The organism is Xylanibacter sp., assembly GCF_057607445.1.
This window is the reverse complement of the sequence record NZ_DBLZAX010000002.1, coordinates 1-57,671: the sequence shown is the minus strand read 5'-3', so window position 1 is coordinate 57,671 and position 57,671 is coordinate 1. Positions and strand designations below refer to the sequence as shown.

Here is a 57,671-nt window from a genome sequence, read left to right as displayed (position 1 = left end):
CCCCGCCCCTTTTCGTCAACGGTGTACTGCCGTTTTTGTCCGGCATAATGCCGTAAGCCTTTCAGCACGCCGTTATGACATGTACGGGTTTTCCGCCCTTACTTGTCTAACTGCAAAGATAATATTTTTTTATTCTTCATCAAAAACATCCGTACTTATTTTCTGACGGCAATAAAACAAAACTGCCACAAATGTTCTCATCCATATAAGCCTGCATAAAAAGCCTCATAGAATTTAAAGGCAAAAAAACTGAAAGGGAAACACATATTCTTCATTAAGAAACAATCAGAGAAAGAATCTCAATAAAGAAAACTGTAAGCAAAACAACGAGTATATGTTTCAAATCATTAACCTATCGTTTACGGTCTAAAAACAGGCCACTTTTGATGCAGAAACGGCACAGTTTTTACCGGCAAACAGGCCGGTATTTATGGCTGTCAACTACAGTCAACATTCTTGCCTGTACATTTATGCCGCTGACACGTTTTTCTTATGCCGAGTTCAGGTTTACATTAAAACAAAATCGTTATAAAAATTCGGTCTGCATTTTTGTTTTATATCGAGCGGTTCTTCGTCAATTTTTTTTGCAGACACTTTTATAATTTGCTAACGCCGAACTGCGTTTCATAATTAGCTGCGCTGAAAACGAAGTTCGACGTTAGTCAAGTCAATGTTTTACTACAAGAAATAGGAAGTAATCGGATTAAAAAATTAGCTGCGCTGACCTTCGGTTCTGATACTCAATTCCGGCAGATTGCAAATCAGCCGGCACAATACCAAACGTAGTGCTTGCGAATAAAAACCACATGACGCTTTGGACTTTACATTAAGCAGATTTTCATCCGACTCTTCTTGATATAGCGGGATATGTCAAGAAAAAGCAAACAATAAGATGGGACTGAAAACATTAATGCACAAAATTGATAAAACTATGTGCGGCATAATTACCGATTTCAGTTTAACACCTTGAATTGCTCATTTTCCTTTTTCGCCACATCCGAAAAGAAGGTTATGACATGCGGATAGAAGCACTCAAAGTTGCCATATTTATGCTGTTTCTTCTCATATTTTCTCAGCATACTCACCAGCTCGGGCATCCATCTGAAGTTGCGCTGAATCTGCTCCGACAACTTCTGTTTCACTTCTTCCGGTTTATAATCATTGTCCAACATATAACAGATTACGGCTGCGCGCACCAGCGATTCGTTTATCATTGTCTTCCAGTTGCCGTATGCCTGCTTCGCCATTGCCCATTTAGACAGCTCAAATATGCCTGTTGCCGCCTGTTCCATATCTTTCACATGACCGGGATATCGTTTCTCGTCAAGCAGATAATTTACAAAGGAGTGATTAAACTCATGCACAAGCGTAGGCAGATAGTCCTTGCTGTACATAGGCCTGTCGTCCTTGTCAACATAATAGCCCACAACGGCAAACACTTCTTTCTTGTTGCCTCTTACGTGTCTGTTAACTCCATAGTTTCCACCGCCGTTACAAAAGCCAATAATCACAGAAAATACTTCCTGCGGCTCTTTACCATAAAAGGCAGAATACCAACTTGTGTCAAGATACTTTATCACATTCTCACGATAAGCCTCAAGTCCTTTTTCATACAAGGCTTTATGTGCATTGAAAAAGTCGTTGAACCTTGAGTCTTTATAAAAGTTGCCGAGCTGTGTCAAAAACTCCGTCTTGTCCACCTTACCCCATCTCTTTTCCAGCGTCGGCACTTCTTCGTCTATCAGCGAGAACGTGCCGCTCAGGTTATTAAGATGTATCGCCATAGACATCACGGCATCAAAAGATATGCCGTACTTGTTTCTGAGTTCTTTCATATACTGCACAGCCGGATGCTTCGTCTGACTCTTAAAATGTTCATCCATGTCTTTTATATATTGCCCTGCCATATCCATCTTATATTCAGGATATCCGGCCATGCGCGCCAATATGCTCATCAGTTCAACATTCTCATTCACCTCTGGTTCTATTTTCTGCGCTTTTGCGACAAGCGCATAAGCACAGAAAAGCAAAATACATAATATTGTTGTTCTCATAATTTTAGATAATTATTTATGCCGTTATCGTACCATTCATCATACATACCCCCTTTCAGGTGTTTTCAATAAATTTTTCAAGCCATTTTTTGAACAGCTCCAGATGACATTTCCACGTACAGTTATTTGTATTTACAGGCAAAAATAATTTAATATAACCATAACGGCAAGAAAATAGACTTTTATTGTAATTAATTTATTATTTTGTCAATAACATTCTCTGTAACTACAGATAAAGTATTCACACTTAAAAGATACCGGAAATAAAGAACGAATTAAGAAGCATGCCAACTTTAACAAGGTGATAAAAAATAAAATCAAACATAAAAACTATACCTTATGTGAACTAAAGTTATTCATTTTTTCAGAAACAAATCATAGTATTTAACACAAGAACTAGAATCATGATTAAATACTTTCATTTTGTCTTACAATTCATAATGCATCATTTTTTAATACGATCTTATTTAATTTCTAATTTGGCTACAAAATCATATATTTTATGTACATTTGCAGTCATCATAAAAAACATATTTTTATATGAATCTTATACGTCTCAGACAAATAAATTAAAATAACATGAAAAGATTTTACGTTAAATATATTTTTCTGATTGTATTACTTATATTACCTCTTTATGCTAAAGGACAAAAGTATAATTTTATGCCTATTGATAAAGAATTTGACTCCATTGCAAGTAAATTATGTCGCATGGATTTTGAAAACAATCGTGTTAAAATAGAAATAAAAGACCTTGACAAACTATATAAAATTGCTGAGGAAAAAGGGAACAAACAATTAAAAGCCCGAGCTTTATTTTGGAAAGCCAGGACTATACAGATGAATGCATCGGCCCAACAATGCATACCTTTATTAGAGCAAGCAAAAAAGCTTTGTTCAATCAACTATGACTACGACATGGCATGCATTAATTACCAATTGGCAGGAAACTATGAACGCTACGGAAGATATCTAGAAGCATATAACCTGCTAAAATCAACCATACCTGTTTTTCAAAAATACGAAGATCATTACTTTCTCGGTAATGTATATTTACTTTTTGTACAATTATATTTAGATATTAACGATCCTGAAAACGCCAAAAGCCCACTTATGCTTGCAGGCAAAGAATATGAAAAAGTAAAATTTCCTCTTAACAGAATATATTTTTTTCAAGCTTACTTTGCTGAAGGAGAAAAAAAGTTACAACTATATAAAAAATCTGTTGAAAGTGGCAAAAAAGACTGGGGTATGACATTTCAAGCATTAACGAATATAAGCATGCTTTTCCTCGAAAAGAACCAAATTGACAGCGCAGCTATATATGATAACCATGCATTAAGCATTTTGGAAAAGAATGCTTACGGAAATCTTATTTTTACCACGCTATATAATATTAACCACATAAAGGTTCTATATGCGCAAAAGAAATACTCAGAGGCCTTGACATTGCTTCATGAGCAAGAAAAAATTACAGAAATGTTAAAGGGAGAACAGTTTCTAACCGAAATATATGAAATGCTATGGAAGGTATCAGACAAACTTGGTAAAAAAGATGAAGCATACAAGTACCTTGAGAAATACATGAACGAATATAAAGCAAGAGAAACAGAGATACGAAATCAGGACCTGCCCAAGGCTAAGGCAAGAGAGGCAATCGCGCGAAGCAACGACAGAATAAACCTACTAGAAAAAGATGCCGAGCTAAACCGTACATTAATGTACGTTATGATTCTATCTATAATTATTTTAATACTTGTCGCCGTATCTGTATTTGTATATTTATACCAACGCTATAAAATAAGGAAGATAGAAAACCGAGAATTACGAAACAGCTTACAGCAAGAATCACTTATTTACAGTATAAACCGACAAAATTTTGAAAGAGACATAAAACAAAAAGACTGCGAAATAAGTTCATCAACATTACTTTTAGCAAACAAGAACGAAGTGTTACAACAGATAAGTGACATAACAAAACGATATTCAGAGCAAAACCTGATACCAACGGAGTATGTCAAGCAAATTAATAGTGTCATTGGCGACAGTCTTAAAAATGATGACGAATGGTCTCGTTTTAAGCTTCATTTTGACTCTGTTCATCCTGGATTCTTTGTAAAGTTGAAAGAGATAAGTGCAGAACTTACAGAAAACGATTTAAGATTATGTGCGTATGTCAGAATTGGCATAAGAGCAAAACAGATAGCCGGTATGTTGTCTGTAAGTCCAGACAGTGTTAACAGCAATCGCTACAGATTAAGAAAAAAGCTCGGCTTACAGCACGGAGAAAGTCTTGATGATTTCATACGCAAGATATAACATCTTACTTACAATCCGGCACTATAATAAAAAAGGCACTATAAAATATTTTGCATAAATGGACAAATATTCTATAGTGCCTTACAACAAATACGTCTCAGTTATTCAAATATAACAATGGCATTATTATTTTAAGATTTTCTTACCCTTGTGAATATATATACCTTTACCTGGATAATTCACACGCATGCCATTAACATTATAATACGCATCATCTTCATTTGCGACATTATCATACCTTACTGTATAAATACCGGTTGTAAGTCCATCAATGGCTACCTTATCGGCGTTATCAATTATTCCATTCTTATTTATCAACAACACTATAAGCTCTGTGTTTTTCTTTTCAAGCACATTCTTTGGTATCTCAAAAGAGCATGAATATGAAAAATGGTCTCCTTCTTTTATTGTTTCCGGTATAACTCCAGATACACCATTATAATCAGGATATATTGTTCTTGCCACATCATTATACCACATCTGATCTGCAGGAATCGTTGACGGAAGGTTTTCAAATCCGCCCATCTCTCCCATTGCGTTATCTGCATAATAATTATTCTGCTCATATCCTGTCGGTTTTCCTTCCGGAACACCAATGTCTTCATTGGTACGATGTACGTTGTTTTCAACGAGAACGTATGCCAAACGATAATCAGCCTTATCTATGTCTGCAGCAAAATAAATGTCCGTATTTGCAATAATCTCATTTGTAGCCTCATCATACGAAGCATTAAGCTGTATACCGCAGTTATTTGTCGAATTATCCATAATCTGCTTATAATATGTTTCCATATCTCCCGGATCAATCGAATACATTGTATTTCGGTTATACACACAACGAGGATACCCAGAAAGATTACATCTTGAGAAAAGCAAGTCATGATAGTCTTCAACACCAAATGACATCGCATCTGTCCATGCTGCACTACTGCAGTGAATAGCGATGCCGATGAATGAGTCCGGATATTTTTCGTTCATCTCTTTCATTGCCACAATACCTCTTACACAATAACCACACCATGTTCCGGTAACCTCTTCTGACACAAGTTTTCTAGGATATGCAGACACACGCCCTTTTACGCCAGTGCTGTCTGTGCCGCTCTTTATCCATACTTCATATTCAGAAGTCTGATTACGCGAGATATTAAATTTCTTGTCTAGGACGAAATCTGTCTTTTTGCCGGGCTCCAGTGTTCCGTCAAACTCCTGTTCATAAGTTTCACCGTTAATTCTATATCCTACTTTATAGGACGTTATGCTTTTTTCCCCTGTGGCAAAAACTTGTCCTGATACAGCCACATCACCATATTGCTGTATCACACGTCCAAGATTTGTCGTCAATCCGACATTAGACTCCACACCAACAAAGATATCATCGACATAAAGACAATTTTTATCCTGACTGTCGTTAACAAAAGCTATATATACAGTTTTTCCTGCATATGCCGAGAGATCTACAACATGTTCAGTCCAGCTGTAGCTTTCTTTTGAAACTTCAAACAAAGGCGCAGACTTGTCAAAGTCTTCAACTGCAGTTCCTTTTTCTGATATATATATTTTATATCCGTCACGATAATCCTTGTCACTAGCTCTCGAGCGCCATGAAAGCACTGTCTTTTCAGATTCTATTGCTATGGCTCCTGTCACCATCCAGTCGTCCGATTTACCTGCATTTTTATACCAAGACGTACTGCATGCCACCATATTGCCGTCATTATCCTCCTCGTATACAACCCATGGAACACCAACAGCAAATCCGAGGTTTTGCATATCCGTTGATGGTGTACGTCCGTCAACATCATGCAAAGTAAAAGCTGACGGCATGCCTTCATCAAACCCTGTACTAAAATAAGTAATCTGTGCCTTCGCACTGCCTGCAAGCAGTAAGGCCGTACATGCAATAATAACATTCTTCTTCATGTTCATAATATTTAGGGTTAATATGTCGCTACTTTTCTAACAGAATTTCCTTTCTTAATAATATAAATACCGGGAACGTTCATATTTTCAACCTTTCTTCCGTCGATGGTGAAAATACTTACAGGTGCATTGTCTAAACCATATTTATCATTATCGGGCATCGTTATAGCCGATGACTCGTCTGTATAAACAACCACTTCTTCAGAGAATGCCGATTCTGCATCACTGCTTACAGCTTTTACGGCAAATGCATAATATGATTTTTGCTCCAAATTCTTGAACGTATAATAAAGTTCTTTCACGCCATCAACTGTAACAGTGTCAGTATGCAGGAAGTCTGTATCTTCAACTTCACCCTCAATTACTTCAGGTTCGCCGCTTACCTCAACCACTTTGGCGTCATCAAACAATCCATCGTCTTCACCTCTTACTATTGTTATAGAATCTATTATGGCACGTCCTAAATTAGTGGCAAAAGTAACAGGTGTTTTTGAAATACCGTTGTTGAAACGGAACAAGTATGTACGGCATACGCTGTTTATTCTTGTCTTGCCGCTCATTCCATTTGCGCTGACGCTGAAAACAGGCGTTTCACCAGAAGCAGCTTTTACCGTTACTGCCACCGCGAAATTACCGTCATATCGTTTAAGATTCAACACAGGTGTGATGAGCATACCGCCTTCTGAAACATTTCCAATCTGACACCAGCCGCCTGCCTGATAAACCTTACTTCCTGTCCAACCTTTTTCAGTTACATAATCATCAATACTTTCACTTATATCTGTAGAATTTGCTGATTCAGAAGTTCCTGATGTCATCATGGAAAAACCTTCCTGCAAAGCGACCTTCTGTTCAGACTTATATCCCAACTTATAAAGGTTGACCACATAGCTGCTTGCATGTTCAACCATATCCCAAGATGCCGTAAAACTATCATTGCCATTTACATCTGCCTTGATATTTTTTGGCGTTTTAAGATGATTTGACATAAAATTGAATACAATAGTCCCATTATCGTCACTTATGTCTGTAATCCATTTATCTAAAGTTTCCCCCGTATATGGCTGTGCTGCCGGAGTTGAAATGTCCGTAAAACTGTTATTAGACGAAATAGGATACAAATCCTTTTCTTCTGTATTACCACCTGCAATCGCATTATACGCAAGATGATTATCTGCAGGAACTAAATAGAATCTCGGGTGTGATGTGTCGTCGTTAACGCTATTGTTATTCCATACATTTTCATTATAGTCAACATGTGTTATCATGAGTCCTCCTGACGGGATACATCTGTCCCAGCCTTGCTGCTGACGGTTCTCCATGAGATAGAATTCATTTTCATTGCTTGTTGTAAGTATATATGCAGAGTTTGTCTCTGCCAGATGCCCCATCGTAACATTGTCTGTAGGTTCAGTCAGCTCTACTGGAGTCAGCCAGCCCAAAGTCATACGTTCAAATGCATTATATGACGGAGGCGTCTTGCCGTCATTATTATAAGGGCCATACTCCATTATATCATATGAACCAAGTTTATAATCTGTGGCATCTAATGTGTTATAATGATCCGCAAGTCCCAGCACATGGCTGAATTCATGACAAACTGTGCCTATACCTGATGATTGCACACCACTGTTGCCGAAAAGTTCAGACGAGCAGGCATACGTATCAACCGTCTTGCCATCGAGATTCAAATTTATGTTATATGCAGACAAAAGATATTTATGTGGCCAGATTGTATTAGAGCCGCCGCCGGCATGCTGCCCATAACCTGCATAAATAACATATACCATGTCCACCTTTCCGTCACCATCACCATCATATTGCGAAAAGTCTATTTCATATTCTGAGTCTGCCAACTGACATGCCTCTTTTATCATAAGGCCTGCATTTTGATCAGTTGTCATAAAACTGTCACTACCATAATATGCCGTATTATGCGATAGTTTTATAGGACCTACGATATCAAAATGTGGTACGAATACCCCACTTGACTGCGCAATGTAATAGTCTCTCGCAGAGCCTGTAGCTCCATTGTCGCTAAATCCGCTTTCATTGAGCATACGGTCATGAAAGTCCTTGTCAAGAGAAAAATCCTTATCTGCAAATTCTACCAAAAGTACAAGACAACGTCCCTCTCCTATAGTAGGATAATTTCCCACTTTAAAACGAGAGTTGCTGCTATTCTGCTTCATTGCCTTATTCATTCTGTCAGGCCTTGATATATTATTTATCAATTCTGTTGCTTTTTTCAGCTTGCCTACATATCTTATTTCTGTAAGAGAGCGCATATCTGGATTATGCGCTAAAGGCGAATCCTGAATTGTCAGCATATTTTTATCTGTCAAGCTTGCATACCTGTATCCTCCGTCCTCGTCCTGCTTGAGCAGATATCCGTCAGTGCTTATGCATTGATGCCAATGCTCATCACCATTTATATAAAAAGTGATGGTTGTTCCGTCTGGCTGCAAAGCATTTATCGCACCACGATATGCCGGCACTGCTTCCACTGTCATGACATAGATGAAAGCAAAGAATAAAAATTGCAATAATCTTTTCATAGTTCTATTTTTTTAACGTTTAACTGTTTGCAAAGTTACTAATTTAAGATGACTTCATGATAGCAAAATATCACAATTTTTCAGCTACAACGCCCAAAAGTATATAGATAAAAACTGACAGCGGCCATTTTTTATACATTTTGTTACAACAAACAATGTTTTTTATTTATCTTTGTATTGAAAAAATCAGTTAACTGATATAGTATTAATTTAAATTTTAAACACATGAAAAGCAAATTACATTATTATCTTGTGACATCGCTTTGCGTGTTATCTGGAGTCTTATGTCAAGCTTTTGCTTCAGATGTCAAGACGGTTTATGCACTATCAGACAACGAAGAGTTTGGCAAAGGTATCTATACATTTGAATTGAGTGATACCCTCAAAAACGTAAGTCTGTTTCAAACAATGACCTACAATATGGTCTGTGGCGGACAGATTGTTGACAACACCTATTATTATTTTGAATACGAACAAGTTTATAATGGTATCAAAGTCCACGGTCTTTGGGCTTTTGACATGGAAAGTAAAACGCAGAGACAGATTGCTGATTACGGTGGCGTAAATAACGGACAAGCAGTAAGCAACTTTTCGTATGACTATCAGAGCGGAACGATGTATGGCCTTAACAGTTTCAACGGTGGCGACGGTCTTGTTAAGCTTGACCTCGAAACCGGTACTATAACAAATGTAGGAACCTTAACTTATGACGTCATCAATTCTGCTGCACAAGCATCAGACATAGAAGAACACATGCACGTGATGACATCTACCTATGACGGAGAAATGTATGGCATAAGCTACTGGGGCTCTTTATACAAAATTAATCAGCACACATGCGAATGCCAATATATAGGAACACTTGACTATAACCCAGGTGATGCCTTCATGTATAGTGGTGACTGCCTGTTCTATGACAACGACAGCGGACAACTTTATCTAAGATTCACCACTTATAATTGGTCTACATCATCATGGATTTACGATGCAGTCATGATTGACACGAAAACAGCACATGTAACTCCATTTGCGAAGTTTAAGGACAACAAGGAATCTTCTCTAATGGGTATATCCGTACCATTTACAGTTGCTGAAGCCAGCGCTCCGGCAAAGGTACAAAATCTGAGCATCACAAGAGGCCAAAATGGTGCGCTCACAGCAACACTTGAGTGGGACAACCCGTCAAAGACATATGGCAGAGGAGGCACACTCGAGGAACTTAGCTATGTGCTTGTGCTGAGAGACGGCGTGAAAGTAGACTCTATAGTCAACCCGACAATAGGCGGCCATCAGACATGGACCGACAACAACATCACAGAACGCGGATACTACACATACAGAATTGTCCCCGGAAACAGCATTGGCCGTGGAGACAGAGCCAGCGTTGGCTCATATGTAGGAAAAGGAGATCCTCTGGGAGTTACCGACATCAAGCTTATTGCTGACGGCAACAATGGACAGCTGTCATGGACAGCGCCTACAGAGGGCAAGCTGAGCTCATATATCGACGTAAATACTCTGAATTATGATGTTATCAGATTTAAGAACAGCAGTCTTGAAGGCGAAAAGGTTGCTACAGCAATAAAAGAGACATCATTCACAGACGAGACTCTGACAGAAATGGGAAGATATACCTATGCCATAGTTCCGCATACAGACAACGCCACCGGCGACAGCGTAAGGTCAGAGACTGTTATCCTCGGACCAGCATACACAAGCCCTGTTACCTTTGAATTTAACAATGTCGACGAGTTCAAGCTATGGACAACTATAGACGCTAACGGCAATTATGACACATGGAAATGGTCTGACGGCATGTACGGTTCTATAAAAGGAGCTATCTGCTCATATAATTATGACGAAATTGCAGCTGCCGACTGGCTGATATCACCGCGCGTAAAGCTTGAAGCAGGCAAGAGATATAAGGTTACATTCGATGCATTGCCCGGAAGCAATAAAGTAACGGAGACACTGGCCGTATCATTCGGACAGGGAACAGACATAGCTTCACAGGACAGCATCAACCAGTTTGAAATCGTATCAGATCATGTTGTAAGCCTGCGCGCAAATCTTCCTGAGATTAAAGCTACAGGAGAATACAACATCGGTTTCTTATACCGCACATATTACGCAAACTATAAGCTGAGTGTCGGCAATATACAGGTAAGTGAGGACCACGAAGGGTATGTTGAGGGTATAATAACCTGTGACGGCAAACCCGTAGCAGGAGCAACAGTCATCACTAATGGCGGAGAATTTAAATCTGTTACAGACAATGAAGGCAAATACCGTCTGGAATATCTCCCCGAAGGAAACTACAATATAGACGTACAGGCCTTAGGATATGAAAATGCATCAGCATCAGCATCAGTAACCGAACACAATGTTACTCAATGCGACATCGAAATGACCGCACGGCCTACATACAAGATCAGCGGTACTGTTGTAGATGTTGCTGGCGAACCGGTAGCAGGTGCAAAGGTGGTTCTGAGCGGATACGACAACAAAGAGACAGAAACAGCCGTTGACGGAACATTCAGCTTTGCTGACGTATTCAAAGACGGTAACTACGCTGTAAGTATAACAAAGAATAAGCTTCTCGAGGGAACTAAGAACTTTGGAGTTGAAAGCGACACAGACCTTGGTACAATAACACTTCTTGACAACCAGAAGCCGGCCGGCAAGGTTACTGTCATTGAAGACGGAACCTCTGCTAATGTAACATGGAACGCTCCTGCCAACGACGCAGTATTGCAGCGCATTGACGACGGAACCCTGACCACATCAGTTGGAATTGGAACTGCAACAGAAAATTCGATGTTCGGTGTTGTAAAACGCGAACCTTCAAGCATACACGGAGTAGAATTCTTTGTCAACTCAGCTTCTAGTATGTACAGCGTACGTCTGAACATCTTCGATCTTGACGAAAACGGAGAGCCAACCGACAAGTTGCTCTACCAGAACACCTATGTACAGGCTACAGACGGACAGTGGAACTCATACACACTGCCAGCTCCAGTAGACGCCCCCAACGGCTATTATCTGGCTATATCTAACTCTAATTACGTTGGCATGACTGTCGGCATTGACGGTGCCGGAGACAAAGAGAAGTATCCTTTCGTGGAAGGCGTAAACTGCTTCACTGCTGATTATACTACGGGAGAGTATCTTTATCTTGAAGGACAGGCTGACGAAAGATTCCACAACAACTTCCTCATTCGTCCTATAGCCGCTCCGTTCACAGTGCCTGAAGACTCTACAGAATTCAAGTCTGCTGCAAACAATACTAAACGTTTCGTATACAGAAACAGCGCTGACAACAACGCTACTTACGTTGAGCTTGAGTCAAGAGACTGTGATGTTCAGCCTAATCTTGATGAATCTCTAATGATGAAGACTCCGCAGAGCCGCATACGCTATAATGTCTACAGAATGAAGTCATCAGACATTGCCAACGAGGCAAACTGGAAGTTGCTTTCTGAAAATCAGCAGGCACGCAGTTATGAAGACACAAACTGGCAAAGCATGGAACAAGGCGTTTACGCTTATGCGGTAAAAGCCGTATACACAGGTGGCTATCTTGCAACAGCGTCTGTTTCAGACACTATCGGAAATAAAATGAACACAGATCTTACATTCCGTATAACTACAGATACTCCTGAAAATGAGGCTTACGGCGCACATGTCGTTATTTCAGACGGAATTCACCAGTACACAGGCACTGCCGATGATGCAGGAGTCGTTGTGTTGGAGAATGTATGGAAGAGCGTCTATGACATGAGCATCGTCCTCGACGGCTTCAACACGCATACTGATAAGATAAATGTAAGCACTGACAACTCTTACGAATTTGCATATAACATCACTGAAAATAGAGTTAAGCCTTACAACCTGATAATTGAGGAGGGTGCCAACGGCAATGAGCGCGTATTTATGTGGAATTATCCTAACGTGTTCTTTGATGACTTTGAAAGCCATGAAGACTTCGCAATAAACTCTCCGGGCGCTATCGGATGGCAGTATATCGACGGCGATGGTTGCGAGACTGGCGGACTCATGGGATATGAATGGCCGGGTATATTTGAGCCTATGGCATACATGGTTTTCAACCAGAGCGCTACTACGCCTTCATCTACAGATATATCTTATCTTGCACCATACAACGGAAGCAAATGCCAGACAGCATGGGCTTCTTATGGAGACTCTAATGACGACTGGATGATCACTCCTAAGCTCTACTTCAAGGAAGACTTCAAGTTCACATTCTATGCTGCAAGCGCAGACTATTCTTATCTTGAAAACTTTGAGGTTCTGTATTCAACAACCGACATGCAGCCGGAAAGCTTTGTAAAGGTACAGGAGGCAACTGAGGCACAGAGCTATTGGATGCAATATTCATATGACATACCAAAAGAAGCCAAATATGTGGCAATACGCTGCATATCAGACCAAAAACGCGTATTCCGCATTGACGATGTACGCTACGGACTCGCAGATGCATTGGCTGCACCAGCTTACATAAGCAGAAATACAGGTTATAAATCTCCGTCTCTGCGTTCTCCTTCTTTAGACGGTTTATATGAGGTTTACCTTGACGGCAATAAGGTTGCTCAACAAGATGCTACTACATACACGTTCACAAACCTTAGTGCAGGCAATCACACTGCAGGCGTGATAGCATCTTACACTTCAGGAAAGACAGAAATGAGCACTATCGACTTCTCTGTTGACGCTAGTGGCATTGTTTCTGTTGAGAATGGCGGCTTTAACATCTCTGCTGACGGACGCTCTATTACTGTTAACGGAGAATACGACTACATCGAAGTATTCTCAACAGGCGGAATGGCAGTCGCTGCCACCGAGGTTGCTCCAGGCAGTTACAGCCTCGGCAATGTTCCGGCAGGTGTTTACATCGTTAAAGTTTACATCGACGGTAACGTAAATATAATGAAGTTTGTCGTTAAATAACAATTTCACAAATAGTTTTCATAGGGGTTGTGCGCAAAATAGGCACAGCCCCTATTTTTCATACAAATCTTATTATAATCCGGTCTGTATTTTGGGCTTTACATTAAGCTGATTTTCATCAGATTCTTCTTGATATAGCAGGCTATGTCAAGAAAAAGCAAACAATAAGATGGCCTGAAAACGTTAATGCACAAAATTGAAAAAGAGATGTGTGGCTTAATGATCAATTTACATTACATCTCTGTTACTGCTGTACAAAAGTTTCGTTTTCTGTTTTATTTCTTAAATTTATTACGCTATCTTTGCAGCATCATGAGATGCCGGTGCCGTCAGCATCACTGAAACAATGGCTCTTTTGCAACAGAGCCGCGAACGAAATAAGTCAGACAAAAGAATATACACTGAAACATGGGAAACATAAATAAGACATTTCTCCACAAGACATTACGCATAGCAGCATTATTTATTGGCGGAATAGCCATAGGATTCGGAGTTGGTTTCGTCATAGGCAAAATCATCAAGCCTGCGCTTCATGCCGACATATCAGCCGCCGACGTGTTTCTCACGATACTCCTGGCAGCGATATTCTTCATTCTATCTTTCATCATACACATCGTCATCCACGAAGCAGGCCACATGCTTGCTGCCATGGCGCGCGGCTGGAAGTTTCTGTCGTTTATGATTATGGGTGTTGTTCTGAGCCGTCGCGACGGCCGTTTCCGCCTGTCGCGCTTCAGCATGGCCGGAGCCGCAGGCCAGTGTCTTATGCTGCCGCCCGAAAACGGCGACACGCCCTTCGGCATAGCCCTATATAATGCTGGCGGCGTGTTGGCCAACATTCTGCTCACGGTGATTGCATCTGTCATTATGTTCATGCCGTCGGCACATCATTCGCTCGTCACAACGGTCTTTCTGCTGTGCATCATCATCTCCGGACTGTATCTCATTGTCATGAACGGCATCCCGAACAAGCTGGCCGGACTGCCCAACGACGGTCTCAACATGCTCAATCTTCACAAAGACGAGTTTTCCACGATGGTGTTTCTGCGCTCCATGCGCCTCATCGGATATCTTATGCAGAACGACACATCACGGCTTGAGGCCATGACATACATGTGCAACGACCGCGACATCAACTTCAGCAACCCAATACACGTCATGGCTCTTTCGTCCGACTTGTCGTTAGCCATGCTGCACATGGACTTCGGCAAGGCCAACGCCATCATGCAGCGCGCCGAGCCGCACATGAGCCGGATGGTTACTATCTACCGCAACGAACTGACCTTGGAGCGCATTTACCTCACGCTGATACGTCCCCACTATCCCGAAGACATCAACAGGCTGCTAGACAAGTCAATCAGCAAATACCTGCAAGTGCAGTCTGTCTTCCGTCCTTCAGCCCTGCGCGTTCAATACGCCCTCGCCATGATACACGAAGCAGACAGCAGCAAGGCCGAAAAGATATACGAGAAATTTCAGCGTGTCAGCCGTAAATATTACATTCAGGGCGAAGCAGAATACGAACAGCTGCTTGTTGATTTTGTCAGAAGCGGCAGATATCTGCAACAATAATCTTTCACGCGGATGATAGGTTAAAACCTGCTTTTATCAAAAATAAATGACCATAAGGTCATTACCTGACATCATCAATATGAAATGCTCCTCATCTTGCCCCAATTTACAGAAGTCTTACCATTCTTGTTCCAAAGACATTCCCTCACTGTTATGACCCTGCTTTCTGTATCTATGCATACCACCTGATATGAAAGCAGGCTTTCATCGTCTGCCGACAACTCTCCTTTCATCGGCGAGTCAACCCTGAACACAGGCAAGGATATGCTTCCCTCCGTGCCCTTCCAGTCATAGAATTCATTATAGTTGCAGTCTCCGTGGAAATATGCCTTTATCTGAGGATGAGACTTTACAAACCTCTCCAGCCTGTTCCAGTTGCCAACAGGCCTCATGTCAATGGCATTTACGCTACACGTATCGCTCAACAGGTTTTCAAATTTATCCTTACTGTTTATGTCATACGGAAAGTTAGGATTTGTAAAGTGTTTGGCATCAGCCTCAACCGGATCATGTGCGAAGAGTATTGTGGATGTTGCCGGGTCATCTTTAAATATGCTGTCTAACCAACAACGCATAAAACCGTCCGGCCATATCCCCACAAAGGCAAACCGGAGATTGTCTTTTATAAAAGTGTAATGAACTTTATTGGCTGTATAATCAAAAGACGAAATTTTCCGACTGCCAAATTCCGGCATGTTATGATTGTATATTTCTATAGCACTTGTTTCATCCTTGGCAGGTGTAAGTTTCTTCGGATATCCTATGGCATTTGATATGTCATGATTACCGGGAACAAGATATATGGGACATCCGAGTGTTTCTATCCAGTCTTTTTCAAACTGCCTCCATGATGTGCATGCCTGCCACACCCCATCATGCATTCTGTTCGATATATCGCCCGTACACACAACAAAATCCGGCTCGCCAAACTTTGTTCCCTCACCTACTCCGCCGTCAGAGGGCAAATCAGTTTTATTGAGCAGACAAAACGACTTCACCATCTCGCCAATGACCTTATAGGCATCAACCTTCTCTCCCCGAAACTGTCGTTTTATTCCGTAGTGAAGGTCAGAACAATAAATAAATCTTATCTCATGGCCGTTTGCGGCAAATGCACTGACAACACCTACGAGGCATACAAAATAAAATAATATTATGCGTCTAAGTTTCATAATAACTTTAACTATTTTCAAAATTCAACCTGTAACTGCAATCAAATTATAATTATGAATCAGTCCGTAATTTTAACCATCTCTATTCTTCAGGCTCAGTTGCGCAGATTTATCATCAATCAATTACAGGGCCGTATAAACGAGCCGGCCATTGATCCGTTCCGACTTCATTACATAAATATTGCTTACTGTCATGCTTTCGCTCTCCACGTCGATGTCAAGAGGCATTTCCGACGGTTGGCGCACAAGGGTGATATGCGGACTGAACTTGCCCTTTGCATAGTCAATGCCGCGTTGATCAAGATTGCGTCTCAGATGTTGCGCTATAGCCTTCACCTTGTCCTCGCCTTCTATGCCGAGCCACACCACCCTGCTTCTGCCGTTAAAGCATCCCATCTTGCCCGTTCTGATTACAAACGGTTCAAACTTAACGGCATCAACAGCTGCCTTTATTTCCTCCACTCTTTCCGTTTCGCCGATAAATGCCAACGTAAGATGCAGGTTCTCCGGCTGCGTATAGTTGCCCCTTACTCCATATTCCTTCAGTCCGTCCTGTGCATCCAATATTGAAGACTTAAACGCTTCAGTAAATCGTATTGCGATAAATATTCTCATGTCATTATAATTTTATACATCTGCCCCAGCAACGCATGATTGCCTTTAAATTGTGATCTTATCAGTTTTATCCACGTGCGAATACTTTCATTATAGGTAAAAGTAATTTAATATAACCATAACGGCAAGAAAAACAGGTACCTATTGGGATTATTAGTACAAACGGCAATTAGGAATAAAGCATCCTAATCTTTACACTTCTCGACAATGCTATTCATCCATTCTGCAAAGCGCGGGCATTTTTCTATTATGGCCTCTATTCCTACTTCCAGCGCAATAAGATTGCCTTCAAGCACCTTGTTGTAGTCAGGTTTTATTGCCAATAGCCGTTTTGACGGCGCACCTTCAGGAGAAGAGTTTATGTCTTCCGGGTTGTCATAAGAAGAAATTATTGAGGCTGTCTTACTTGCATGCTCATCTGAAAAGTAAAATTCAAAACCTTTGTTGCTTGAAAACAAAAGAGCCTCGAACTCATGCAACTGTATGTAAGAAAAGAAACGCGAATCACACACAGAGTCATCAACAGCATTTTCCAAAGCCTCAACACATTGTGTCTTATCCTTAACAGCCGTACACTCTGCATAATTCGGCATATCATTAGGCAGTCTGAAGAAATCGATTAAAGTAGTAACAACAAAGTCTGTCTGCGATGACGCAAGCAGCATCTTTATAGTATTATACAGATGCTGATAGTTAACCATGCCTCCACGTCCGCTCCTGCTTGTGCGTATCAAAACGGGCGTGACGCTATATATTTCAGATTTCTGCAAATATGGAGCAATAAGACTGTTGACAAACTCTTGTTCTGTCTGCCCTTCCACAACGATATACAAACGTTTCACAGCTGCCCTCCTATCATGTTTTTCTCCCACAGGTCACTGATAGTGAGATTATAATCGTCCATCCATTTTTTCAATTCATCACCTGACAAATGACGGAACACCGACTGGCTGTCGGCACGGTCTACCACAATAATGTCGTCAACATCAAAGCAGTTGACAAGATTTGTTGACTGGGTAGACAAGATTATCTGACTCTTTACAGAAGCACTTTTCACCATCTCAGCCAACTTATTGATAGCAGCAGGATGCAGTCCGAGTTCTGGTTCGTCAATAATAATAACCTCAGGCTTTTTCGGCTGCAACAACAACGTTGCCAAAGCGATAAAACGCAGCGTGCCGTCAGAAAAACTGTATCCGTCGAGATACATGTCTGTATCCTTTTCCTCCCATTCCAGACGTATCTTGTTATTATTGTTGGCGTCAGGGCGAAGCTTAAAGCCTTTAAAATAAGGCGCCACGGAACGTACAACGCCCTCGATAAGGCGGAAAGCCTTTTCGTCGTTCTGCATCAGGTAATACAGATAAGCAGCCAGGTTTGAGCCGTTATCACGCAAACATTCATTGTCGTTTATGTTGCAGTCACCACGCATAGGAGAAGTGAAGCTTGTATCATGAAAATGATACACCATAAAACTTTTTAAATATGTCCTCAAATAGGCCGCTCTCCATTTAGTGTTATATGCCAACGAAGATTCTTCCACAGCAGAATCCCATAATGTTTTGTTCCACTGCGGATAATCTTTTATCTTGCTTTGATGACAATTAAAATAGTCGCCGGTATTCTCAAGATAGCCTTTGTTCGACTGTGCCGGCTTTATCTCAAAAAAGAAAGCATTGGTATTATCAAAATCTATCAATCCTTCTATTGACGCGGATTTCTTTCTTCCATGATACAACAAATTATCTATACCACCCTTTGACAACGTATAGCTTCCAAACCTTTGTTCATAGATAGCCTTAATCAGTTCAAAGAATGAAATAAAGTTGCTTTTGCCCGCACCGTTTGAACCAATGAGCACATTAAGTCTGTTCAACGGCAGCGACAAGTCTCTTATCGACTTATAATTCTTTATCAAAACTTGCTCTATCATATTTTTATCTTAAATTCAAGATTTTCCGCAAGCCAATGCATGCTTAACTGCAAAGTTAGCATTATTTTTTTAAATCAAAACCATATATCAAGATTTTAGATTCTTACGTCTAGTCAAACCTTGACAATATTCTGAATTAATGGAGTATGATTACCCGTATTCATTTGTAATTTTACTTATTTTTCTTATCTAATTGGAGAATCTATGGCATTACACCTTTTTCCTTTGATATTCCTTTTTTCAAAAGAGCTTCTGCTTCATCCAAGTTCACAAAATTATTTTTCAGTACATCGGGATATTTCAGTGCAATTTTCAATTGTTCTATGCCTTTCTTTATAAGAAAATCGTTTGTTATTGATAACACTCCTTGATAATAACAGAATACAGCTTTATCATCGGGATATATCTTTTTCCCTTCTTCTAATATCTTCCATGCCTTTTTATATTGCCCGAGTTTAGGTAAGACATTCAATGAGTACACTCTTCTCCAATACAGTGTTTCATGTTCTTGTTTCAATTTTTTATATCTGTCCAGACATCGTTGCAAGTAGTAATCTGCCTCTTTCCATAAGCCAAGCTTATTCATCAGATCTCCCATAACGCCTAATGCATTAGGATCAGAGTTTTCACTTTCCAAGGCTTTCTTATAATAAACGCGTAATTTGTCTATTGATTCTTTTTCGTCTTTTTGAATGGCCGTCCACAAGAAAGCAGAAATGCATGAGCCTGAAACTGGTAATTCTTGTTTATAAAGAGTTCTGTTATTTTCATTTATGCTTGTAAAAGTCTCCCATAAAGGACTGTCCGAACGTTCTATGGCAGCGTATATACTGTCTATATTGTAATATTTGTCATACAAGCTTGTCAAGGCTTGCATAATCCCTGCCGGAATTACAGACATATGGTCTGCTTTAATACTGTGAAGCTTAACGTCATATTTCATTTTCTGAAAGTTCTCATACAAATTCCGGCCAAAAGTCTGTCTTTCTTCAGTATCATCCATAGCTGTAATTATGCGGACACTCGGACTCTTTGTCTTGTACTTGGTTTCAAAGCCAGGCATCCGTTCCATCTTTTCAGGCGAGAATAGAATATATGACGTCATATTATCATTCCCTGCATCGATATAATAGTTCAGATAGCTTGCCGTATATGAATGGCCAACTAACGTATTAAAACCTGATGTTGGAATAATTCTGTCTATTTCCTTTGCCAAATCGGTATTAACATATTTATAAAACATTTCTCCGCTTGAATCAAGACTGTTGCCGGACAAGTCGTATCCTACATCATTTCTATTTCCGGGAGTTGAATAGTCGATTGCTACAACTGCCGTTGGAGGAATATAGTCAAAGGTCTGTAAATAAACGGCTGTCGAAGCGATCACATCAAAGGTATAATCTGCATCCAGGACAAACAGCACATTATACTTTACATTTGGATAAACCGAAGCAGGTAAAGCAATCCTGAAAGAACGTGTATCATTATAAGTTAATGACCTAAATGAATATTGTTTCACATCCATTATGTTCTGTGATATGGCGATATTACTGAGAATAACACACAAATATAAAAGTAGAAATATTTTTTTCATAACTCATATCTTAAAAAATTCATAACAGCCCATCAGCTGCGGTATAGATAATTATATTATTTTCTTCCCTACTTCAGTACATTAGAGAACCTTTATATTCTTCATCCCAATCAAGTTGCAATAGGCCTTATTCTCCCTGGCGCTTTTTACTTTTTAAAGTCATTGTCTGACAGAAAGAACAGCCAAAAACCGGAATCAATGCTTTTATATAAAAAATAACCAACGATGACAAAGTTATAGATTTTTTCTGTATTGCGGATGCCTTTTGCAGAACTTTTTTTGACGCTCTAATAAGGAAACATACGCTGATTACATCAGCAGTCTGCCGTTATCGTTCCATTCACCATACATGACGCCATTTCGGGTGTTTTCTATAAATTTGTCAAGCCGCTTTCTGAACAGTTCCGGCTGCCGTTTCTTTATCTGGATGGTGTCAATGCGCACACGCTTATACAGCTCGGGCAGGCGGCAGAAATTCTGCCACACCACAGGGTCCGACTTCAATTCTTTCATTACATCATCGTCTATCACAAAGCCCTTGTCCGCCATATCCGGCAACACGGCTCTGCCGGCGTCAGTCATCAGCCCGAGCCGTTCCATCCTGCGACATCTTTCCTTGTTCAGTTCCGACCAGTTGCTGCGCCGCTTTCTCGGGCACAGTCTCTGTGCCGTCACCCCGTCTGCCAGCTTCTTTGTCGTGCTGTCTATCCATCCGAAGCACATCGCCTCTTCTACAGCATCTATATACCAGAACGTGCCGTCGTCAACAGGTCTTCCACGTTTCACCACAACCCAACATTCCGACTCCTTATCATGATTTCAAGGAAGCCCTAATATATACCTATGACACTATGTATTTTACATCTCCTAATTTTCAAATAATTCTGATCATAAATATCATTGACTGATTATATATTCTCAAAATGATTCATTACGATAAGAATTTATTCGCATAACATAAACAATATATTCCCCAATTACGCTTTGTTGTTATTATTATCTAAAGATTTCTTTGCCTTAATAAAATTGCTTATTAATGATATATATCCTTCTATTATCTGTTCTTCTTTTACGCTGTCATCAATATTATATTCTTTTATTATTCTCATCATATATGGAGATATATAATCATTAATATGTTTGTACAAATAACTTCTAATTCCATATTCATCTTTATCATTTATGTCTTTCATCAATTTATATATCTGTTTTTTTTCAGAAAATGGTGAATAAATACAGCATGTACTATAATCTGGAAAAGATTCAAACCCAGAAATATAATTTAGTTTAACTATCAAACTGTCATAACCCTCTAAACCATATATAGCTCTACGAGAACACATGTGTCCCACAAAAGAGTCTAATGATAATAAATAATCAGAGGAACATTTCACTTTCGTTATTTTTTCATGATTATTAATCTTCTCTAACTTATAAATATGACATCCATTCCCATATTTTAAGACTTCAACACACTTAAAATTATATATAAATGCACTACGAAAATAGTCATCTCCCCATATAACTAATTTATCCTTAAATTCATTATGGTATTCATTCTCTATATTCTGTCTTACATCTTCTTGAATAACATTAAATTCATTAGTTTTAAAACATGTAATCAAAATTAAGCTATCAGTTGTAAATATTTTATCTGCTGTAATTTCATTTTTATTATACGAAGCCATAGATTTAGGAATGGATAAAGACTTTAGATTGTCAACATCATCAATAACTAAATGGCAACTGAATAATGTCATACAATAATTAAAATATTGTATATTTAAACATTCTTTATTCTTTTCTCTGTTTAATTCATCAAGAAAATCATTCTTAATAAGTTTCAAAAAATCAGGAAGCAATTCATCTAATAATGTATTTGTTATCCATCTTCTACCATTATAGGTAAGATTATCACGCGATAAATCCACTACTTGATCAGTTGATTGACTACACAAATTCCATTCAAATCCGAGATAGGAAGTTTTACAAAAATTTAAATTAGTATTTGACACTAATACATCACGTAAGAACAAACTACAACGTTGCCCATAAGAATGTTTTATATCATTATTAAACCACAAATTAAATATCGATCCATATTTTTTTTCAAAAATTGTAAAAACAAGATAATCATCTTCATAGCTACAATTATATCGATAATCTTTATCTGTTTTAAAATTTATGTTTTCTTCATCATTAACATATCTACTAAATTCACGTTCTTTATTAACTGTCTCATATCTAAAATAGATATTCTTCACATGACCAAATGTTTTTTGAACAAAATTATCTATCTTAGCTAAATGCAAATCATCTCCTTCGCCTTTAAAGATATCTGTGCTATCTAATATCTCAAAATTAAATGAAGTTCCAAACAACTCATAAAATCGCGTTTTAGGTAATTCAACTTTAACAGTTGTGCCGCGTTTTCTTTCAATATTTAGATTTACAATAGAACTATATTGATTATCTGCTGCAGATCTAAAAATTATTTGTTTTGAAACTTCTCCCAAAAATGAAGTTTCCATCTCAAACTTTGAGGCTACAAAAAAAACCGATTGTAGTCCTATACCAAAAGCAGCCGTTGGGCGTAAAAAATATGGCATTTTCTTATACTTTTCAATATATCCTGAATCTTTTTTACGACTTTCACCAACATGATTTGTCATTCTTAATAACGTATCCTCAGATATACCAGTTCCATAATCAATACATTCAACTTGAAGAACTTCATTTTTGTTGTCTTTCCATTTTACTTGTAAAATAACTGGATACTGTTTGTATATCGATGATGCAATATCATTTGGAAACTTTATATTATCCTTATTTTTTCCATGGTCTTCAAAATAAGAATCATAAATTCCAGAATTAATATCATTCCACATTTGCATTTTACTTGCATCAAATGCATTTTGTACAATCTCACGAATGAAAGCGAATCCAGGCTCTTTATATATTCCTCCCCCTTGAAGAATACTAAATATTTTTTCTTGAGACATAGAAAACTTTAAATTTAGTAATTCTGGATTACATTGAATACCATTAAATAATATTTTTATACTATCTTTACTTATCACTGGTGGCAATCCACCTAAATCACTTGGAGTGATATTTGTCCACTCTCTACTTTGGCTGCTTACTTCTTTTTCTAACCAATCAAACCAACTTCGTGAAACTCTATATACATCTTCAGTTGGACAATCTAATTCTGCTTCTATTGCATTAGGAGATATTAACATATGCTTAACAGAGGCATGCTTTTGTTCATGCAATTTAGATGTTTCGGGTATTTCTTTGAGAATAGTTCTTGAATAAATATTAAACCTATTATTATCAAAATCTAATAAATCTCCTAATCTTATCATATATGCAATGAAACGAGGATGAATATAATCCCCTTTATAGCCATTTGCCTCTTGATATAATTTAACCATTACGGTTTCAAAGTTTTCTCCATGAAGGAATGCTATATTCGCTAATAAATCCATAAACCTACTAGGTAATTGTTCTGCATGAAAATTATTCGCTAATTGCCTAAAGGTTTCATTTGACCGTAAATAATTTGCACTTTGTTTTGCATGTTTAGCCCTAAAGATCTCTGCCGTCAATATAGTTACTGCATTTTTTACATTTAAAGCCCAGCTAAAATCTTTAAAATCTTCTTTTGCCTTATTCATATGAATTCTCATAAGTAATTTTGCAGATTTTGCTATAACAGAATCATGACTATTAGCAAATTCTTCTAATACATTTTTAAAATCATCATTTTTCCATTCTGTCTCGACAATATTATACATTAATATCATACCTACATCATGGGTTAAACCTGACATTAAAATTAAAAATGTATCTGTCGCTCCCAAACGCTTAATGCGTTCTTCTCCTAAAAAACATTGAATGTTATCTATTATAGTCATTGAATGATTTACATCATGAATACTATAATGTGGAAATGATGATGATATTAGGTTCAGCCCTTGTTTCAAGTTCTTCTTATTCAAGTCCCAAATAGAATATAAAATCTCATAGTCTTTATCCTCTATAGATAAAGATTTCAAATGCTCCTCTAATGTATATTTTTTACTTAATTTATTATCCGCCATACTTCTTTATTATTTTAATTGATATTCCTTACTTTGTCTTCCATTCCAGATAAATAAACATTCACAAAGATTAATCATAAATTCGTTCAGTTGTCCCAAATCTTCTTCCGGACATTCCTTACTTGTAAAAATATAGTTTGACTTTGCATGCACTATACTATTACGAGTAGCATATAAAATATCAGCTATTTCTCTTTTCACAGCTTCGATAGTTGTAGGACTCAAAGTGGTAATTTTCTTCACTTCAAAATGACAACTTTTTGAGATTGTTCTTTGAATTTTGTCTGGTAAAAATTGAAATAGCGAAACAATATCAATACATTCGTTTAGAACAGTATTAGCTAATTCTTTATCTTTTAATGATACCTCGTACTGTTTTGTCAACTTGAATATAGACTCTAAATATTCAGAATCTCTCTCAACTACCTGCAAAGCATCTAACCTTTTATTTAATTGCTCGTATGAGGTTTTCTTAGAAACAATCGGAGAAAAATATTCAATTATTTTATACAAATGTAGATATTTTATATCTTCCTTCTCTATAGAAAGTCCCTGTATATAATAGTCCATAGCCCTACAATATGGAATAAGTTCTGAAGAACTAACAGTTATGACATCATCATTTTCTTCATCTGTTATGTCATTCCATGACCTGAATTCTCCAATAGATATTGGAACACCATATTTACTTGCAATATGATATAAGCATGTTTTTATAAATTCAATATCATATTCTTCGCATCTTTCCTCCGTTTTATAAATAATTTCAATAGCTTTATAATCCGAGCAAGGGACAACTCCAAAATTCTCATTATAAATTCCATCACGTGAAGCTATTATTCCTATTAAAAAGGGATAGTTTACTATTCTTAAAAAATATTTATCTGTCTCAAATATCAAATTTGGAACTAAATGGTCATAATAGTATTCATCAACGGAAATAATTGTCTGTCTTATATTACCTGCAATAACAGAATGATTATCAATGACCTGAATATTATTCAGATCATCTGTATATTGTAAGAATTCCTCTACCGAATAATAACTATTCTCTTCATCCCACTCATCAGGAAAGCCTATAAAAATATCCTCATCTCCTATTTTAACTTCTTCATCCAAAGGATTAATGTTAAAATTATCATATAAATACTCCAATCGCTTATTTATGATTTCTATATTTTCGGTCGTTACTTTCATAAAATACCTCCTTTCTCATATTCTTCACGCGTAATAGTTGTTTGAGGATCAACAATCAAAACTTCATCGTAAGTAAGACCATAAAGATGATAAACCAATAAGTCTATTTCTATCTCCTTGGAAAGAATATCTTTTCCTAAATTTTGTCTTTTTTCATGTAAGCATATATCAACTATGTTGATAATTTTTTCCATAAAATATTTATCTACCTTTATTGGAATATTTTTCAATGTCGACATAGTAATTCTTGGAAATAAACGTTGTTTTGATTTATCTCCAACATTTTGGACATAATATCCAATTAATGTAGATGATAAAATACCTAATAAATATTTAAGAAAATGTTTATCATTATTCTTACTTATAATAATGTAACATGATTTATTAACCAAAAACTCTTCTTCCGTATAAGTTGCCACTAATTGCTTACCAACAATTTCTCTAAGAATAATTCTTGGATTATGAAAGAACTTAAATTCTGGTTTTGTATATAATTCACCTGAATAATCCAACCAATTATCATTCCGTTCCTTTATTCCAAATCGAATAATATTTTTTCCACCGTATTCTAACATATAATTACTATTGACTTGCATTTTACTGTGTAGAAATTTAGTTTTGATTTCTTCACGTGTGTGAATTGTATTGTGATAAGGCTGCTCTCCTAAGCACATTTGGATGTTACATTGGCATAATGTTGTTGAAGAACAATTTCTTATCTTATTGATAATCTGCACATCATCGTTCTGAACATTAATGTATACTTCGGAGCCTAAATTTTTGTTGAAATTAGCTTGATCTATATAACTAATTGTTTGATATTTATCTTTATGTATAACTACTCTACATTTATCTTCAATATACAATTTAGTCAATCCAAATACAACATTATTTACAGAAGCTGTGTCAAAAACTGTCAAATCATAATTATCTATGAACATAAAATGCGTTAATTCAATCAATCTCTTCCGCAACAGTTTACAAGAAGGAATAGTAAGAAACGTGTTGGGAGTAATTAACACTAATATTCCAAAATTATTCATCAAATATTTAACAGAACACTCAATGAATAATCTATATAAATCAATTTTACCTTCTTGCCAATTATAATAATTACTATAAAGCTTTTTATATAAACTAAGCGATATTAATACATATGGTGGATTTCCAATCACAATATCAAATCCATCCTTTACTCCAAACATCCATTCCGAGTCGAAAAAAGGTGACGAAGCATTTTGATTAAACATATCCCAAGATGCCAACTGTCGAGCCTCATCATTCCCAACAGCACCATTTGCATATAGCATGTCTGCTATCTCCTGACGAAGGTCGTTAACTATATTCTTGTATTTACGCTTGGTACGAACAGTCTTTGCACCAAAGATTTTGTGCTTGGCTATCTTCAATTCATTTTCTTTCGCTTTTATTTCCTCGCTATCAAACAAAGACGCATCTTTTTTATCTAATCCAATAAGCGTATTGGCTGCAACAAACTTTGCTTCAAGGTTAGGAAGCGGACGTATGCCAAAGTTATCTGTAGGATCGGTATTGGTATTTTGATCTACTACCAATGAAATAAAGAAGCGCAGTTTGCTAATCTGTATGGCTATAGGCTGAATATCTACGCCATAGATACAATTTTCAATAAGATAGAGCTTACGGGCGTAGTCGGGACGGTTAATACTTTCATCGAAACTACGCTCTATGTCTGCAATTAGTTCTTTTCGTTCTTCATTTGATGAATTGCGATAAGCTTCTGACGTTTCGTCAATGGCCTTTTGCAACATAATTTCCTTCCAAATCTTATTGTCAGGGTCAATACGGCTTAGGATATGAACCATCTGTTGCAGAATACCCATGGGGAATGCACCAGAACCACAAGCAGGGTCGAGCACCTTACAATTATAGAGCGACAGCATAATCTGTCTGCGTTGGTTGTCTGTCAAAGAAACATCTTCATCAGTATATTGCATCAACTGACGATATTGCTGCTCCAAGTCGTCACCAACAGTGCGTTTAAGATGCGCCACCAGACTCTCGTCCACCATGTATTGAACAATCTCGCGCGGAGTATAGAATGAACCGGTCTGTTTGCGGGCCGTAGTCTGTGTTTCGGGATTATATGAAGCGAGCAGATTCTCAAAAACCTTGCCCAATAGTTCCGGGTCAAGAGACACTTCCTTATCGAATGGTGTGTTTTCCTCAACGGTAAAGTTATAACGCTTCAATATGTCAATAATACCACGGGCAGAAACTTTCTTCTTTTTCTTACTGCCATACCACTCTGAAAGATCTATATTCTTGCCAGCCTCTTCGCCAAAGAAAAGATAATCCGGCACAATCAACGATTTCTTAACGGCTTCGCGGTCGCTGAAACCATCATAATACAAGTCATTGTCTTTATCATCGAGGCAATCAAACAATCCACCATTTAAGAAAGGAACAGTCCGATTGGCTAAATCAACAAACAACTGCGGATTCTTAAAATAAGATTCATAACGCATAAGTTTGTTGTTGTCGTAGTCTCCACGTCCGTTTCTAAAATGCCGTTCCGACAGTTCTTTACTACCTTCAGGAGTAATAGGACTATTAAGCATAGCAAAGAAAAGATTCTGCAAAATTGCCTTATAATATTTGCTTTCACTCGATTTATAGAACAAATCCACTTTCGTATTTGGATTGAAGTCCTTTATCAGATTATCTGCAATGTATTTTTCGTCGAAAAACTCTTCAGGAATCAGATGGCGCTGTTTCAAGAACCAGACAAAGATAAGACGTGTAATCAGACGGATTGCACTTTCGCAGTTAAACTTATCATCATCGGTCTTGTCGTTAAGGTCATTTGGAAAACGTATGATTTTAATAGCCCATGCATACCAGTCGCTCAACTCCTGATAGAACTCTTTGGTAAGTACCTCTACAGAGAAACGGCTACGCAAATCATCAGGATCGACCACACGCCCTTTTTCATTAAGATATTTATTTGGAGTATAGTATGCAATACCCTTTCCCAAGAAATAACTGTATCGCCTTGGGTTACTGTAATTTCGAGTCACACGTGCAGAGTTATCTGCCGCTTCGAGCGTAATTTCAATAAGTGAAAAACGATAATTGTCGTTATTGTCTTCCGGAACAAAGACAACCAAAGCCCTATCTTCCATTTCATCTGCAAGCAGGCGGAATGCTTCTTTAGAGAGTGAAACACGTGCATCGTTTTTTGAATTGTGCCTTACCTCATACACAACCAAATCGAGAGCAGCAGATGTTCCCAACTTCAGGGCATGTCGGGTATATGTCATTTTAGTTCTAAACTCCACAGGTGTTTCCGTATGGATAAAATCTTCCGGCAAGAAACTGTTTTGCAGGAAATTTACAAACTCTTGACGACTATATGCTTTATTGAATTCCATAATCAAATCTTTTATCTTTTTTATTTATGAGTATTATTGAAGTTCTTCGCTCAAAATCAAAGTTTCTTCTCCATCGTCCACTTTGTTTTGATAGCCGATGATACGTGCCAGATATTCAGCAGAAATTTTCAAGGGCAGTTTTGGCGCATCCTTTGGCATCAGTTGATTGATAAACCGTATCTCATATCCTGACAACGCATCGGCTCTCACCACTTGCGCCAAATCTTCAAGATAGTCTTTTGACAATGCTTGTTTCGACATCAATACTTTGATTTTAGCCAATGCGTTTATCTGCTCCTTCTCGTTTCTGTCCTTTACTTCGCTACTGAAGAGCGATGATTTTACCAGCTGATAGACTGCATCAAAATTTTTGCTCAAATCGACAGGCTTCTCATTTATATCTGCTTCGAACAGCGAAATAGCCTCTTCTGCCGAAATCATGGCGGGAGGATTAAACGCATCTCCGATTTTGAAAACGAAGTCATCACCTTTGCGTCCGAACATCAGAACTCCTTTTTTCGGTTTGTCGACTCTACGGGCTGTCCTTGCGCGGTGTGGCAACTCAAGAGCATTATTATAAACGTCTGTTCCTTTCAGACTATTCAATAACTTACGATAAGGTGTGTCCCAAGATTCCTCTTCATTTCGGGAAAGTTCTTTGCGATAGCGTTCCTTAAAATATGCCTGGAGGTCTTCTTCTTTGGTAAGAGCCTTAGTGTCCTCGCCCATTATGGCATGAATCATTGCCATTTTAAGGGTGGAAATCTCTTTTGTCCTCGTTTCCGCCTCACCCACATCTGTCGGGAAATAGTTGTATATGTAAAGTTGGTCAAAGACTTTTTTATTAATACGATTAATACGCCCTATACGCTGAATGACTCGTGTCGGATTATAAGGTATATCATAATTAAAAATAGCTCCGGCGCGGTGCAAGTTATACCCTTCGGATATGGCATCTGTCGCTACTAAAATACAGAAGTCGTTTTGCTGCAATGCAGGTTTCAAACCAGCATCAAAGTTTGCACGTATAAGATCTTTGTTGGCAGAAGTAGCGTCAGCAGAAGTATATTTCATAGCCGGTAGTCCTGCATTTACCAAAGCCTTGCCCAAATAATTCACCGTATCAGCAAATTCTGAAAATACAACAAGCTTACGATTGGGGTCATTCTTCATTTGCTTGCGGACAATGCGTATAAAAGAATCCAATTTGGGATCAGACTTTATCATATTGTCCTTGCCAAACCATTGTTCCTGTAAATTTTTCAACAGCTGAACATCAGCCTTGACATCAGTTACAAAACTGTCTTTCACATATTTCATGTCTATCTCAAAGAATCCTCGGGCTTCGTACTTTTCGAAAAGTTCCTCGATTTCTTCCATACCGTCATCGCTGGTGTCATAGAAAGCTGACACATCCGGCAGGTTTCCTTTCTTGAATACTGGTATCTTGCGCCTTTGATCAATCCATCGGAGCATGTGTTCGGAAGACTGAATCATATATCCCAATGAAGCCTTAAACGCCGCTACCGAACTCTCGAAACGAGCTACAAGCAGATGGCGCATAAAGCTTGATATATTTGTCTGTCGTCCAAGCAACAGATTGAATTTTACTCCAGTTTTATCTTCAAGTTCCTTAGCCAGTTTATCTTTTGACTCTTCTTTTATATATAAGACAGGTGAATAACGGGCAGCCTTAAAACGGTAAACATCATCACTGCTTCCCTCTGATTTATTAATCCTATCAAGAGTGGTCATATATAAATCTTTCAATTCACTCAAATCATATTCCAGTTCTTCAGGATCATTAGGCATCACCAACTGTATGTTTTGCTGTTTCAAATCATCGGCATATTCAGGTATGCCCTGCAAATCAAGACGGGAACGGCGAACGACCAATGGACTGATAATAGAACGAATTTTCTTGGCCATATCATTGACTTGCGTTTTTATTTCCTCATCTGTCTTTTTGCCTTCCCTTTGCTCTTCACGCAATTTTTTATACTTATTTATCAAGTCTTTAAATGAAGCACCTAAGTTCTCGACAGTCTTCAATGTGGAGTTTGTAGGTATCTGGAAGAGTTTTATTAACGCATAAATATCGGCGGGTTGGTTGTTGAATGGAGTAGCCGTCAGCAACAACACTTTATTGCCAAAGCAAAGATTATGCAGCAGGGCATAGTCCTGCGTGTATTCGTTGCGGAAACGATGGGCTTCATCTATTATTATCAGGAACTGCTCACCATCTTTAACCAACTCTTGATAATGTAAAACTGCATCCTCAATCTTTCCGGCACTAAACACAGAAGCAGTAAACCCGAACTCATCACGATAACCTTCCCACTGCTTATACAAATGCGGAGGACAAACTATGATAGTGCGCAATCTTAGATTACGCGCAATGGTAGAGGCAATAACACTTTTACCCAATCCTACCACATCGGCAACAATAGCACCATTATGGTTATTCAACGCATTAATAGCCATCTGCACTGCATCGGTCTGATATCTTAAATTAGAATACCTACCTTCAGTAATATCATATGGAGTAAGCAGATTTTCAGATGTTGGTATGTTGAAATATTCTTTAAGGACTCTGACATACATGAGATATGGCGAGTATATTTTATCGTACCATATACGGGCCATCACCTTATTATTCCATTCATCCAGATTGTCTTTACTTGCAACAACAACAGAACTTTCCCATAATTCATCAAAAAGTTTCTTGCCCTCCTCGTAATCCTGCTTGTCATTGAACCGGGCATTTAGTTCTAACCGACCCTTCAATCCTTGATATGAAAGATTGCTGGAACCTGTAATCAAGACACCTGGCAACTCTCCTCCTTCATTCATCAAATCGTTATAAGCAAAAAGATACATTTTGGAATGACACGGGTCGAATGTCTTACGAATCTCTAATGTTCCGTCCAAAATTTTCCCATAGAACATTTTAAATTGTTCCAATTTTTCTGCCGTATCTAGAAAATCAGAATCATTGAATATATGGACAAACTGTTTATAGTATTCTTCTTTAATAATATTTCGAGAAATGAATTCATTTCTTATGGCCTCAACTTCCCGTATATGTTTAGATATGTGCAAATCAATATCCAATCCGACCAATATCCTTATCTGTTTGTCTTTAAGGTTTTCAGATAACTGCATATAGCCGGAATAATAGAAATAGCCGACCAATATATCCACTGCATCTGTTTTAGGCAAAATACCATTGATAATATCCGATAAGAATTTTTCTTTATTTGTTATAAAACTGCTGCTCATACTATCATCCGTTTAATTTGCTATTGATGGCATAAACTCTTTAGAGATACCGACACCCAATAGTTTCGTTACATTCAAATCCCGATTTCTTACATCCACTTCGCGGATGTAATCACCCAAGCGTTTGTAATTTGTCTTACTCATAATTGTTCTTGTTAATCAGGTTTACAACTACTTTCACCATTACGTCCTTTTCTTCCGTGCGGCTCTCGGCTATCATCAGCGTGAGGGCAACAAGAGTGTTGTCGGCAATGCGCTTCGTGCCGTCAGGATTATAGAGAATGCCGTTACCTGCCATAAACCATAAGAAGAGTGTTGCAGCTATGCGCTTGTTGCCGTCGCTGAACGAATGGTTCTTAGTTACAAGATAAAGCAACATGGCGGCCTTTTCTTCTACTGACGGATAAAGGTCTTGCCCGCCGAAAGTCTGATATATCTGCCCTATGGAACTCTTGAACGAATCGTCTTTCTCATTGGCGAACCACTGGCTGCCACCGAATTTCTCCTTCAGTTCTTCTATTGCCTTCATGGCTCCTTCGTAGGTGGCACGAAACTTGGCTTCGTTAGTGGTCTGCTCCACAGCCAGTTGCTGGTAATCGTACTTGTCCAAAGTGTCAAGGGCATAAGCATAATCGGCAACCACTTCCACCAGATTGAGCGCATCATCAGAAGTCAGTGCCTCTTGTGCCTTGACCGTTCTGCCCAATACGGCAACAAGCTGCTTCAGCTCCGTATAGCGTTGTTCTGTCAGGGCTTTATTGACGGCATAGCCTTTTATTAAATACTCTTTCAGCACCTTGTTTGCCCATCGGCGAAAGTCCACACCTTTTTTTGATTTGACCCGATAACCGACAGAGATGATGACATCAAGGTTATAGAAACGTACATCATGTGTCTGGCTTTTACCTTTTATCGCACCATGTTCTGTGGTTGTCGCAAAATTTGCGACAACCACTTCGCCAGCTAGTTCTTCTTTTATGGCATTGGCTATATGCTTACGGATTGTTTTTGAATCGCGCCCAAACAGTTCGGCTATCTGATAGGCATTAAGCCATACCGTATCTTGGTCTATTCTGACCTTAAGCTGTGTTTCTCCGTCTTCTGAACGATAGATTATTATTTTGTCATTCAAGTCCATAGCCCAACTCTTTAAACAGATTCAACAAATCCTTTCTGCTTTCCTCCTCCTGTATTAGCAAATCTTTCATTTCGGTTTGCAGCTCTTTCATCTTTGTATCGAAGTCTACGCCTTCGTCACGGCTCTTGAACTCTATATCAGCTGCACTATCAGAAGTAACATCAGCTGGATTTCAAGCGGCGCACACAAAGAACAAAGATATAAAAATATTTTGTAAATACCACATCGTTCAAAAATTTTTTTGAATCAAAAAATGCCATAATACAAAATCTGTTATTAGTATTCGGTCTGTATTTTTTTATATCGAGCGGCTTTTTGTTGGATTATTTACAGGCACTTTTATAATTTATAATTGGCTACGCCGAACTTCGTTTCATAATTCATAATTGGGTTAGACCGAACTACGTTTCATAATTAGCCTGCGCCAATAGAACCAAAAGGCGGGCAGAAAGCATGAATAAACAAAATTGATAAAGCTATATGCGGCCTGAAGCCGATTGGGGATTATACCGTTTCATGACAAAACTTATCAAAAACGACAATAATAACAAATATTTTCCTGTGCTTTATATCCACCTTATTATATCCCCAAAACAAACCTATGACTTACGCATAAAAAACCTATGACTTTTGATGTAAAAGTGGCCGAGTTACGAGGCAAAACTCAGCCATTAACAGTTTAGAAGTAAATGCATTGAACTTGCTTAACAAGAAGCCATATGCAAAGACGCAATCTTTCAATTTAAAACATAAAACAATAGAAATGCTTACGATTTTTCGAGACTATTTTTATAACGCAAATGTATGGACGTGAAAAGCCGACCGGACTGGGGAGCTGACAAATATTAATCGGGCTATTGGGAATAAGAAGTGACGCTCATGTCAATGTTGCGGACTATGGGGCGGCTATGGTTTATGGTATTGCGATTGATAAAAAAGTCATAAATAATGTTACGCAAAACGTGATGTAATAAAGCAAATTGACTGAAAAACGTCATTTTAAAAGGCAAGGACGAAAAATAATGGCTCCGTTGGCAAATTTTTATTTTGTAGTTATGCCAATTTGCATTATCTTTGCATAAGATAAGCTGCATCTCGGCATAACATTCAAGCAAGCTTAATGATTCTGCTCTCGATTTGCATTATCTTTGCAATAAGATAAGCGGCATCTTGGCATAACATTCAAGCAAGCTTGATGATTCTGCTCGCGATTTGCATTATCTTTGCACATAAGATAAGCGGCAGACAGGACTGACCGGGGAGACAGGACGCACGGGCACTACTGAGAGCTGATTTATCTGAAGAAGAAGACAACAACGTTGAAGGCTCCATGACGACGCCAGCCGGAGGGAGACAAGACATATATAGCACGCATAAACAAAAGACATTCAGGACATGAACAAAAGCGACAGCATAGTCATTATACCTACGTATAACGAGAAAGAGAACATCGAGAAGATTATAAGGGCGGTGTTCTCGCTTGAAAAATGTTTTAATATTCTCGTGATAGACGACGGCTCGCCCGACGGCACCGCGGCTATAGTTCACCGACTGATGGAGAGCGAGTTTGCCGACCGTCTGTTTATCATTGAGCGCAGCGGCAAACTGGGCCTAGGCACGGCATACATAACGGGCTTCAAATGGGCCCTGGAGCACGGATATGACTATATATTCGAGATGGACGCCGACTTCAGTCACGACCCCAACGACCTGCCGCGCCTCTATTCGGCATGCCACGACGAGGGCTACGACGTTGCCATAGGCTCGCGCTACGTGAGCGGAGTGAACGTGGTGAACTGGCCTATAGGACGCGTGCTGATGAGCTATTTTGCATCTAAGTATGTGCGCATGGTGACGGGCTTCAAGGTGCACGACACCACTGCGGGATTTAAGTGCTACAAGCGCCGCGTGCTCGAGACCATAGAGCTGGACAAGATACGCTTCAAGGGCTACGGCTTCCAGATAGAGATGAAGTTTACGGCATACAAGATAGGCTTCAAGATTAAGGAAGTGCCCGTGATATTCGTCAACAGACGTGAAGGCGTGTCGAAGATGAGCGGCGGCATATTCGGTGAGGCTTTCTTCGGTGTGATGCGTCTGCGCTGGGACGGATGGACACGCAAGTATCCTAAGATTAAAGACTGACAGCAGGAAGGGATATGCAGCAGGGCCGCAGCCCTGCTGCAACACCATAACCGCAACAACGCCGAACGGCCTGCAAGGACGCAAGGCGATACAGACATAAAGCGCAAGCCGCGCAATATCAGAAGACGAGCGAGGGGAAAGAGCGCCCCGGCTTATCAGACACGACAACGCTCACCGAGGCAGACTAGGCTGCCACAGATGCAGCAGGCATCACAGACAGGTTAACCGCAAATATTATTCTAACGATAAAAACAACTAACAATGAGATACATCTACCGAATATATCAAATATGCATCGCGCTGCCGATAATACTCGTGCTCACCATACTTACGTCGCTCACCACGAGCGTGGGCTGCGTGCTTGGCAACGGCCACTTCTGGGGCTACTATCCGCCTAAGCTGTGGGCAGCAGCCATACTTAAGGTGCTGTTTCTGCCGGTAAAGGTTGTGGGACGCGAGAACCTGAAGCACAACGAGTCGTATGTGTTTGTGAGCAACCATCAGGGCTCGTTCGACATATTTCTGATATTCGGTCATCTGGGACGCAACTTCAAATGGATGATGAAGCACCAGCTGCGCAAGATTCCTCTCGTTGGCTTTGCCTGCGAGATGTCTCACCAGATATTTGTAGACAAGCGCGGCCCGAGCAAGGTAAAGGAGACATACGACAAGGCGCGCCACACGCTGAAGGACGGAATGAGCGTGGTGGTGTTCCCCGAAGGCTCGCGCACGTTTACAGGTCATATGGGTACGTTTAAGCGTGGCGCCTTCATGCTTGCCGACGAGCTTCAGCTGCCCGTAGTGCCGCTGACCATCAACGGCTCTTTCGACGTGCTGCCAAGGACAAACAAATGGTTCTGGGTGAAATGGCATCCGCTGACACTGACCATACATAAGCCGATATACCCAGAAGGACAGGGTGCCGAAGACATAAGCAAGCGCATGGACATAAGCTATAAGGAGATTATGGCCGGCCTAACTCCGAAATATCAGGGGTATGTGAAGAATCCGAATCAGTAGATTCGTTTTAAGTAGTTAAAGTAGTTAGAGGAGTTATCGCCAACGGAGTTGGCTAGGAGTTAAAGTCATATGCTAACGTAGTGCGTGTTTAAGTGAAGAACTAAAAGTGAAGAGTGAAAAATCCAAATGTTAGCGTAGTACGTACGATAATAACCAACAAGGCTATTATGCCGGCTAAAGGTTGATGCTAACTTATAGCCCGAAGGGCTACACTTAAGTAACCGTGGGTGTATCACCCACGGCCTATAACAAAACAAACTATGAGCACCCGAAGTGGTGCTATATCGGAGCAAATAACGGACACAAAAGCAAACAAGTAAGTAACATAAAAACAAGAATAGCACCACTTCGGGTGCTCGCATTACCAGGACTTTAATCCGTGGGTAATGACCCACGGTTACCAAAGTTAAGCCCTCCGGGCTACCGGCAAATTAAGCCGCAAAAGCGCAATGAAAAGTTAAAAATGAAAAACTCTTGTGGATTCGAGTCGGAAGTTAAAGTAGTTAGAGAAGTTATCGCTCACTAAGGTGAGCTAGGAGCATATTTAAGTGAAGAACTAAAAGTGAAGAGTGAAAAATCCAATTGCAAACGTATTGCTTACAAGTAGAAACCACAATACATTTGGATTTTTCGTTTTTCACTTTTAACTTTTCACTTTCGTAAGACGCACTACGTTGCTATTGTGCCGGCTGATCTGTGCTTTCGAGGCGGGAGTTAAAGTAGTTATCGCTCACTTAGATAAGCTGGTAGTTAGAGTCAAATGCCTTGTTGATTCTTATCATAACTTCATAATCACTACGTTTGGTAATGTGCCGGCGGATCTGCGCTCCGCCGGAATATAATATAAGGATCTGAGATCCGCTAAAAATACCGCTGCCTTATGAAGTGAGTAATGAAAAATTTAATGCTATGTTTGCATTAAAAGTATGAGGTGATGCTAAATAGGAAGTAATCGGATTAAAAAATTAGCTGCGCTGACCTTCGGTTCTGATATTCATTTCCGACCGATTGCAAATCAGCCGGCACATTAGCCTTGTTGGTTCTTATCGCACGCACTACGTTAGCTTTTGGATTTTTCACTCTTCACTCTCCTTATATTAGATTCCGGCCGATTACAGATCAGCCGGCACATTAGCCTTCTTGGTTCTTTTCGCACGCACTACGCTAACATTTGGATTTTTCACTCTTCACTCTTAACTCTTCACTTCCGTCAGGCGTTTTTCACTTTTAATTTTTCATTTTTATTTGCGCTTTTGCGCCTGCTCTTCACTTAAGCTCCCTTCCTGTGCAGCGTAATAACCGATATCTCGTGGCTTGCTCCAAAGCGGAAGGGGATGAAGCCGCCGGTGCCTACAGACACGTTGATGGCACGGTTGCCTTCATGATACAGACCGCCCCACTCTCTATACATCAGTCTGGCCGGCGACATGCCGAAGACGCTGAACTGCATGGCGTGAGTGTGACCGCTCAAAGTAAGCTGCGCCTTGCTGCCTGGCAGGATTTCCTTGCGCCACAGACGCGGGTCGTGAGCAAGCATAAGCACAAAGCTCGAACTGTCTACTCCGGCCATCGCCTTCTTAAGGTCTGTGCGCTTAGGCTCACCGCCACGGCCGTCGTTCTCAACGCCTGCAACAATTATCGAGTCGTTGCCGCGCTTAACGGTCTTGTTCTCGTTGAGCAATAGCGTCCAGCCAAATTCACGCTCACGACTGATAATCTCACGCTCATTTGCCACCTTAACAACGTCGTCGGCCTTAATATAGTCAGAATAGTCGTGATTGCCGAGAACAGAATAAACGCCGTCCTTGGCGCTAAGGCTGCTCAGAAGCGGAATAAACTCGTAAAGCTCCTCGGGCGACATGTTCTGCAAATCGCCCGTAAACACTATCATGTCGGCCTTCTGAGCGTTGATGCTGTCAACAATACGCTCAAACACCTTCTTGTCCTTTCCGCGGTAAGTGCCGAGATGGGCATCGCTAAACTGCACTATGCGATAGCCGTCGAAGGCCTGAGGCAGGTCGGCAGAATAAAAGTCTTCATGGCGTATGTCGAGCTTCCTGAAGCCTATGGTGCTGCCGTAGACCACGATATATATCTGACCTATGGCCAGCAGCAGTCCGACAAGGTTGCCCCAGTTGTTCTTTGTGTGATGATAGCGGCAATGTCCCCAGCCGAGCAACGAGCATACGGCAAAAATAAACTTGGGGATTGCCAGCACACCGAAAAGAAACAGATAAACGTTGAGCAACTCGATGCGCTCGGGCGCAAAATCGCGCGAGAACGTAAGCACCAGCGTATAGACAAAGAGAATGATACCCGGAGTCCACCACAACAGGCGCTGCCACCACAAATATCTGGTCTTACGGCGCAGCAGTCTTCTGTCGATGTAGATGTCAGACAGGATTATCATCAACACCAAAAGCACGAATATCCTTGCAATCATTTTTTCAGAAGATTAATTTTTAACTAAACATCAACTACAGCCCATTATCTGAAGGCAATCTCCTCACCACGGCAAGAGTCGAGGAAACGTCCGTCGTCGTAGACATGCACGCCGTTGCAGAACGTGTGAACCACGCGCCAGTTGAACGTATGTCCCTCCATAGGGCTCCATCCGCACTTGCTCTGTATGACGTCTTTCGTAACCGTCCACGGACTGCCGGGACGCACAACAACGACATCGGCCTTATAGCCCTTGCGGAGAAAACCGCGCCCGTGCACATCAAAAAGGCGTGCGGGATTGTGGCACATAAGCTCTACGAGCCGTTCTATAGGCATAACTTTATTATCTACAAGCTCGAGCATGGACACAAGCGAGAACTGTATCATGGGCATGCCTGAGGCCGCACGGGCGCATCCGCCCTGCTTGTCGGCCCACTGATGGGGGGCATGGTCGGTGCCTATTACTGATATGCGGCCGTCGGAGAGTGCACGTCTCAGAGCGTCGCGGTCGGCAAGTGTCTTTACAGCCGGGTTGCACTTTATCCTTGTGCCAAGCGTGGCATAGTCGGCGTCAGAGAAAAACAGATGGGCAACCACAGCCTCAGCCGTTATATCAGGCATGGCATCGTGCCACGGCTCAAACAGCTGCAGCTCGCGAGCCGTTGTAAGATGAGCCACATGAAGACGCGCACCATGCTTGCGCGCCATGCTTACGGCAAGCTCTGTAGACTTATAGCAAGCCTCCTCGCTGCGTATCTGCGGATGCAGAGCCACATCGGGATCGTCGCCATGAGCAGCCTTTGCAGCAGCCATGTTGGCATTGATTATGCCGGTGTCCTCACAATGTGTCATGACGGGGACACGGGCTTCGCTGAATATACGTTCGAGAGCCTCACGGCGATCAACGAGCATGTTGCCCGTTGACGAGCCCATAAACAGCTTTATGCCGGGCACACGATGAACGTCGAGCCGGCTGAACAGGTCGACATTGTCGTTGGTTGCACCGAAGAAGAACGAATAGTTGACGTGGCTCTTTGCCGCCGCCAATGTGCGTTTCTCTTCGAGAGCCTCGAGCGTAGTGGTCTGCGGCACGGTGTTAGGCATGTCGAAATAAGACGTAACACCACCATAGGCCGCAGCACGGCTCTCAGAACTTATGTCGGCCTTTGCCGTAAGGCCAGGCTCACGAAAATGCACATGGTCGTCGATAACGCCCGGAAGCACGTAGCACCCCGAGGCATCAACCACCTTATCAAAATGTTCACTGCCAGAAATAAAATTGTCTTGGAGAATGTCTGATATCAAACCATTCTCCAAGACAACCGAGCCACGGAACAACTTTCCCTCGTTGACCAGCGTGGCGTCTTTTATCAATAATCTCATAATATCTTTTAAAGCCCCTGTATATGTTCCTTTTTTGCGGCTAAGCCTGACTCCCTTGTCACTCTGCTCCCTCAACAGCCTCGCTCAGAGAGTCTTCTGATCCCGGCTGTGCCAGTTCGTTGGGCGTAGGAGGCGCCAGCGTCGGGTCGTCTGTTCCGTCGGGCATTGCCGTACCGTTCATTATGGCCTGGTTCTGCTGTGCCTTGCGGTAATAATCGCGCACGTAAGGATCGTTCTTGAAGTTGTCAGTTGCCTTGCTCATTATATCCTCAATCCAGGGTGAAAGCTCGGGATATCTGTGGCCGGCTGTAATCATGAAGAACACGCCCGGACCCAGCACATTGTCGAAGTTCTCAACGATGAACGACGTTACGAGCTTGTCTTCCTTCTCAACAATCTGTGCAGCCTTCTGCGACAGCTTTGCGTTCACCTCGTTGATGTCGTGTCCGTCCATTATGGCCTGACTCTGCAGGTGGCCCAGTTCGCCTACCTCGCTCTCCAGCTGGTTGTACTTCTCGATAAACTTAAACAGCTTGTCGTTAAGCGGCGTTCCGCTCACCTTCTGCTGCGTGTTGTCTATCTTTATCTGTATTTCGCCGCTCTCAAGCACCACCGGCATAAGGCTCTCATCGTCCATGAAGAGAGTTGCTATACGCGTAGAATCGAGCGCCCCCGAAAAATGAAACTGTCCGTGAACGATGTCGCAAGAGTCGATATTCTTCAGGTCGTCTCCTTCATAAACCTTAAGAAACAGCATGCGGCCGTCTAACGTAGGAACATTAGATGAACCTTGAATGTTGTAAGAGTTTACACACGACGTAAACACGGCAAAAGCCCCCAGAAGAGTTAAAAGAGTCTTAACCATAACCTTGTTTTGTAATATTAGCACAAAATTACAACGTATTATCGATGTAAGAAAAATTTTTCATGCAATTTAAAATAAATACACTGACTTTTAGAGTTTTTTTGCCTCTTTAGCCAGCTCGCCTGATATTCTGTGAGTTGTATAAATCTCAAGCATGGCAGCAACGAGGAGCAGGAGCACCCAGTTGTTGTGAACATAAGTGACGTAATTGAAGTATCCGTCGGGCGAAAGCTTGAGAAACAGGGGCAGCAGCAGGCCATAAGAGTTTTCGACCATCAGCAGTGCCGAAAGAATAAACAGCACGTCGCCCGTGACCATGATACGGCGCAGACGCCTGATGGTGAAGTTGTTGCCGCTGTAGGTCTGCATCATCTGCATAGAAGCAAAGCACAAGGCACCCACAAGAAATATCCACGAAGCCATGAGCATCGTGCCAAAGACATAAAGTCCGGCACCGGCCACCATGAGCACCGCACCCGAAAGCAGAACAATAGTCTGCAGTTTATTTAGCTGTTTCATCGTTATCTGTTACTGGTTTTTGGTCATCACTAAGCACGAATATATCCTCGTCGTCGGCTTTCATAAAGTAGTTCTCGCGAGCTATCTTTGTGATGGCCTTGGGGTTGCGCTTCAGTTCCTTTATCTTCTGTTCGTCCTGCTCATACTGCATGTTGTAGGCGTCAATCTGCTCCTTCAGCTCGCTCACGAGTATTCTGTTGCGCACATGCTTCAGCAGGCTGTTCTCATCGAGGAACCCGACAATGAGGACACCGAAAATTATCACAATCCAATATTTGTTGTGACTTATAAAATTCAGAATAGGATATAAACGTCTGCTCATTAAATTTACACGGTTTCGTTACGCAACGGCAACAGTGCACACGACATATAAACGGGCTTTAGCCGCCGTAACGCTGCATATTTTTGTGCAAAGATAATGCAAGTTGGGAATATAACAAAATAATAAAGGTCTTTTAACCCAAATCAGTCATTAGGATTCGGTCGGGATTTTTGCTTTATTTTGAGAGGATTTTCGTTAGATTTTTCGCAGTCATAGCGGGCTATGTCAAGAAAAATCTTACGAAAAGACGCCAATAGAAACAAAAAGACCGGCTGAAAGCATCAATGCACAAAATTGATAAAATAATATGCTGTCTAATGACCGATTTGGGTTAAATTGTAATAAACGAATGCATCGCGTAGTGTCATTTTGAACCAGCACAGACACCCATCAACGACACAATGCTGCGACATACGGCCGCATTTAAGTTTATTTGAAAGCAAAAGCGCGTATTTACATCGCACGGCAATCTTCAGCGGCAGCAATAAATACGATAAACGGAAAGACGGACATGGACCGGCATACACTAAATAATGCCATAAAAAGGCTGGCATAAAGGGGAATACTGACGACAACGCATCAGATATAAATCAACAATGCAGCTGAACCATGATGTCTTTTTCAGGACAAATCAGAAGCGCGTGAGCTGCAGCGTGGCATAATCAGAGCGCAATACAAGATTGTCGCCGTCGGCAACCACCACATCAAAGGTTGTCTCAGTAGAATTGATTCCGAACGGCAGCAGGTCTTCCACGGTAGCGTCAACGCCGTTGTCGCTCGTAGCAGCCCTCTGCTTAAAGTCTTTCATCACCACCTTTGTCTCTCCGTCCTCATATCCGAAGCGACCTATGTATGTGCCATAGCCGTTTGGACCCTGCTTCTCGGACACCTCAACCACGTATCTCGTTATGCTGTAATAAAGGCGCGTACACTCGTGCATGCGTCCGTCGGCCCTCGTCTCAAAGCGTTCCAGTTTCCAGAATCCTTCTATATCGCTGTTTACAGGCTCCTTAAAGTCGCAGCCCGCCATAGCCAGAGCCATGACGGCAGCAACGATCCATCCTATTATCTTGACCATAAAACTCCTGTTTTGGTTATTGTTATCATGCAGCCCATGCTGTCGCCTATATAGCTGCCCTTGTCGTATCCGCAGGCCAGTCTGAAGTTCCATCCCGCAGCTTTACGCGGACTGTATGCCACTTCTGCCAGCGTGCTTCCCTGACGCATCATGCGGTCGAGCGGCACTTTGTATGTTCCCCAGTGGCGCATGTACGACAGCAGCAGGCGATACGACCACTCGTCAGACGGATTGCCGCCAATGCCTATATGGTGGGCCTTTACGCGGTTGCTCCTGAACATATTGGTTCCGTCGGCATTATATATTGGTCCGGGCAGAAACGGATGGCCCATTCCCATACCCCAGTGCTGCCAGTTGTAGTCGTGGTTATAGTAGTTGTCGCCGCCGCTCATCTGTATCTCATGAAACGAACCGCCAACACCGTCATAAAGCAGCGGTCCGGTCTGGTCGGTTGTGCACAGCCCTTCCCACAGCAGAGTGGACACAAAGGGATTCTCCGGCAACGTTAGTTCCACGCCTATATGCCCGTCTTTCCAGCGTCCATACTGCCACGTGAGCTGCGAGTGGTCGTCGAAATAATGCTCGTAATAGCATCTCAGCTTCCATGTCGGCGCCGTATAGTTGAGCGCAAAGTTCCAGCTTCCCACATGGTTGCCCTCCACGTTCTGCAGCGTGCTCTCCTGTATAGGTATGATGGCCTTCAGATATTCTTTTATCCCGCCGGGCATCTTTGCCACACACGTTGTGGTTCCGTCGTCATTCTTGCGCCACTTGCTTCCGCCAAACTGTGCCGCCTCGATCATTCCGATTTCCATCGTAACTGGTATCTTCTTTGGATTTCCCACTCTAAGCATGGCCGACTTGCTGTGATATATCACGCCTCTGGTGAACGTCTCGCCTGGCTTTACAAAGTCCGACCGCCAGTCGCCGTCTGTCAGCCATCCGTAGCCGAAATGAAACTTGGCAGCCACCCATCCTTTGGTGTAAGGCAGATTCTGATATTCCTTCACCTCAAGACGCACCTGCGGCACAGGACGTGCCCCTGGACCTTCTACCATCATGCCGCTGCTTAGCCCCATGTTCTTGTCCAGCGGAAAGGCTTCGCGCTCCTTGCTGCCTATGCTCAGCGTTATATTGCGCCATGACACATCGACAAAAGCCTGCTGAACGACAAAGTCTGAAGTCTGATTAACGGCTCCGGCCAAGTCGAGTCCTGCCTCCAGACGCCAGTCGGCACCCAACTTTCCGGCATAGTCTACACCCGCTCTGAGATATCCGCTGCACGGCTCTACACCAGACAGGCCATAGCGGTTGGCCGTAAACCACATAGGGGCATAGTCGCCCGTAGACACATTGGCCGATGTCTCCAGCTTATATCTAAGCGTGTCGCCTCCGGCAAATGCCGCGGCAATAGGCAACATACTCAGCAATAATAACAGTTTAAGCGATTTCATCAGAATTAATCTTTCACCTTAACTAAACACCTTGATGCTCTTTATCTAAAAGGCATGCTACATATTATAAATCTAGTTATACCGTTGTCCTGCAAACATCCATGAGCCTTCTTTACGCAAGTATTAAGGCAATTAACATGCCCTTTCTCACCAGACATGGCACAGTTGTCCTATTGTTACAATAAGTCAAGATATGCAGGAATGGTTTGAAGGACACCAATAATCTAGTTACATTTGATTTTCAGGGCGCAAAATTACAATAAAAAACCTGACAGATAAAAATATTTTTGTTAAAAACATAGTAATATTTTTAAAATATACGCACTTGTATGCTTGCATTTTGCACACTCTACTTAACATAATCGGGACACATTCTGCTCACGCACATTACAAAATGCTATATATCGACACTACACAAACGGCACAAGCTAAATAAGAGACAAAATAAAAGCAGCCACGAACAATGGCTGCATATAAGACAAAAAGTGCGCAATGCGGCATAACACCTTATGCCGCGATTGCGCAAAAGCTATATTTATTACTAACATCTAATACTTTCCGCAGGCTGTTTGCCGGCCTGTGGTCAGAAGCCTATTTCCTGCCCTCGGGCAAACACGCGGCGTATCACAGGCGACGTGTAGGCATAAGGGATGTAGTCAATCGAAGGTATCGGCTCTGTTATAAAGAAGTTAGCCACCTTGCCCACGGCTATCGAACCGTAGTCGCGGCTGAGCCCCATAGCATAAGCCGAGTTTATCGTGGCGGCATTGATGGCCTCTGCAGGCAGCAGTCTCAGCTTGATGCATGCCAGAGACACAATAAACTTCATGTCGCCCGACGGAGTTGATCCGGGATTATAGTCGCTGGCAACGGCAACGCCAAGTCCGGCGTCAACCATCTTACGTGCCAGTGCATAAGGCAGATTAAGGAAGAACGACGTGCTGGGCAGCACCGTAGGCATAGTGCCGCTGCCGCGCAGCAACTCTATCTCCTCTTCGGTCATGCTCTCCAGATGGTCTACAGACAAGGCATTGCGCTTCACGCCTATCTCTACACCGCCCGACGATGCCAGTTCGTCGGCATGTATCTTGGGCAGCATTCCCCATTTTGCTCCGGCCTCAAGTATGCGGTCGGTCTCTTCTGGGGTAAAGAAGCCTTCGTCGCAGAACACGTCTACATAGTCGGCAAGATGCTCGCGCCCTACCTCTGGTATCATCTCCTCTACAACAAGACGTACATATTCGTCCTGGGTGTACTGGCGTCCTACTGCATGCGCACCAAGGAAGGTAGACACCACCTTTATAGGTGCCGTCTCCTTTATGCGCCTTATCACGCGCAGCATCTTCAGCTCGTCTTCGATGTTAAGGCCGTAGCCGCTCTTTATCTCAACGCAGCCCGTACCCTTCATCATCACCTCGCGCACACGCCTCATGGCCTGCTCATAGAGCTGGTCCTCTGTCATGGTGTGCAGCAGGTCGGCAGAGTTGAGTATGCCTCCGCCGCGTTTGGCTATTTCGGCATAGCTCAGGCCTCTTATCTTGTCGACAAACTCGCCCTCGCGGCTTCCCGCATACACTATGTGGGTATGCGGGTCGCACCATGACGGCATCAGCGTTCCGCCTTCGGCGTCGACAACGGTGTCTGCAGCAGCTTCAGCATCCGTCAGACTGTCCATCGTGCCGAATCCGGTTATCAGTCCGTCTTCGGCTGTCAGATAGGCGTCGTTTATCTGCTCCAGCGTCTGCATCTCGCTGCCCTGCAGCCTCAGCTTGCCGTGCCGGTCTATTCCGGCCAGTGTCTTTATATTCTTTACAAGCAGTCTCATCGGCTTGATTATTTTACGTTTTCCTTGGCGTCATGCTTATTCGGCATGCTCTCTCAGGAAGTCAATAGAGTTCTTTATGTGAGGATACATCACTTCGTCGTTCACGATGAACGGCACTACCTTGCGGTATTCATCATGCAGCTTCTCGATTACAGGCGACGACTTCAGCGGACGTCTGAACTCAAGAGCCTGAGCAGCATTAAACAGCTCTATTGCCAGCACACGCTCCGTGTTGAGCACCACCTTATAGAGCTTTATTGCAGCGTTGGCACCCATGCTCACATGGTCTTCCTGACCCTGGCTCGAAGGTATGCTGTCTACTGATGCAGGCGAGCACAGATTCTTGTTAAGGCTTACTATTGACGCAGCTGTGTATTGTGTAATCATAAATCCGCTGTTTACGCCTGGAGTTGCAACGAGGAAACTTGGCAGGTCTCTTGTGCCCGACACGAGCTTGTAGATTCGTCTTTCTGAGATATTAGCCAGTTCGCTCAGTGCCATTGCAAGGAAGTCCATAGGCAGTGCGATAGGCTCTCCGTGGAAGTTTCCGGCAGAGATAATCAGGTCTTCGTCAGGACATACAGTCGGGTTGTCTGTTGCCGAGTTGATTTCAGTGTCGATCACTGACTTAACGTATGCCATTGAGTCCTTGGCTGCGCCATGAACCTGCGGAATGCAGCGGAACGAATACGGGTCCTGAACATAAGATTTGGGCTTCTCTATTATCTCGCTGCCCTCAAGCAGTTGCCTCATGTTTGCGGCTGTCTGTATCTGGCCCTTGTGAGGTCTTACCTGATGTACGGCGTCTGTGAAAGGAGACACCAGTCCATAATATGCGTCGAGCGACATGGCAGCAATCTTGTCTGCCCATTTGCTCAGGCGTTCGCCCTGCAGCAATGCCCATACGGCAAACGAACTCATGTTCTGTGTTCCGTTGAGCAGAGCCAGACCTTCTTTAGATCCGAGCTGTATCGGCTCCCATCCGTTTTCTTTCAGCATCTCGGCTCCTGTCATCACCTTACCCTTATACTCTACGTCACCGAGTCCTACGAGCGGCAGACAGAGGTGTGCCAGAGGCACAAGGTCGCCGGATGCGCCAAGTGAGCCTTGCATGTAGACAATAGGATAAACATCGTTGTTGAAGAAGTCGACAAGTCTCTCTACAGTATCAAGCTTGCAGCCTGAGTAGCCATAGCTCAGCGACTGTATCTTCAGCAGCAGCATTATCTTTACTATATCGTTAGGCACGCGGTCGCCTGTGCCGCATGCATGCGACATCATCAGGTTTATCTGCAACTGCGAAAGCTGGTCGTTGCCGATAGACACGTTGCAGAGAGAGCCGAATCCTGTTGTTACGCCATAGATAGGCTTCTCTGTCTCTTCTATCTTCTTGTCGAGATATTCACGGCAGCGTACGATGCGCTTGCGTGCGTCTTCACTAAGTTCGAGTTTATAACCTTTTTCTATTATCTCACCGATACGTTCAATCGTGAGATGTTCTGCTGATATTTTGTGAATCATTGTGTATTTAAATTTAAAGTTATGTGTGTGTTTAGGAGTTAAAGGAGTTAGAGTAGTTAAAGGAGTTAAAGTCATATGTTTTGTGGACACACAATTATAAATTATAATTCATAATTGACTAACGCCTAATCTTGTTTCATAATCAGGACATTGTTTCTTAGTCCTTAATTATTTACTTAATTACTTCAAGGCATTTGACTTTAACTACTTTAACTCCTTCTAACTACTTTAACTACTGAATTTACTTCACTGCGTTATCTATTATCTCATCATCCACGAAGTTAGGCATCGTAACCTTCAGGTTCGGGGTGCGTTCCATTTCGCGCTCAATGCTGTGTATAGAGCCTTCGTTGCGTGCCCAGCTGCGGCGTGCAATACCGTTGTTTACGTCCCAGAACAGCATTTCGCGTATGTGGCGTGCGCTGTCTTCGCCTCCGTCTATCATCATGCCGAAGCCGCCGTTGATAACTTCGCCCCAGCCTACTCCGCCACCATTGTGGATAGATACCCATGTGGCACCTCTGAACGAGTCGCCTATAACGTTCTGAACAGCCATGTCGGCACAGAACTGCGAACCGTCGTATATGTTACTTGTCTCACGGAACGGAGAGTCTGTTCCTGATACGTCGTGATGGTCGCGGCCAAGCACTACCGGACGTGTTATCTCGCCCTTCTTTATTGCCTCGTTGAATGCCAGAGCTATCTTTGCGCGGCCTTCGGCGTCGGCATACAATATACGTGCCTGTGAGCCTACTACGAGATGGTTGCGGCCGGCCTCCTTTATCCAGTGGATGTTGTCTTCCATCTGGTGCTGTATCTCCTCCGGTGCTGTCTTGCATATCTCCTCGAGCACTTCTACAGCCAGACGGTCGGTTACAGCCAGGTCTTCGGGCTTGCCTGATGTACATACCCATCTGAACGGACCGAAGCCGTAGTCGAAGAACATCGGACCCATGATGTCCTGAACGTATGAAGGATATCTGAACTTGCCGTCGGCAGCCATGATGTCGGCTCCAGCACGCTCTGACTGCAGCAGGAATGCGTTTCCGTAGTCGAAGAAGTACATGCCGCGCTCTGTCAGCTTGTTGATTGCAGCAACCTGCCTGCGCAGAGATGCCTGCACACGTTCACGGAACAGTTCGGGATTCTCTGCCATCATCTGCTTCGACTCCTCAAATGTCATGTCAACAGGATAATATCCTCCTGCCCACGGGTTGTGCAGTGATGTCTGGTCGCTACCAAGGTCTACCTTTATGTTTTCTTCTGCCAGACGCTCCCACAGGTCAACCACGTTGCCCACATATGCCATAGACACAGTCTTGCGCTCCTCTACGGCCTTTCTTATTGCCGGTATCAGTTCGTTCAGGTCAGAGTGCAGTTCGTCCACCCAGCCCTGGTCATAGCGCTTCTGTGCAGCCTTGGGGTTAATCTCGGCAACAACGCTGACCACTCCGGCAATGTTTCCAGCCTTAGGCTGTGCACCTGACATACCGCCAAGACCTGACGACACGAACAGCATGCCGTGTATGTCCTTGCGGCCCGGTTCTTTCTTCATCTGCATGCGTGCAGCGTTGAGCACGGTTATCGTTGTGCCGTGAACGATGCCCTGCGGACCGATATACATATACGATCCGGCTGTCATCTGTCCATACTGGCTGACGCCAAGTGCGTTCATGCGCTCCCAGTCGTCGGGTTTTGAGTAGTTAGGTATCACCATACCGTTTGTAACAACCACTCTCGGAGCATTCTTGTGCGACGGGAAGAGTCCCAGCGGATGACCTGAATACATCACGAGTGTCTGTTCGTCTGTCATCTCGCTCAGATACTTCATAGTCAGCAGATACTGTGCCCAGTTCTGGAATGCGGCACCGTTGCCTCCGTATACGATAAGCTCATGAGGATGCTGAGCCACTGCCGGGTTCAGGTTGTTCTGTATCATGAGCATGATGGCAGCAGCCTGTTCCGACTTGTGCGGATACTCGTCAATGCTGCGTGCATACATGTCGTATGTAGGTCTGAATCTGTACATATATATGCGTCCGTAGTCGCGCAGCTCGGCAGCAAACTCCGGTGCAAGTGTCTTGTGGAATTTCTTAGGGAAATATCTCAGGGCATTGCGCAGTGCAAGCTTCTTTTCGTCTTCTGTAAGTATCTCCTTACGCTTTGGCGCATGGTTCACTTCTTTGTCATACTCACGCGGCTCCGGCAGCACGTCTGGTATGCCGGCACGTATCGCCGCCTTAAATTCCTCGTTTGTCATAATATTTAGGATTTTTCTGTTGTTTATTCGTTATGTTTCTCCCGGTCTTGCCTCAATCAGTTTCCGCTGATTACTCGCCCAACCATCTGCATTATCTCAGCCTCCTGCTTTGTAGCCTCAGCCATCAGCGCCTCAGCCTCACCTATCAGCGCCTTGGCTGCATCCTGGTCTTTCAGCGACGAAGCGTTTATCTTGACGTTCAGTCCTGCACCCATCACGGCTGCTCTTGCTGCCAGTGCGCCAACGCCTGCGTCAGATACGCTGTTCGGGTTGCCGGTCTCTACCATCGCCCTGCACAGTTCGAACACCTGTGCCGATGTCTTCATTGTCTCCAGCGGCACCTGTGCAGCAAACAGTGTTGCCTTCTGTATAGCCTCTGAGCGCAGCTGCTTCTCTTCGTCTGTTCCTTTCGGCATTCCGAAGGCTGCCATTATGCGGTTAAAGGCCTCTGTGTCGTCGTCAACGAGGCGCAGCAGCTCTGTCTCGAGCACCATGCCCTTGTCTGCCCACTGGCTGAACTCGTTCCAGCGGTCGTCCCATCCGGGTTTGTGTGCCGACAGGTTAGCCACCATCGTTGCCAGCGCGGCCCCCAGTGCTCCCATGTATGCAGCCACTGATCCGCCGCCGGGTGCAGGAGATTCTCTTGCTGTCTCGTCAGCAAATCCCTTCACTGTCAGCGCCGTCAGTCTCTTAGCCTTCTTCTGGTCGGCCTCGAGCAGCATCTCCACAACCTTCTCCTCGGGTACAAACGGACGCAGGTCGTCGAGTCCCATCGACTTCACGGCTATATTCATTATGTCTTCTTCGGGAATACCTGTCGATCTGTGCTGTTTCTCAAGGAAATACTTGCCGGCGTCTACAATAGAGCGTTTTGGCACAAGACCAACGATCTCTGTTCCCGTTACTCTCAGTCCTCTGTTCTGAGCGCAGCGGCACACCTCGTCGAATGCCACGTGCAGCGGCGTAACGTTGATGTTAGTTATGTTCATTGACACCTGTGCGATGCCGTATTCCTCGATAAACCATCCTATGGCCTTTGTCGACTTCAGCGTACCGGGCTGCATTATCGTCTTTCCGTCTGCGTCTTTCTTCACCTTGCCTGTTATCGGGTTGCCTTCGCGCACCGGTCTTCCCTTCTCTCTCACGTCAAAGGCCACTGCGTTTGCCCTGCGTGTAGATGTGGTGTTAAGGTTAAAGTTTACGGCAATCAGGAAGTCGCGTGCTCCTACAGCCGTACATCCCGTGCGTGCCACGCCCTCATCAAAGGGTCTTGCACCGAAGTCGGGAGCCTTGTCGGCGTCGCCCATCTTCTCCGGCAGCGCCTCATACTCACCGGCTCTGCACACGGCCAGATTGCGTCTTTCAGGTTTCAGAGCGGCCTCTTCATAGCAGTAGCATGGTATCTGCAGCTCGTCGGCAATGCGCTTTGCCAGTTTTCTTGCCAGCTCGGCACACTCTTCAAGAGTTATTCCGCTTACCGGCACCAGCGGCAGCACGTCTGTAGCGCCCATACGCGGATGAGCACCATGATGCTTGCGCATGTCTATAAGTTCACCGGCCTTCTTAACAGCCTTGAAAGCAGCCTCGACAACAGCCTCGGGCTCACCAACAAAAGTAACCACCGTGCGGTTAGTAGCCTCACCCGGGTCAACATCGAGCAGTTTTACGCCGCCGGCTTCCTCAATCACATCGGTAATCTGTTTTATAACATTCTTGTCGCGTCCTTCGCTGAAGTTGGGCACGCACTCCACAATCTGTTTTATCTTTGCCATAGTATTATTAAAATATTGTATAGTTTCTTTATGTTTTTCTTATTAGATGCATGGCAGAATGTTGCTGCCGGCCGTCGCCTCAAAGACGCCACAACATGCCGCAAACCTTCTCTCTGCCTTTACAAAGATAGGATTTTAGAATAAAAGTCGCAAAAAATATGGGTTAAAAATACAAAGATTATTTCATTAAATTTTAAGGCCGGCCGCCGCCTCATGCCGCTTTAAAATATCAATTTAAAACAAAAGACGGCGATATCAAAACACTATCCCCACTCATTCACAGAAACAGCTTTAAACATTGCAGTTTACAGCCACGATTACTTACAATACGCCATTTCATCTTTCATCATACATTTATGCCGCCAGACGCCATCAGTCCTCACATTTTTAGTCTTTTTTCAGCGCATCATGTCCCGTCATCACGCCCTCACATCTGACACATTTCTCATTCCTCACCCCATAATCACACAAAAATAAACGGCTCTTCATCCGAAAAGCCGTCAACGTCATATAATAACATAACAATTTGCATCCCGTCCCCGTTCGTCATACCATCCATGTCATAAGGAGTTAAAGGAGTTAGAGAAGTTACCGCCAACAGAGTTGGCTAGTAGTTAAAGCAAAATGCCTTGTTGATTCGCACTACGTTGCTATTGTTCCGGCTGATTTGCAATCTGCCGGAATTGAATATAAGAAACGAAGTTCAGCGCAGCTAATTTCCTGATCCGCTTAAAATACCGCTAATTTAAGTGAAAAATGAAAAGTTAAAAATCCAATAGCCAATGTTAGCATAAAATTGTGATATAATGTGAAATAGGAAGTTAGCGGATTAAATAAATCCTTATATTCAATTCCGGCGGAGCACAGATCCGCCGACACAATAGCAACGTAGTGCGTCTTACGAAAGTGAAAAAGTTAAAAGTGAAAAACGAAAAATCCAAATGTATTGTGGTTTCTACTTGTAAGCATTACGTTTGCAATTGGATTTTTCACTCTTCACTCTTAGTTCTTAACTTAAATATGCTCCTAGCTCACCTTAGTGAGCGATAACTTCTCTAACTACTTTAACTCCCAAAAACAATAGCACAGATCCGCCGGAACATTAGCAAACGTAGTGCGTGCGTTTCGTCGATTATTGTCAATTGTATTACATCGAATAGAATCAACAAGGCATTTGACTTTAACTACTAGCCAACTCCGTTGGCGATAACTCCTTTAACTACTTTAACTCCAAATGATAATACCAACAAATCACATGGATTTTTCACTTTTAATTTTTCATTTTTATTTGCGCTCCGCGCCTGCTCTTCCCTCTTCACTCTTCACTTAAATCAGTAGTTCTTATTATCAATATACACCTCGAGCAGCTTCGACACGCGGTCTTCGTTGTTCGGCACAACGTCCATGTCGGCCACGCAGGCAGGCACGAGACAGCTCATGCCCTTTGTCAGATGCACCTGCTTTATCTCAGGCTCCTCGCCTTTCCACGACCTTATCACGATGTCGCTGCTGCCCTCAAGACACATATACACCACGAAGCTGTCATACTTATACAGCTTTCTGTGGAAGGCACGGTTCACCTCCAGCAGCTTCACCGTAAAAAACCTGTTCTCCGCCAGCAGCACCGGATAGTTCATCTTGCGCGTGTAGTGCGTGCGGTAGTCGTCCTCCACCTTATAGTCCAGCGCCTCCGATGCCAGCGCCGTGTGCAGTGCCCTCGGCTTGCCGTCAAGTCCCGGACGGTTATAGTCGAATATGCGGTATGTCAGGTCAGAACTCTGCTGCACCTCAGCCAGCAGCGTACCGCTGCATATCGCATGGATGCGTCCCGACGGAATGTAGAACACGTCGCCCTCCTTCACGTCGTGCGATGCCAGCACGTCACAGATGCTGCCGTCCTCTATGCGCTTGCCGTATTCATATTTCGATATCAGACTCTTAAAGCCGCTGTAGAGCTTAGCTCCCGGCTTTGTGTCCATAATATACCACATCTCCGTCTTGCCGAACGAGTCGTGATATTTACGTGCCATCTCGTCGTTGGGATGTACCTGTATCGACAGGTCCTTCGCAGCGTCGATAAACTTTATCAGCAGCGGAAACGTCTCGCCGTACATGTCATACACCGTGCGTCCTATCAGTTCTTCCTTATATTCCGTCACAAGTTCGTTAAGCTTGCGTCCCTGCAGCGAGCCATTGCCCACTACCGACTCCTTGCCCGGCACGGCACTTATCTCCCAGCTCTCGCCTATAGGCGTAGGGTCATTGTCTTCTATGCCCTTAAGTTTCTTCAGCAGGCTTCCGCCCCATATTTTCGAAAAGAAGTTGTTTCTAAATAATAATGGATAAAGCATGGTTTAGTTATTTAATTGTTAGTATTTCTGTTCAATCTTACGGCGAGCCCTGTCGCCATATCAACGCGCCATCCGCCCTTCATGCAGCCTGCATCTCCGGGCTTCACCACGCCATACAGTACATCCGCGATAAGTCTCAGCACACACCACGCCCGCCGTCCTTTGCCGGCTTGCCCATCAGTCACCAATGTCTGGTTGCAGAATATATAATACATTTCTTTCATAGTGCCAAAACAATTTATTAACAGTCCCGAAAACTTATCCGGACATTACAGAAATGCAAAGATAGTGAAAGGTGAGAGCAATACAAAATGAAAAAACATAATTTTTTTATTTTTATTGCCGAGCCGCATCCTATCTTATTTAAAGATAGTGAAAGATAATGTAAATCGAAGGCAGAATCGTCAAGCGTGCTTGAACGTTATGCTGAGATGCAGCTTATCTTCTTTTAAAAAAAAGGTGAGTGAAAAGACAAATAAAAAACGCAGTTTTTATTTTTGACTTTTCCGAGCCGCCTCCTATCTTATTCAAAGATAGAACAAGGCGAGAGCAATACAAAATGAAAAAACATATTTTTTTATTTTTATTGCCGAGCCGCAGTTCGTGCGAATTGTTTCGCACGAAAATGAAAAATTAAAAAAGTAAAAATTCATGTGCATTATGGTTTTTTTGTAGGAGTTAAAGTCAATTGCAAACGTAGTGCTTATTTAAGTGAAGAGCAGGCTGTAAACACAAGTAAAAATTAAACAGCATTACTCAGGGTTGATTGTAGGGACGTACCCCAGGTGCGTCCAACTGATAAAACCCTGTATTTCAACGATTTACGATATAACAAAAATGCTAAATGAAAGGTGGACGCACCTGGGGTACGTCCCTACATTGCGCCACTAGGGAAACAATCCACTAGTCTTGTGGCTATCGTTCATAGCGCGACCGAATCGCCAACCTAACGCAGTTCAGCGCAAGCTAATTGTGAATTACCATTAGTAGTTAAGTCCGAAAGCCCAGAGAGGTATCACGTTTGCGTATCCGCTTTCAATATCGTCTTTCACGATGTAGCCGTCGTCTGCACTTTCTATCTGTTTTTGTCCTTTTTTCCGTCCTCCAATTTCAAACACCTTGCCGTCTATCTCAAAATCTGAGATGTCAGAACTTCTCACGTCGTTACATACCCTTGTCTGGTTCATAAAGAACGTCTCTCTTACGTTTCCTATATCAGCACGTTCCGGTGCAAGGGTATAAATCAGGTTCGTGTTGTCAAGATACAGTTTCTCCACTTTGCCTAGGCCTCTCAGTCCTCCGGTTGCATTACGCAGCTGACTTATCATTCCGGCACGTTCCATGTATATCAGATAGTCAGGAATGTCATTTCTGCTGATACCAGTAACATCAGCCAGTTTCTGCATCACAGGCTTAAAAGGAACACTTTTAGATACAACCATTATCAGACTCTTCAGTTTTCTGCCCACAGATATGTTGGTCTTTATGTGCATTGGTATGTCTATTTCCATCGTCTGGTTTATCACCTGCATCAGCTCAATTTCAAATTCAGCGTCGCGTCCGAACGGATAATAGCCTCTTTTAAGATAATCATGAAAAAGTGGAAGGGGATGTTCTACACCACTAATCACTGCTTTGTGCGTAAGTATGTCTTTCAGACTGTAAACTGGTACGTCTATACCATGAAATAGGCGCAAATATTCTCTGAACGACAACCCCTGCATCTCATAAATAGGCATACGTCTGCTAAGATCTGCCATGCCCTTATAAATGTCAAGTATCGAAGAGCCGGAGATCACAATCTGCAAGTCGTCATAACTGTCATAAATCTGTTTCAGCTCTCTCGACCATCCTTCATATTTGTGAATCTCGTCGATAAACAGGTGTTTGCCTCCCATCTTTACAAAACGGTCAGCCAGGTCAACAAGTTTGTGTTCTGCAAAATAAAGATTGTCAGCCGATACATACAGCGTATCTTTTGTGTCCAAATTCTGTTTGATATATTGCAGCAGCATAGTAGACTTGCCTACGCCTCGTGGGCCGACAAGTCCGAAAGCTCTACTTTCCCATTTTATCTGGTTATATTTATATCTGAAAAACTCCACCGGAGTATTTTTCAGTTTTCTATAGAAAAATTCATACAGCCTTTCCATACCTATCCTATTTTATATCATGACAAATATACTGTATTTTACAGAAATTGCACAAAATAAATGCAGAATTCTGCCAAAATTGCATGAAATAAATGCAGAAATCCATTAAACTTGCACGAAATAAATGCAAACATAGTGATTGTTTAAGTGAAAAATGAAAAGTGAAAAACAAAAAATCCAATTACAAACGTAGTTCTTGCGATAAGAATCAACATGGCATATGACTCTAACTACTAGCTCACCCAGGTGAGCGATAACTACTTTAACTACTCTAACTACCAATAACAATACCAAACAATGCACATGGATTTTTCACTCTTAACTCTTCACTTCCGCCAGGCGTTTTTCACTTTTAATTTTTCATTTTTAATTGCGCAAGCCTGCTTGCGCTCAGCGCCTGCTCTTCGTTCTTCACTTAAACAAGTGGTATTTTAATCGGATCAGGAGATCCTGATATTCAATTCCGGCGGAGCGCAGATCCGCCGGCACAATAGCAACGTAGTGCGTCTTACGAAAGTGAAAAATGAAAAGTGAAAAACGAAAAATCCAATTGCCAACGTAGTTCTTGCGATAAGAATCAACATGGCATATGACTCTAACTACTAGCTCACCCAGGTGAGCGATAACTACTATAACTACTTTAACTACCTAGAAACGAAATAGGAAGTAATCGGATTAAATAAATCCTTATATTCAATTCCGGCGGAGCGCAGATCCGCC

Annotated in this window: 34 protein-coding genes and 1 pseudogene; 5 read left to right on the top strand and 30 right to left on the bottom strand. The window is 42.2% G+C overall.

The features are described from left to right. Window positions 1–953: 953 nt before the first annotated feature. A complete protein-coding gene (locus ACZMIG_RS02185) occupies window positions 954–2,054 on the bottom strand; it encodes a DUF4932 domain-containing protein (protein WP_418874986.1) in 1,101 nt (366 codons plus the stop codon). A 579-nt stretch (window positions 2,055–2,633) separates the two neighbouring features. Here ACZMIG_RS02185 and ACZMIG_RS02180 point away from each other — a divergent pair. After that, window positions 2,634–4,373, top strand: coding sequence for a tetratricopeptide repeat protein (locus ACZMIG_RS02180; protein ID WP_053398609.1), 1,740 nt, complete (start codon window positions 2,634–2,636; stop codon window positions 4,371–4,373). Window positions 4,374–4,499: 126 nt separating this feature from the next. On the opposite strand, the gene ACZMIG_RS02175 is transcribed toward ACZMIG_RS02180, so the two are convergent. Both ACZMIG_RS02175 and ACZMIG_RS02170 read right to left on the bottom strand, forming a co-directional pair. Further along, window positions 4,500–6,293: a choice-of-anchor J domain-containing protein gene (locus ACZMIG_RS02175; RefSeq protein WP_487888969.1), complete on the bottom strand. Its 1,794-nt coding sequence runs from the start codon at window positions 6,291–6,293 to the stop codon at window positions 4,500–4,502. A gap of 17 nt (window positions 6,294–6,310) precedes the next feature. After that, the gene (locus ACZMIG_RS02170; RefSeq protein WP_487888968.1) at window positions 6,311–8,851 is read right to left on the bottom strand and encodes a M6 family metalloprotease domain-containing protein; all 2,541 of its coding nucleotides are present in this window, start codon (window positions 8,849–8,851) and stop codon (window positions 6,311–6,313) included. A gap of 225 nt (window positions 8,852–9,076) precedes the next feature. On the opposite strand from ACZMIG_RS02170, the gene ACZMIG_RS02165 reads away from it, so the two are divergent. Both ACZMIG_RS02165 and ACZMIG_RS02160 read left to right on the top strand, forming a co-directional pair. Further along, a complete protein-coding gene (locus tag ACZMIG_RS02165) occupies window positions 9,077–13,819 on the top strand; it encodes a choice-of-anchor J domain-containing protein (protein WP_487888967.1) in 4,743 nt (1,580 codons plus the stop codon). A 408-nt stretch (window positions 13,820–14,227) separates the two neighbouring features. Further along, window positions 14,228–15,391: a M50 family metallopeptidase gene (locus tag ACZMIG_RS02160; protein WP_487888966.1), complete on the top strand. Its 1,164-nt coding sequence runs from the start codon at window positions 14,228–14,230 to the stop codon at window positions 15,389–15,391. Window positions 15,392–15,465: 74 nt separating this feature from the next. Here the strand turns inward: ACZMIG_RS02160 and ACZMIG_RS02155 are convergent, their stop codons facing one another. The 13 genes and pseudogenes from ACZMIG_RS02155 to ACZMIG_RS02095 all read right to left on the bottom strand — a co-directional run bounded on the left by ACZMIG_RS02155 (window position 15,466) and on the right by ACZMIG_RS02095 (window position 33,841). Beyond that, entirely contained in the window at window positions 15,466–16,563 is a 1,098-nt protein-coding gene (locus ACZMIG_RS02155; RefSeq protein WP_487888965.1) for a metallophosphoesterase family protein, read from the bottom strand. 123 nt (window positions 16,564–16,686) lie between these two features. Continuing rightward, window positions 16,687–17,178: an RNA 2',3'-cyclic phosphodiesterase gene (gene thpR, locus ACZMIG_RS02150; RefSeq protein ID WP_487888964.1), complete on the bottom strand. Its 492-nt coding sequence runs from the start codon at window positions 17,176–17,178 to the stop codon at window positions 16,687–16,689. 185 nt (window positions 17,179–17,363) lie between these two features. Next, window positions 17,364–18,020 carry a DUF4276 family protein gene (locus ACZMIG_RS02145; RefSeq protein ID WP_487888963.1) on the bottom strand — a complete coding sequence of 219 codons (657 nt, stop codon included), beginning with the start codon at window positions 18,018–18,020 and terminating at the stop codon, window positions 17,364–17,366. Then, entirely contained in the window at window positions 18,017–19,111 is a 1,095-nt protein-coding gene (locus tag ACZMIG_RS02140) for an AAA family ATPase (RefSeq protein WP_487888962.1), read from the bottom strand. The genes ACZMIG_RS02145 and ACZMIG_RS02140 overlap by 4 nt, the downstream gene beginning before the upstream one ends. A gap of 202 nt (window positions 19,112–19,313) precedes the next feature. Beyond that, on the bottom strand, window positions 19,314–20,705 hold the full coding sequence (locus ACZMIG_RS02135) for a hypothetical protein (protein WP_487888961.1): 1,392 nt from the start codon (window positions 20,703–20,705) through the stop codon (window positions 19,314–19,316). 309 nt (window positions 20,706–21,014) lie between these two features. After that, on the bottom strand, window positions 21,015–21,254 hold the full coding sequence (locus ACZMIG_RS02130; RefSeq protein WP_487889048.1) for a YdeI/OmpD-associated family protein: 240 nt from the start codon (window positions 21,252–21,254) through the stop codon (window positions 21,015–21,017). Window positions 21,255–21,278: 24 nt separating this feature from the next. Further along, window positions 21,279–21,512: pseudogene (locus ACZMIG_RS02125) on the bottom strand (YdeI/OmpD-associated family protein); the annotation flags it as partial. Between the two features lie 170 nt (window positions 21,513–21,682). Next, window positions 21,683–24,811: an HD domain-containing protein gene (locus tag ACZMIG_RS02120; protein ID WP_487888960.1), complete on the bottom strand. Its 3,129-nt coding sequence runs from the start codon at window positions 24,809–24,811 to the stop codon at window positions 21,683–21,685. 9 nt (window positions 24,812–24,820) lie between these two features. Next, window positions 24,821–26,008 carry a hypothetical protein gene (locus ACZMIG_RS02115; RefSeq protein WP_487888959.1) on the bottom strand — a complete coding sequence of 396 codons (1,188 nt, stop codon included), beginning with the start codon at window positions 26,006–26,008 and terminating at the stop codon, window positions 24,821–24,823. Next, a complete protein-coding gene (locus tag ACZMIG_RS02110) occupies window positions 26,005–29,421 on the bottom strand; it encodes an Eco57I restriction-modification methylase domain-containing protein (protein ID WP_487888958.1) in 3,417 nt (1,138 codons plus the stop codon). The genes ACZMIG_RS02115 and ACZMIG_RS02110 overlap by 4 nt, the downstream gene beginning before the upstream one ends. A gap of 33 nt (window positions 29,422–29,454) precedes the next feature. After that, window positions 29,455–32,703, bottom strand: coding sequence for an SNF2-related protein (locus tag ACZMIG_RS02105; RefSeq protein ID WP_487888957.1), 3,249 nt, complete (start codon window positions 32,701–32,703; stop codon window positions 29,455–29,457). A gap of 12 nt (window positions 32,704–32,715) precedes the next feature. Beyond that, window positions 32,716–32,847: a hypothetical protein gene (locus tag ACZMIG_RS02100; protein WP_487888956.1), complete on the bottom strand. Its 132-nt coding sequence runs from the start codon at window positions 32,845–32,847 to the stop codon at window positions 32,716–32,718. Continuing rightward, window positions 32,840–33,841 (bottom strand): virulence RhuM family protein/type II toxin-antitoxin system death-on-curing family toxin, encoded by a 1,002-nt coding sequence (locus ACZMIG_RS02095; RefSeq protein WP_487888955.1) that lies wholly within the window; start codon window positions 33,839–33,841, stop codon window positions 32,840–32,842. The genes ACZMIG_RS02100 and ACZMIG_RS02095 overlap by 8 nt, the downstream gene beginning before the upstream one ends. Window positions 33,842–35,236: 1,395 nt before the next feature. Here ACZMIG_RS02095 and ACZMIG_RS02090 point away from each other — a divergent pair. Both ACZMIG_RS02090 and ACZMIG_RS02085 read left to right on the top strand, forming a co-directional pair. After that, entirely contained in the window at window positions 35,237–35,986 is a 750-nt protein-coding gene (locus ACZMIG_RS02090) for a polyprenol monophosphomannose synthase (protein WP_021855654.1), read from the top strand. Window positions 35,987–36,247: 261 nt separating this feature from the next. Continuing rightward, window positions 36,248–37,006 (top strand): lysophospholipid acyltransferase family protein, encoded by a 759-nt coding sequence (locus tag ACZMIG_RS02085; protein WP_125104566.1) that lies wholly within the window; start codon window positions 36,248–36,250, stop codon window positions 37,004–37,006. Between the two features lie 1,270 nt (window positions 37,007–38,276). Here ACZMIG_RS02085 and ACZMIG_RS02080 read toward each other — a convergent pair. The 14 genes from ACZMIG_RS02080 to ACZMIG_RS02015 all read right to left on the bottom strand — a co-directional run bounded on the left by ACZMIG_RS02080 (window position 38,277) and on the right by ACZMIG_RS02015 (window position 56,951). After that, on the bottom strand, window positions 38,277–39,449 hold the full coding sequence (locus tag ACZMIG_RS02080; protein ID WP_298455465.1) for a metallophosphoesterase: 1,173 nt from the start codon (window positions 39,447–39,449) through the stop codon (window positions 38,277–38,279). Between the two features lie 44 nt (window positions 39,450–39,493). Next, window positions 39,494–40,831: a dihydroorotase gene (locus ACZMIG_RS02075; RefSeq protein WP_487888954.1), complete on the bottom strand. Its 1,338-nt coding sequence runs from the start codon at window positions 40,829–40,831 to the stop codon at window positions 39,494–39,496. A 58-nt stretch (window positions 40,832–40,889) separates the two neighbouring features. Then, window positions 40,890–41,696, bottom strand: a complete 807-nt coding sequence (locus tag ACZMIG_RS02070) for a DUF4369 domain-containing protein (RefSeq protein ID WP_053399242.1) — start codon at window positions 41,694–41,696, stop codon at window positions 40,890–40,892. A gap of 90 nt (window positions 41,697–41,786) precedes the next feature. Then, window positions 41,787–42,215 carry a hypothetical protein gene (locus ACZMIG_RS02065; protein ID WP_021855645.1) on the bottom strand — a complete coding sequence of 143 codons (429 nt, stop codon included), beginning with the start codon at window positions 42,213–42,215 and terminating at the stop codon, window positions 41,787–41,789. After that, a complete protein-coding gene (locus tag ACZMIG_RS02060; RefSeq protein WP_287603396.1) occupies window positions 42,199–42,537 on the bottom strand; it encodes an FtsB family cell division protein in 339 nt (112 codons plus the stop codon). Before ACZMIG_RS02060 ends, ACZMIG_RS02065 begins: the two co-directional genes overlap by 17 nt. Before the next feature lie 631 nt (window positions 42,538–43,168). Beyond that, the gene (locus ACZMIG_RS02055; protein ID WP_053399240.1) at window positions 43,169–43,615 is read right to left on the bottom strand and encodes a lipocalin-like domain-containing protein; all 447 of its coding nucleotides are present in this window, start codon (window positions 43,613–43,615) and stop codon (window positions 43,169–43,171) included. Beyond that, entirely contained in the window at window positions 43,603–45,069 is a 1,467-nt protein-coding gene (locus ACZMIG_RS02050; protein ID WP_487888953.1) for a capsule assembly Wzi family protein, read from the bottom strand. The genes ACZMIG_RS02055 and ACZMIG_RS02050 overlap by 13 nt, the downstream gene beginning before the upstream one ends. A 583-nt stretch (window positions 45,070–45,652) precedes the next feature. After that, window positions 45,653–46,894 (bottom strand): imidazolonepropionase, encoded by a 1,242-nt coding sequence (gene hutI / locus ACZMIG_RS02045; RefSeq protein ID WP_487888952.1) that lies wholly within the window; start codon window positions 46,892–46,894, stop codon window positions 45,653–45,655. Window positions 46,895–46,930: 36 nt separating this feature from the next. Beyond that, complete coding sequence (gene hutH, locus ACZMIG_RS02040) at window positions 46,931–48,415, bottom strand: histidine ammonia-lyase (RefSeq protein WP_482684007.1); 1,485 nt, start codon at window positions 48,413–48,415, stop codon at window positions 46,931–46,933. A gap of 241 nt (window positions 48,416–48,656) precedes the next feature. Continuing rightward, window positions 48,657–50,675 carry a urocanate hydratase gene (gene hutU / locus ACZMIG_RS02035; RefSeq protein WP_053399237.1) on the bottom strand — a complete coding sequence of 673 codons (2,019 nt, stop codon included), beginning with the start codon at window positions 50,673–50,675 and terminating at the stop codon, window positions 48,657–48,659. Between the two features lie 56 nt (window positions 50,676–50,731). Then, window positions 50,732–52,447 carry a glutamate formimidoyltransferase gene (ftcD, locus tag ACZMIG_RS02030; protein ID WP_302331194.1) on the bottom strand — a complete coding sequence of 572 codons (1,716 nt, stop codon included), beginning with the start codon at window positions 52,445–52,447 and terminating at the stop codon, window positions 50,732–50,734. Window positions 52,448–53,778: 1,331 nt separating this feature from the next. Beyond that, on the bottom strand, window positions 53,779–54,798 hold the full coding sequence (locus ACZMIG_RS02025) for a type I phosphomannose isomerase catalytic subunit (RefSeq protein WP_125104575.1): 1,020 nt from the start codon (window positions 54,796–54,798) through the stop codon (window positions 53,779–53,781). 11 nt (window positions 54,799–54,809) lie between these two features. Continuing rightward, entirely contained in the window at window positions 54,810–55,013 is a 204-nt protein-coding gene (locus ACZMIG_RS02020; protein WP_487888951.1) for a hypothetical protein, read from the bottom strand. Window positions 55,014–55,781: 768 nt separating this feature from the next. Then, the gene (locus tag ACZMIG_RS02015; protein WP_487888950.1) at window positions 55,782–56,951 is read right to left on the bottom strand and encodes an ATP-binding protein; all 1,170 of its coding nucleotides are present in this window, start codon (window positions 56,949–56,951) and stop codon (window positions 55,782–55,784) included. Window positions 56,952–57,671: the final 720 nt, after the last annotated feature.

Coding starts and splice junctions, on each gene's coding strand:
- ACZMIG_RS02060 (WP_287603396.1), bottom strand. CDS start 42,537: ATGAGCAGACGTTTATATCCTATTCTGAATTTTATAAGTCACAACAAA.
- ACZMIG_RS02175 (WP_487888969.1), bottom strand. CDS start 6,293: ATGAAGAAGAATGTTATTATTGCATGTACGGCCTTACTGCTTGCAGGC.
- ACZMIG_RS02170 (WP_487888968.1), bottom strand. CDS start 8,851: ATGAAAAGATTATTGCAATTTTTATTCTTTGCTTTCATCTATGTCATG.
- ftcD (WP_302331194.1), bottom strand. CDS start 52,447: ATGGCAAAGATAAAACAGATTGTGGAGTGCGTGCCCAACTTCAGCGAA.
- ACZMIG_RS02070 (WP_053399242.1), bottom strand. CDS start 41,696: ATGGTTAAGACTCTTTTAACTCTTCTGGGGGCTTTTGCCGTGTTTACG.
- ACZMIG_RS02065 (WP_021855645.1), bottom strand. CDS start 42,215: ATGAAACAGCTAAATAAACTGCAGACTATTGTTCTGCTTTCGGGTGCG.
- ACZMIG_RS02135 (WP_487888961.1), bottom strand. CDS start 20,705: ATGAAAAAAATATTTCTACTTTTATATTTGTGTGTTATTCTCAGTAAT.
- ACZMIG_RS02160 (WP_487888966.1), top strand. CDS start 14,228: ATGGGAAACATAAATAAGACATTTCTCCACAAGACATTACGCATAGCA.
- hutI (WP_487888952.1), bottom strand. CDS start 46,894: ATGAGACTGCTTGTAAAGAATATAAAGACACTGGCCGGAATAGACCGG.
- ACZMIG_RS02025 (WP_125104575.1), bottom strand. CDS start 54,798: ATGCTTTATCCATTATTATTTAGAAACAACTTCTTTTCGAAAATATGG.
- hutU (WP_053399237.1), bottom strand. CDS start 50,675: ATGACAAACGAGGAATTTAAGGCGGCGATACGTGCCGGCATACCAGAC.
- ACZMIG_RS02085 (WP_125104566.1), top strand. CDS start 36,248: ATGAGATACATCTACCGAATATATCAAATATGCATCGCGCTGCCGATA.
- ACZMIG_RS02185 (WP_418874986.1), bottom strand. CDS start 2,054: ATGAGAACAACAATATTATGTATTTTGCTTTTCTGTGCTTATGCGCTT.
- ACZMIG_RS02180 (WP_053398609.1), top strand. CDS start 2,634: ATGAAAAGATTTTACGTTAAATATATTTTTCTGATTGTATTACTTATA.
- ACZMIG_RS02080 (WP_298455465.1), bottom strand. CDS start 39,449: ATGATTGCAAGGATATTCGTGCTTTTGGTGTTGATGATAATCCTGTCT.
- ACZMIG_RS02020 (WP_487888951.1), bottom strand. CDS start 55,013: ATGTATTATATATTCTGCAACCAGACATTGGTGACTGATGGGCAAGCC.
- ACZMIG_RS02105 (WP_487888957.1), bottom strand. CDS start 32,703: ATGAGCAGCAGTTTTATAACAAATAAAGAAAAATTCTTATCGGATATT.
- ACZMIG_RS02130 (WP_487889048.1), bottom strand. CDS start 21,254: ATGGCGGACAAGGGCTTTGTGATAGACGATGATGTAATGAAAGAATTG.
- ACZMIG_RS02095 (WP_487888955.1), bottom strand. CDS start 33,841: ATGGACTTGAATGACAAAATAATAATCTATCGTTCAGAAGACGGAGAA.
- ACZMIG_RS02075 (WP_487888954.1), bottom strand. CDS start 40,831: ATGAGATTATTGATAAAAGACGCCACGCTGGTCAACGAGGGAAAGTTG.
- ACZMIG_RS02050 (WP_487888953.1), bottom strand. CDS start 45,069: ATGAAATCGCTTAAACTGTTATTATTGCTGAGTATGTTGCCTATTGCC.
- thpR (WP_487888964.1), bottom strand. CDS start 17,178: ATGAGAATATTTATCGCAATACGATTTACTGAAGCGTTTAAGTCTTCA.
- ACZMIG_RS02165 (WP_487888967.1), top strand. CDS start 9,077: ATGAAAAGCAAATTACATTATTATCTTGTGACATCGCTTTGCGTGTTA.
- ACZMIG_RS02015 (WP_487888950.1), bottom strand. CDS start 56,951: ATGGAAAGGCTGTATGAATTTTTCTATAGAAAACTGAAAAATACTCCG.
- ACZMIG_RS02055 (WP_053399240.1), bottom strand. CDS start 43,615: ATGGTCAAGATAATAGGATGGATCGTTGCTGCCGTCATGGCTCTGGCT.
- ACZMIG_RS02155 (WP_487888965.1), bottom strand. CDS start 16,563: ATGAAACTTAGACGCATAATATTATTTTATTTTGTATGCCTCGTAGGT.
- ACZMIG_RS02120 (WP_487888960.1), bottom strand. CDS start 24,811: ATGGCGGATAATAAATTAAGTAAAAAATATACATTAGAGGAGCATTTG.
- ACZMIG_RS02110 (WP_487888958.1), bottom strand. CDS start 29,421: ATGGAATTCAATAAAGCATATAGTCGTCAAGAGTTTGTAAATTTCCTG.
- ACZMIG_RS02115 (WP_487888959.1), bottom strand. CDS start 26,008: ATGAAAGTAACGACCGAAAATATAGAAATCATAAATAAGCGATTGGAG.
- ACZMIG_RS02090 (WP_021855654.1), top strand. CDS start 35,237: ATGAACAAAAGCGACAGCATAGTCATTATACCTACGTATAACGAGAAA.
- hutH (WP_482684007.1), bottom strand. CDS start 48,415: ATGATTCACAAAATATCAGCAGAACATCTCACGATTGAACGTATCGGT.
- ACZMIG_RS02100 (WP_487888956.1), bottom strand. CDS start 32,847: ATGAGTAAGACAAATTACAAACGCTTGGGTGATTACATCCGCGAAGTG.
- ACZMIG_RS02140 (WP_487888962.1), bottom strand. CDS start 19,111: ATGATAGAGCAAGTTTTGATAAAGAATTATAAGTCGATAAGAGACTTG.